This is a genomic window from Enterobacter cloacae complex sp. IR5402 (assembly GCF_049238125.1).
Classification (GTDB): Bacteria; Pseudomonadota; Gammaproteobacteria; order Enterobacterales; family Enterobacteriaceae; genus Enterobacter; species Enterobacter hormaechei_C.
This window is the reverse complement of the sequence record NZ_JBMKHO010000002.1, coordinates 576,520-633,155: the sequence shown is the minus strand read 5'-3', so window position 1 is coordinate 633,155 and position 56,636 is coordinate 576,520. Positions and strand designations below refer to the sequence as shown.

Annotated in this window: 56 protein-coding genes and 2 pseudogenes (2 of these 58 only partly in view); 32 read left to right on the top strand and 26 right to left on the bottom strand. The window is 55.6% G+C overall.

The genetic code is table 11. From position 1 onward, the window contains the following. The 3 genes in view from pgsA to uvrY are tightly spaced (at most 56 nt apart) and all read right to left on the bottom strand, a layout consistent with a single transcriptional unit that may run on beyond the window. Positions 1-492: the 5' portion of a CDP-diacylglycerol--glycerol-3-phosphate 3-phosphatidyltransferase gene (gene pgsA, locus ACOTXL_RS06115; protein ID WP_003859652.1), read on the bottom strand. Its footprint begins 57 nt before the window's first position; 492 of the gene's 549 nt are visible here — the first part of the coding sequence; its start codon is at positions 490-492; its stop codon lies beyond the left edge, outside the window. A 56-nt stretch (positions 493-548) separates the two neighbouring features. Further along, a complete protein-coding gene (gene uvrC, locus ACOTXL_RS06110; RefSeq protein ID WP_003859650.1) occupies positions 549-2,381 on the bottom strand; it encodes an excinuclease ABC subunit UvrC in 1,833 nt (610 codons plus the stop codon). After that, positions 2,378-3,034 (bottom strand): UvrY/SirA/GacA family response regulator transcription factor, encoded by a 657-nt coding sequence (uvrY, locus tag ACOTXL_RS06105; RefSeq protein ID WP_045350313.1) that lies wholly within the window; start codon positions 3,032-3,034, stop codon positions 2,378-2,380. The genes uvrC and uvrY overlap by 4 nt, the downstream gene beginning before the upstream one ends. A 397-nt stretch (positions 3,035-3,431) precedes the next feature. On the opposite strand from uvrY, the gene ACOTXL_RS06100 reads away from it, so the two are divergent. After that, complete coding sequence (locus ACOTXL_RS06100; protein ID WP_418235935.1) at positions 3,432-3,512, top strand: hypothetical protein; 81 nt, start codon at positions 3,432-3,434, stop codon at positions 3,510-3,512. Continuing rightward, positions 3,499-3,723: a DUF2594 family protein gene (locus tag ACOTXL_RS06095; RefSeq protein WP_003859644.1), complete on the top strand. Its 225-nt coding sequence runs from the start codon at positions 3,499-3,501 to the stop codon at positions 3,721-3,723. Before ACOTXL_RS06100 ends, ACOTXL_RS06095 begins: the two co-directional genes overlap by 14 nt. A 64-nt stretch (positions 3,724-3,787) precedes the next feature. Here the strand turns inward: ACOTXL_RS06095 and sdiA are convergent, their stop codons facing one another. From sdiA to ACOTXL_RS06055, 8 genes are all read right to left on the bottom strand, one after another. Next, positions 3,788-4,510, bottom strand: a complete 723-nt coding sequence (gene sdiA / locus ACOTXL_RS06090) for a transcriptional regulator SdiA (protein ID WP_003859639.1) — start codon at positions 4,508-4,510, stop codon at positions 3,788-3,790. A gap of 223 nt (positions 4,511-4,733) precedes the next feature. Then, positions 4,734-5,486: an L-cystine ABC transporter ATP-binding protein TcyN gene (tcyN, locus tag ACOTXL_RS06085; RefSeq protein WP_003859634.1), complete on the bottom strand. Its 753-nt coding sequence runs from the start codon at positions 5,484-5,486 to the stop codon at positions 4,734-4,736. Then, positions 5,483-6,151, bottom strand: coding sequence for a cystine ABC transporter permease (tcyL, locus tag ACOTXL_RS06080; protein WP_003859632.1), 669 nt, complete (start codon positions 6,149-6,151; stop codon positions 5,483-5,485). Before tcyL ends, tcyN begins: the two co-directional genes overlap by 4 nt. A 21-nt stretch (positions 6,152-6,172) precedes the next feature. After that, positions 6,173-7,159 carry a D-cysteine desulfhydrase gene (gene dcyD / locus ACOTXL_RS06075; RefSeq protein WP_045350312.1) on the bottom strand — a complete coding sequence of 329 codons (987 nt, stop codon included), beginning with the start codon at positions 7,157-7,159 and terminating at the stop codon, positions 6,173-6,175. Between the two features lie 103 nt (positions 7,160-7,262). Continuing rightward, complete coding sequence (tcyJ, locus tag ACOTXL_RS06070) at positions 7,263-8,063, bottom strand: cystine ABC transporter substrate-binding protein (RefSeq protein ID WP_003859627.1); 801 nt, start codon at positions 8,061-8,063, stop codon at positions 7,263-7,265. Between the two features lie 86 nt (positions 8,064-8,149). Continuing rightward, positions 8,150-8,701: a flagella biosynthesis regulatory protein FliZ gene (fliZ, locus tag ACOTXL_RS06065; protein ID WP_015570235.1), complete on the bottom strand. Its 552-nt coding sequence runs from the start codon at positions 8,699-8,701 to the stop codon at positions 8,150-8,152. A gap of 54 nt (positions 8,702-8,755) precedes the next feature. Then, on the bottom strand, positions 8,756-9,475 hold the full coding sequence (locus ACOTXL_RS06060; RefSeq protein WP_003859623.1) for an RNA polymerase sigma factor FliA: 720 nt from the start codon (positions 9,473-9,475) through the stop codon (positions 8,756-8,758). 163 nt (positions 9,476-9,638) lie between these two features. Further along, complete coding sequence (locus ACOTXL_RS06055) at positions 9,639-11,000, bottom strand: flagellin (protein ID WP_032624022.1); 1,362 nt, start codon at positions 10,998-11,000, stop codon at positions 9,639-9,641. Positions 11,001-11,269: 269 nt separating this feature from the next. Here ACOTXL_RS06055 and fliD point away from each other — a divergent pair, with 269 nt between their 5' ends. The 4 genes from fliD to amyA all read left to right on the top strand — a co-directional run bounded on the left by fliD (position 11,270) and on the right by amyA (position 15,080). Next, entirely contained in the window at positions 11,270-12,682 is a 1,413-nt protein-coding gene (gene fliD, locus ACOTXL_RS06050) for a flagellar filament capping protein FliD (protein WP_045350311.1), read from the top strand. 30 nt (positions 12,683-12,712) lie between these two features. Further along, entirely contained in the window at positions 12,713-13,123 is a 411-nt protein-coding gene (fliS, locus tag ACOTXL_RS06045; protein WP_003859616.1) for a flagellar export chaperone FliS, read from the top strand. Continuing rightward, a complete protein-coding gene (fliT, locus tag ACOTXL_RS06040) occupies positions 13,123-13,494 on the top strand; it encodes a flagella biosynthesis regulatory protein FliT (RefSeq protein WP_003859615.1) in 372 nt (123 codons plus the stop codon). The genes fliS and fliT overlap by 1 nt, the downstream gene beginning before the upstream one ends. 98 nt (positions 13,495-13,592) lie before the next feature. Further along, positions 13,593-15,080: an alpha-amylase gene (gene amyA, locus ACOTXL_RS06035; protein WP_045329940.1), complete on the top strand. Its 1,488-nt coding sequence runs from the start codon at positions 13,593-13,595 to the stop codon at positions 15,078-15,080. Between the two features lie 445 nt (positions 15,081-15,525). Here the strand turns inward: amyA and yedD are convergent, their stop codons facing one another. Continuing rightward, a complete protein-coding gene (yedD, locus tag ACOTXL_RS06030) occupies positions 15,526-15,939 on the bottom strand; it encodes a lipoprotein YedD (protein ID WP_003859613.1) in 414 nt (137 codons plus the stop codon). Between the two features lie 74 nt (positions 15,940-16,013). Then, entirely contained in the window at positions 16,014-16,328 is a 315-nt protein-coding gene (gene fliE, locus ACOTXL_RS06025) for a flagellar hook-basal body complex protein FliE (protein ID WP_003859612.1), read from the bottom strand. Between the two features lie 228 nt (positions 16,329-16,556). Between fliE and fliF the strand changes: the two genes are divergently transcribed. The 14 genes and pseudogenes from fliF (at position 16,557) to rcsA (ending at position 28,079) form a co-directional block, all read left to right on the top strand. After that, positions 16,557-18,239 (top strand): flagellar basal-body MS-ring/collar protein FliF, encoded by a 1,683-nt coding sequence (gene fliF / locus ACOTXL_RS06020; protein ID WP_045350310.1) that lies wholly within the window; start codon positions 16,557-16,559, stop codon positions 18,237-18,239. Next, positions 18,232-19,230: a flagellar motor switch protein FliG gene (fliG, locus tag ACOTXL_RS06015; protein ID WP_003859608.1), complete on the top strand. Its 999-nt coding sequence runs from the start codon at positions 18,232-18,234 to the stop codon at positions 19,228-19,230. The genes fliF and fliG overlap by 8 nt, the downstream gene beginning before the upstream one ends. Continuing rightward, positions 19,223-19,930: a flagellar assembly protein FliH gene (gene fliH / locus ACOTXL_RS06010; RefSeq protein ID WP_045330338.1), complete on the top strand. Its 708-nt coding sequence runs from the start codon at positions 19,223-19,225 to the stop codon at positions 19,928-19,930. Before fliG ends, fliH begins: the two co-directional genes overlap by 8 nt. Further along, positions 19,930-21,300: a flagellar protein export ATPase FliI gene (gene fliI / locus ACOTXL_RS06005; RefSeq protein ID WP_045330340.1), complete on the top strand. Its 1,371-nt coding sequence runs from the start codon at positions 19,930-19,932 to the stop codon at positions 21,298-21,300. The genes fliH and fliI overlap by 1 nt, the downstream gene beginning before the upstream one ends. A gap of 21 nt (positions 21,301-21,321) precedes the next feature. After that, positions 21,322-21,765, top strand: a complete 444-nt coding sequence (gene fliJ / locus ACOTXL_RS06000) for a flagellar export protein FliJ (protein WP_006811155.1) — start codon at positions 21,322-21,324, stop codon at positions 21,763-21,765. Continuing rightward, positions 21,762-22,976, top strand: a complete 1,215-nt coding sequence (fliK, locus tag ACOTXL_RS05995; RefSeq protein ID WP_045350309.1) for a flagellar hook length control protein FliK — start codon at positions 21,762-21,764, stop codon at positions 22,974-22,976. The genes fliJ and fliK overlap by 4 nt, the downstream gene beginning before the upstream one ends. A 106-nt stretch (positions 22,977-23,082) precedes the next feature. After that, positions 23,083-23,553 carry a flagellar basal body-associated protein FliL gene (gene fliL, locus ACOTXL_RS05990; protein WP_003859598.1) on the top strand — a complete coding sequence of 157 codons (471 nt, stop codon included), beginning with the start codon at positions 23,083-23,085 and terminating at the stop codon, positions 23,551-23,553. 4 nt (positions 23,554-23,557) lie between these two features. Further along, positions 23,558-24,562, top strand: coding sequence for a flagellar motor switch protein FliM (fliM, locus tag ACOTXL_RS05985; protein ID WP_003859594.1), 1,005 nt, complete (start codon positions 23,558-23,560; stop codon positions 24,560-24,562). Next, a complete protein-coding gene (gene fliN / locus ACOTXL_RS05980; protein WP_003859592.1) occupies positions 24,559-24,972 on the top strand; it encodes a flagellar motor switch protein FliN in 414 nt (137 codons plus the stop codon). The genes fliM and fliN overlap by 4 nt, the downstream gene beginning before the upstream one ends. 2 nt (positions 24,973-24,974) lie before the next feature. Then, entirely contained in the window at positions 24,975-25,349 is a 375-nt protein-coding gene (gene fliO, locus ACOTXL_RS05975) for a flagellar biosynthetic protein FliO (RefSeq protein ID WP_003859591.1), read from the top strand. Continuing rightward, positions 25,349-26,086 (top strand): flagellar type III secretion system pore protein FliP, encoded by a 738-nt coding sequence (gene fliP / locus ACOTXL_RS05970; protein WP_003859589.1) that lies wholly within the window; start codon positions 25,349-25,351, stop codon positions 26,084-26,086. The genes fliO and fliP overlap by 1 nt, the downstream gene beginning before the upstream one ends. Positions 26,087-26,096: 10 nt before the next feature. Then, complete coding sequence (fliQ, locus tag ACOTXL_RS05965) at positions 26,097-26,366, top strand: flagellar biosynthesis protein FliQ (protein WP_003859587.1); 270 nt, start codon at positions 26,097-26,099, stop codon at positions 26,364-26,366. A gap of 6 nt (positions 26,367-26,372) precedes the next feature. Further along, positions 26,373-27,165: pseudogene (gene fliR, locus ACOTXL_RS05960) on the top strand (flagellar biosynthetic protein FliR); the annotation flags it as partial. 290 nt (positions 27,166-27,455) lie between these two features. Further along, positions 27,456-28,079 carry a transcriptional regulator RcsA gene (rcsA, locus tag ACOTXL_RS05955; protein ID WP_003859584.1) on the top strand — a complete coding sequence of 208 codons (624 nt, stop codon included), beginning with the start codon at positions 27,456-27,458 and terminating at the stop codon, positions 28,077-28,079. 99 nt (positions 28,080-28,178) lie between these two features. Here the strand turns inward: rcsA and dsrB are convergent, their stop codons facing one another. Continuing rightward, positions 28,179-28,367, bottom strand: a complete 189-nt coding sequence (gene dsrB / locus ACOTXL_RS05950) for a protein DsrB (RefSeq protein ID WP_003859583.1) — start codon at positions 28,365-28,367, stop codon at positions 28,179-28,181. 128 nt (positions 28,368-28,495) lie between these two features. Between dsrB and yodD the strand changes: the two genes are divergently transcribed. Both yodD and ACOTXL_RS05940 read left to right on the top strand, forming a co-directional pair. Continuing rightward, a complete protein-coding gene (gene yodD, locus ACOTXL_RS05945) occupies positions 28,496-28,723 on the top strand; it encodes a YodD family peroxide/acid resistance protein (protein ID WP_017383339.1) in 228 nt (75 codons plus the stop codon). Between the two features lie 295 nt (positions 28,724-29,018). After that, on the top strand, positions 29,019-29,819 hold the full coding sequence (locus ACOTXL_RS05940) for a mannosyl-3-phosphoglycerate phosphatase-related protein (protein WP_045337583.1): 801 nt from the start codon (positions 29,019-29,021) through the stop codon (positions 29,817-29,819). On the opposite strand, the gene dgcQ is transcribed toward ACOTXL_RS05940, so the two are convergent. The 3 genes from dgcQ to ACOTXL_RS05925 form a co-directional block, all read right to left on the bottom strand. Continuing rightward, the gene (gene dgcQ / locus ACOTXL_RS05935; protein WP_045617695.1) at positions 29,804-31,504 is read right to left on the bottom strand and encodes a cellulose biosynthesis regulator diguanylate cyclase DgcQ; all 1,701 of its coding nucleotides are present in this window, start codon (positions 31,502-31,504) and stop codon (positions 29,804-29,806) included. The genes ACOTXL_RS05940 and dgcQ overlap by 16 nt on opposite strands. 84 nt (positions 31,505-31,588) lie before the next feature. Continuing rightward, entirely contained in the window at positions 31,589-31,771 is a 183-nt protein-coding gene (locus ACOTXL_RS05930) for a YodC family protein (protein WP_045350308.1), read from the bottom strand. Positions 31,772-31,848: 77 nt separating this feature from the next. Beyond that, positions 31,849-32,760, bottom strand: a complete 912-nt coding sequence (locus tag ACOTXL_RS05925; RefSeq protein ID WP_003859571.1) for a DUF808 domain-containing protein — start codon at positions 32,758-32,760, stop codon at positions 31,849-31,851. Positions 32,761-32,938: 178 nt separating this feature from the next. On the opposite strand from ACOTXL_RS05925, the gene yedA reads away from it, so the two are divergent. Beyond that, positions 32,939-33,853: a drug/metabolite exporter YedA gene (gene yedA, locus ACOTXL_RS05920; protein WP_003859569.1), complete on the top strand. Its 915-nt coding sequence runs from the start codon at positions 32,939-32,941 to the stop codon at positions 33,851-33,853. Here yedA and ACOTXL_RS05915 read toward each other — a convergent pair. The 3 genes from ACOTXL_RS05915 to ACOTXL_RS05905 are packed head-to-tail and all read right to left on the bottom strand — an operon-like array spanning position 33,825 to position 36,475. Next, positions 33,825-34,316: a very short patch repair endonuclease gene (locus tag ACOTXL_RS05915; RefSeq protein WP_410031814.1), complete on the bottom strand. Its 492-nt coding sequence runs from the start codon at positions 34,314-34,316 to the stop codon at positions 33,825-33,827. The genes yedA and ACOTXL_RS05915 overlap by 29 nt on opposite strands. Then, positions 34,297-35,730, bottom strand: a complete 1,434-nt coding sequence (locus tag ACOTXL_RS05910) for a DNA cytosine methyltransferase (protein ID WP_086531994.1) — start codon at positions 35,728-35,730, stop codon at positions 34,297-34,299. Before ACOTXL_RS05910 ends, ACOTXL_RS05915 begins: the two co-directional genes overlap by 20 nt. Before the next feature lie 43 nt (positions 35,731-35,773). Then, positions 35,774-36,475 (bottom strand): phosphohydrolase, encoded by a 702-nt coding sequence (locus ACOTXL_RS05905; RefSeq protein WP_045350306.1) that lies wholly within the window; start codon positions 36,473-36,475, stop codon positions 35,774-35,776. 284 nt (positions 36,476-36,759) lie between these two features. Between ACOTXL_RS05905 and ompC the strand changes: the two are divergent. After that, positions 36,760-37,926 (top strand): annotated as a pseudogene (gene ompC, locus ACOTXL_RS05900) (porin OmpC). Between the two features lie 55 nt (positions 37,927-37,981). On the opposite strand, the gene ACOTXL_RS05895 reads toward ompC, so the two are convergent. Continuing rightward, positions 37,982-38,845 carry an N-acetylmuramic acid 6-phosphate etherase gene (locus ACOTXL_RS05895; RefSeq protein WP_003859560.1) on the bottom strand — a complete coding sequence of 288 codons (864 nt, stop codon included), beginning with the start codon at positions 38,843-38,845 and terminating at the stop codon, positions 37,982-37,984. Positions 38,846-38,998: 153 nt separating this feature from the next. Here ACOTXL_RS05895 and ACOTXL_RS05890 point away from each other — a divergent pair, with 153 nt between their 5' ends. Further along, positions 38,999-40,615 (top strand): sensor histidine kinase, encoded by a 1,617-nt coding sequence (locus ACOTXL_RS05890; protein ID WP_045350305.1) that lies wholly within the window; start codon positions 38,999-39,001, stop codon positions 40,613-40,615. Continuing rightward, entirely contained in the window at positions 40,612-41,331 is a 720-nt protein-coding gene (gene dcuR, locus ACOTXL_RS05885) for a two-component system response regulator DcuR (protein WP_003859556.1), read from the top strand. The genes ACOTXL_RS05890 and dcuR overlap by 4 nt, the downstream gene beginning before the upstream one ends. On the opposite strand, the gene ACOTXL_RS05880 is transcribed toward dcuR, so the two are convergent. Together ACOTXL_RS05880 and ACOTXL_RS05875 are read right to left on the bottom strand one after the other, a co-directional pair. Beyond that, positions 41,312-42,274 (bottom strand): FAD:protein FMN transferase, encoded by a 963-nt coding sequence (locus tag ACOTXL_RS05880; RefSeq protein ID WP_045346621.1) that lies wholly within the window; start codon positions 42,272-42,274, stop codon positions 41,312-41,314. The two genes, dcuR and ACOTXL_RS05880, sit on opposite strands and share 20 nt — an antisense overlap. Positions 42,275-42,332: 58 nt before the next feature. Further along, the gene (locus ACOTXL_RS05875; RefSeq protein ID WP_045350304.1) at positions 42,333-45,113 is read right to left on the bottom strand and encodes a flavocytochrome c; all 2,781 of its coding nucleotides are present in this window, start codon (positions 45,111-45,113) and stop codon (positions 42,333-42,335) included. A 609-nt stretch (positions 45,114-45,722) separates the two neighbouring features. Between ACOTXL_RS05875 and ACOTXL_RS05870 the strand changes: the two genes are divergently transcribed. Together ACOTXL_RS05870 and fumA are read left to right on the top strand one after the other, a co-directional pair. After that, positions 45,723-47,231, top strand: a complete 1,509-nt coding sequence (locus ACOTXL_RS05870) for an anion permease (protein WP_003859551.1) — start codon at positions 45,723-45,725, stop codon at positions 47,229-47,231. A 52-nt stretch (positions 47,232-47,283) separates the two neighbouring features. Further along, positions 47,284-48,933 carry a class I fumarate hydratase FumA gene (fumA, locus tag ACOTXL_RS05865; RefSeq protein ID WP_045350303.1) on the top strand — a complete coding sequence of 550 codons (1,650 nt, stop codon included), beginning with the start codon at positions 47,284-47,286 and terminating at the stop codon, positions 48,931-48,933. Here the strand turns inward: fumA and ACOTXL_RS05860 are convergent. After that, positions 48,922-49,827, bottom strand: coding sequence for a LysR family transcriptional regulator (locus ACOTXL_RS05860; RefSeq protein WP_045350302.1), 906 nt, complete (start codon positions 49,825-49,827; stop codon positions 48,922-48,924). The genes fumA and ACOTXL_RS05860 overlap by 12 nt on opposite strands. 95 nt (positions 49,828-49,922) lie before the next feature. Between ACOTXL_RS05860 and ACOTXL_RS05855 the strand changes: the two genes are divergently transcribed. From ACOTXL_RS05855 to ACOTXL_RS05845, 3 genes are all read left to right on the top strand, one after another. After that, entirely contained in the window at positions 49,923-51,218 is a 1,296-nt protein-coding gene (locus ACOTXL_RS05855) for a serine hydrolase domain-containing protein (protein ID WP_045330359.1), read from the top strand. 260 nt (positions 51,219-51,478) lie between these two features. Continuing rightward, the gene (locus ACOTXL_RS05850) at positions 51,479-52,780 is read left to right on the top strand and encodes an MFS transporter (RefSeq protein ID WP_045350301.1); all 1,302 of its coding nucleotides are present in this window, start codon (positions 51,479-51,481) and stop codon (positions 52,778-52,780) included. 6 nt (positions 52,781-52,786) lie between these two features. After that, positions 52,787-53,575, top strand: a complete 789-nt coding sequence (locus tag ACOTXL_RS05845) for a substrate-binding domain-containing protein (protein WP_045350300.1) — start codon at positions 52,787-52,789, stop codon at positions 53,573-53,575. Here the strand turns inward: ACOTXL_RS05845 and ACOTXL_RS05840 are convergent. Next, positions 53,547-54,449, bottom strand: coding sequence for a LysR family transcriptional regulator (locus tag ACOTXL_RS05840; protein ID WP_003859540.1), 903 nt, complete (start codon positions 54,447-54,449; stop codon positions 53,547-53,549). The two genes, ACOTXL_RS05845 and ACOTXL_RS05840, sit on opposite strands and share 29 nt — an antisense overlap. A gap of 266 nt (positions 54,450-54,715) precedes the next feature. Here ACOTXL_RS05840 and mtfA point away from each other — a divergent pair, with 266 nt between their 5' ends. Further along, positions 54,716-55,513, top strand: a complete 798-nt coding sequence (gene mtfA, locus ACOTXL_RS05835; protein ID WP_003859539.1) for a DgsA anti-repressor MtfA — start codon at positions 54,716-54,718, stop codon at positions 55,511-55,513. A 3-nt stretch (positions 55,514-55,516) separates the two neighbouring features. Here mtfA and ACOTXL_RS05830 read toward each other — a convergent pair whose 3' ends face one another. Further along, positions 55,517-56,636, bottom strand: partial view of an MFS transporter gene (locus tag ACOTXL_RS05830; RefSeq protein ID WP_045350299.1) — the 3' portion only. 80 nt of this gene lie beyond the right edge of the window; only the last 1,120 of its 1,200 coding nucleotides appear in the window; its start codon lies off the right edge, out of view; it ends in the stop codon at positions 55,517-55,519.

Here is a 56,636-nt window from a genome sequence, read left to right as displayed (position 1 = left end):
TGTCAGCACCGCCGCAACCCACAGCAGACCAATGCCGGCCCACTCAACCCAGGCATTCGGACGCCACAGCATCCACACCAGCGCCGCCATCTGCGCAGTGGTTTTAACTTTCCCAATCCAGGACACCGCCACGCTGCTGCGTTTACCCAGCTCCGCCATCCACTCGCGCAGGGCAGAGATAATAATCTCACGTCCAATCATGGTCGCGGCAGGCAGCGTCACCCACCAGGTATGATAATGTTCCGCCACCAGCACCATCGCGATTGCTACCATCACCTTATCCGCAACCGGATCGAGGAATGCGCCAAAGCGGGTGCTCTGGTTCCAGCGACGCGCCAGATAACCGTCAAACCAGTCCGTCACGGCAGCGATCAGGAAAATAAGCGCACAGGCAAAAGGCGCCCAGACGACCGGCAGGTAAAATGCCAGGACGAAGAACGGAATGAGCACAACGCGAAAGAGAGTGAGCAACGTAGGGATATTAAATCGCATGATGACGGTAACTGTCTGTTGTCAGTAAAATTTAGCTCTATGTTGCTACAGAGCCCTCAATGTTTCAACGAGTAGTAGATCTTTTCTGCCAGCCCTTGCGAAATACCCGGCACTTTTGCAATTTCTTCCATACTGGCGTTGAGTAATCCTTGCAATCCGCCCATATACTTCAACAGCATCTGGCGACGTTTTGGCCCGACGCCTTCAATCGTCTCAAGGGTACTGGTATTTTTCACTTTCGCCCGTTTTTTACGGTGCCCGCTGATGGCATGATCGTGCGACTCATCGCGAATATGCTGGATCACGTGCAGCGCAGGGGAATCCGGCGGCAGGCTAAAGCCCTCGCCTTCCGGCTCAAAGAACAGCGTTTCCAGGCCAGCCTTACGATCTGCCCCCTTCGCTACCCCTAGCAGCAGCGGATGGTTCTTGTCCCACTCTACGTCGAGCGATTCGAATACCGCCTTCGCCTGCCCCAACTGCCCTTTCCCGCCGTCGATAAGGATAACGTCCGGGATTTTGCTCTCTTCAATCGCTTTACCATAGCGACGGCGCAGCACCTGGTTCATGGCGGCATAATCGTCACCGGGCGTAATGCCGGTGATGTTATAGCGACGATACTCTGCCCGCAGGGGGCCATTCGCATCAAAGACCACACACGACGCCACGGTCTGCTCACCCATCGTATGGCTGATGTCGAAGCATTCCATGCGTTTCACTTCCGGCAGCTTGAGCAGCGTAGCAAGGGCGGTTAAACGCTGGCTGACGGTCGACTGCTGGGACAGTTTGGTGGTCAGCGCCGTGGCGGCATTGGTTCGTGCCAGCTTCAGATAACGCGCGCGATCGCCCCGCGGTTTCGTCTGGACATTCACCCGGCGGCCTGCCAGCTCTGAAAGCGATTCCGCCAGCAGGGTTTTATCGTCGAGCGTGAAGTCCAGAAGGATCTCCGAGGGCAGCGTACGCATCTGGCTGCCCTGCAAATAAAACTGGCCGACAAAAGTCTCCACCACTTCACCCAGCTCAGTGCCGCCCGGCACTTTCGGGAAGTAGCTGCGGCTGCCGAGCACTTTGCCCTGACGAATAAACAGCACGTGAACACAGGCCAGACCGGCGTCAAAGGCTACGCCGATAACATCGAGGTCGTCGCCCGTATTAGAAACAAACTGCTTCTCGGTCACCCTGCGCACCGCCTGGATCTGGTCGCGGATGCGTGCGGCCTCTTCAAATTCCAGCGCCGCGCTGGCTTTTTCCATACGAGTAATCAGTTGCGTCAGCACCTGATCGTCTTTCCCGGCTAAAAACAGGCGGACATATTCCACCTGCTGCGCGTACTCTTCTTCGCTTACCAGCCCTTCAACGCACGGCCCCAGGCAGCGGCCAATCTGATATTGCAGGCACGGCCGGGAACGGTTGCGGTAGACGCTGTTTTCACACTGGCGAACGGGGAAGATTTTTTGCAACAGCGCCAGCGTTTCGCGTACGGCATAACCGTTCGGGAAAGGGCCAAAGTATTCACCCTTCGCATGCTTAGCGCCACGATGCATCGCCAGGCGAGGGTGGGTATCACCGCTCAGGAAGATAAACGGGTAGGACTTATCATCGCGCAGCAGGACGTTGTAGCGCGGCTGATACAGCTTGATATAGTTGTGCTCAAGCAGCAGCGCTTCCGTTTCCGTATGCGTTACGGTGACATCAATGTTGTGTATAAGTGCGACCAGCGCTTCGGTTTTACGGGAGGCAAGGTTGCTGCGGAAATAGCTGGAAAGGCGTTTTTTCAGATCTTTTGCCTTACCGACATAGATAACCGTACCGCCAGCGTCGTACATTCGGTAGACGCCCGGCTGGCTGGTGACGGTTTTCAGAAATGCTTTTGAATCGAACGCTTCACTCACTGACTTATTAACGACTCCGCATTGCACAAACCATGGCGAATGGCCAGGTGAGTCAGTTCGACATCACCGTGAATGTTCAATTTACTGAACATCCGATAGCGATAGCTGTTGACCGTTTTCGGGCTGAGATTCAACTGCTCTGAGATCTCATTCACCTTCTGACCTTTAGTGATCATCAGCATAATCTGCAATTCGCGCGCAGACAAACTGGCAAACGGAGATTCCGTTTTTTCCGGTTCAATCTGACTCAGAGCCATCTGTTGAGCAATATCAGAAGCGATGTAACGCTGCCCGGCGTATACGGTGCGGATCGCATTGACAACTTCCTGCGGCGCGGCGCCTTTACTGAGATACCCGGCAGCACCCGCCTGCATAACCCTGGCAGGCAGCGGATTTTCGGTATGGACGGTCAGCATGATAACTTTGGTATCAACGAACATGCGCGCGATTTTGCGCGTGGCTTCAAGCCCGCCAATACCGGGCATGTTCATATCCATCAGCACCACGTCTGCGGAGTTAGCGCGACACCATTTGACGGCATCTTCGCCACAGCACGCCTCGCCGGCAACTTTAATACCCTTTATATCTTCAAGAATGCGTCGTATCCCTGCGCGCACCAGTTCGTGGTCATCAACAAGAAGGACGTTGATCAAAGGAAATGTCTCCAGAATAGGGATAACGCTACTGACTGCTAATTGAGTTTATATTAACGGTTTTCCATGCAAGATTAAAACGCTAAAAAATCGGCTATACGATTCTGGTCTCGTTTTTGGAAATTAGGCTGTACAGCAAGTGGAAAGAAAACCCTTGTCCGCTGGGCTTTTACCGCTATTTTCTAGCATCGATATTCAAAAAGTTACTAAAACAGTTGTTAACTCAAACGAAAAAGAGCGCGCGATTTTTTGTAACAACAATTAACGAATGACGAACCGGGGATAAACATTTAATTGCCGCTAACATATTGGACAGAGTACCTTCATAATCCGCGTCGACCAATAATCGCGGCGCGACAAGTATAAAAAACAACCACTGCATTTTTTGCCATAGCTTGTGGTATACTCCGCCGCCTTAACTTTCATCGTCGCGCTCATGCGCTGTTTTATAATGAGGAAAATAAATGAGCACACCTGAATTTGCCACTGCCGAGAATAACCAGGAACTGGCACAGGAAGTAAACTGCCTGAAGTCGCTGCTGACGCTTATGCTACAGGCGATGGGCCAGGCTGATGCTGGTCGTGTGATCATTAAAATGGAAAAACAGATCGCGCAGATGGAAGACCAGGCGGAATCCGCTGTTTTTGCCAATACGGTTAAGCAAATTAAACAAGCCTACCGCCAGTAACAAAAACGGCTGGATGCAAAGCATTCAGCCGTTTTCTCGTCTGACACGCAGAACATGATATCAGTCAGATAAGTCCCGTCGCCGCGGCATAACACGCTATCTGGATCTTATTCGGTGCGTTGAATTTCTTCTGCATATTCTTCTGGTGGAAATTGACGGTATTTTCCGAGATGGAAAGAATGATGGCGATTTCTGCCGACGTCTTCCCTTCTGCGGTCCACTTCAGAATTTCCCGTTCACGCTTGCTGAATTTCATTTCAGGCGGCATCACCGTCTCATGTTCAAAGCGCAACAGCGTAGTGAGCGCCATCTGGACCAGCATTTGTAAACGCAGCTCAACTTCTTCACTGGATATCGAGTGTGCCTGTAAGCTGGTACATGACACGGAAAGGAAACCGAGCGCATGATTTGGCATCATCAGACACTGCGTTATTCCCTTGCGTAAACCGTGGTCCCGCGCGCCGTCCCATAATTGCTGGGCATCCGTGAATAATTCATCCGTCCAGGGCAAATGTCCCTGAATGAAATTCTCCGGCTTCAGTACCGGGTCAATGGCGAAATAATTCTCGGATTGATATTGCGCCATCCATTGTTGCGGATAACTGGAATGGACGGATGTTCGCGGGCGGGTAAATGGCACAGGGTGTCGAACACAAAGCGCATAATAATCGAATTCAAGCGCCTGCGTTTGTCGCTGAAGTTCCTGATATACCTCGTCAGCACAGGTCATTTGCTGAAACCGGAGGACGCATTCCCGTCGCCAGGTGAAAAAGTCTATATCCCTCATACTTGCCGAATGAAGCCTCTGATAAAGATAATCATTATTATGGTGAATATAACCTAACACATTTAGCATGATTATTTATATAAAATATCGGCCACAGGCAGATTATCTTTAATTTGGCGATGGCTTATCCACTTCAGGCGGAATAAAAAAGCAACAGAACGGAGTTTAAGGGAGGATTATTTGCTCCAGAAGCGGCATCTGGAGCAAATTGAACGCTAAAATGCTACTGCATCAAGAATTTTTCAAGGAACTGACGGGTACGGGGCTGCTGCGGATTGGCAAACAGCGCTTTAGCTGGCCCCTGCTCAACTATTCTCCCCTGATCCATGAAAATAGCCCGATCGGCAACGTCGCGGGCGAAGCTCATTTCATGCGTCACAATCACCATCGTGCGTTTCTCCTGCGCCAGCTGTCGGATGGTGTTCAGCACTTCCCCGACCAGCTCAGGATCGAGCGCGGATGTGGGTTCGTCAAACAGGATCACATCAGGGCGCATCGCCAGCGCGCGTGCAATAGCGACACGCTGCTGCTGCCCGCCAGATAAGCGACGCGGATAGCTCGTCTCCTTCCCTGCCAGGCCAACCTTCGCCAGCAGCTCGCGGGCGCGGACCGTGGCGTCTTCCTTAGGTTCCCCCTTGACGATGACCGGCCCTTCAATAATGTTTTCCAGCACCGTGCGGTGCGGGAAGAGATTAAAGCTCTGGAACACGAAGCCGACATGCTGGCGCAGGCGGCGAATCAGCCCTTTTTGCTGGCTGATGGGTTTCCCGGTATCAATGGTGATATCACCCACGCGGATCGTCCCGCCTTCGGGCTGCTCCAGTAAATTGATGCTGCGCAGCAGCGTGGTTTTGCCTGACCCGCTCGGGCCGATAATTGCCACCACTTCGCCCTGCTCAACCTCAAGATCAATGCCATGCAGCACCGTTTGCCCGTGGAATTTTTTCACCAGGTTTTTGACGTCAATTGCACTCATTTTGGATCACGCTCCTGGCGGTTAAGCTGGTTTTCAAAATAGTTTTGCAGAGCGGACAGCACCGTCGCCATCACCCAGTAAATCAGCGAGGCCGCCAGATACATAGTAAACACTTCCAGCGTACGCGAGGTGATCAGCTGCGCCTGACGGAACAGCTCCGGCACCTGAATGGTCGCCGCAAGGGAGGTGTCTTTCACCAGGCTGATAAAGCTGTTGCTCAGCGGCGGCAGCGCCACGCGCGCCGCCTGGGGCAGGATTGCCCGGCGCAGCGTCTGCCACGGGGTCATCCCGATACTGGCCGCCGCTTCCCACTGCCCTTTATCGATGGAGGAGATCGCCGCACGCAGCGTTTCAGAGGTGTACGCCGCCGTATTCAGCGACAGGCCAATCATCGCCGCCGGGATCGGATCCAGCTCGATACCGAACTGTGGCAGCCCGTAGTAAATCATAAACAGCTGGGCGATAAGCGGCGTTCCGCGGAACACGGAGATGTAAAACCGCGCCAGCCACCGCACCGGCCAGATGTTGGACATGCGCATCAGTGCCAGCACAAACCCGAGCACCAGCCCGAAGAACATCCCGCCGATACTGAGCTGTAAAGTAAACACCGCGCCTTTAAGCAAGAACGGCAGCGAATCAATAACCAGTTGAATACTTTCTTGCATTATTATTTTTCTACCTGATTTTTAGACATGAGGATGATAGGCAAACAGCGCAGGCGCTCCGCCAGTATGAACAAACAAAATAGGTCCTTCATCCTTAAAGCGCTTGCGGGCAATGCCGTCGATCAGGCCCGCCATTGCCTTACCGGTATAGACCGGGTCAAGCAGAATACCTTCGAGACGGGCCAGCAGCTTAACGGCCTCCATCCCTTTATCATTGGGGGTGCCATAGCCCGGCGCGAAATAGTCATCCCACAGCAATATTTCCGCCTTCGCCTGAAGCGCAAGCTGTTCAGCCACCGCCTGTTGCAGGGTGACGACTTTCGGCTTTTGGTCCGCAACGCTTCTGGATACCGTCACGCCAATCAGCTCGACCTCCGGCATCAGCTGCTCAAGCCCGACCGCTAAACCGGCATGGGTCCCCGCACTGCCGGACGCCACCACCACCGAGGATAAACTTACCGCGCCTTCGCACTGCTGAGCGATTTCCAGCGCGCTCTCAACATAGCCGAGGGCACCCAGCGCATTCGAGCCGCCAACCGGGATCACGTACGGACGAAAACCCTGCGCTTCCAGACGCGTCGCCAGCTCGTCGAGCTGTGCTGCCGGGTCGGTCAACGCGTCGACCATTTCAACCTGCACGTTGAACAGATCCAGCAGCAGACGGTTACCGTTAGTCAGGTAATTCTCTGCCTGCGTCCCGATCGGGTTCTCCAGCAGGGCTACGCAGTGGAGTCCCAGCTTCGCCGCCACTGCCGCCGTCTGGCGAACGTGGTTAGACTGAATTGCCCCGGCGGTGATCAGCGTATCCGCCCCCTCGCGCAGGGCATCGGCGGCGAGAAATTCCAGCTTGCGCAGCTTATTTCCGCCCATCGCCATGGGCGTCACATCGTCACGCTTAATGAAAATATCGCGCCCCAGATAGTCAGAAAATCTCGGGAGAAACTCCAGCGGCGTGGGTGCGCCGATAAATTCCAGACGGGGAAAGCGCGTTAAATTCTGTAGTGACATGGTTCCTCCGGTCACGCAAACAATTGTTATTTCATTATGCACGCAGACGCGCGAGAAATAAAAAAGGCGCTTTTAAAAGCGCCTTTTTTTGTCAGTCAGAGACTTATTTCGTCACGTCTGCGCCGAACCACTTCTCAGAAAGCGCCTTCAGGCTACCGTCTTTCTGCATCTCAGCAATGGCACCATCGATGGCTTTCAGCAGATCCTCGTTACCCTTACGCACCGCCACGCCGGACTCCTGACGGGAGAACGCATCACCCGCGACAGCCAGGGTATTGTTGGTTTTCTTCACCAGATCCAGCGCTGCCAGGCGGTCCACCAGAATGGCGTCGATACGGCCTACGCGCAGATCCTGGTATTTCGTCGGGTCATCATCGTAGGTACGGATATCCACGCCCTGCACGTTCTGGCGCAGCCACTCTTCGTAGTTGGTGCCCAGACCGACGCCGACTTTCTTACCTTTCAGATCCGCTGCGGACTTGATGCTGCCTTCGTTACCTTTCTTCACCAGCGCCTGAATACCGGACACGGTGTACGGCGTGGAGAAGTCATACTTCTTCTTACGTTCGTCAGAAATGGTTACCTGGTTAATCACCACGTCAATACGTTTGGAGTCCAGTGACGCCAGCATCCCATCCCATTTGGTGGGTTTCAGGGAGGCTTTAACGCCGAGGTGTTTTGCCAGCTCCTGCGCAAACTCCACTTCAAAACCGGTCAGTTTACCGTCGTCACCCTGGAAGCTGAACGGAGGATAGGTTCCTTCCAGCCCAACCAGCAGCGTGCCGCGCTCTTTAACTTTGTTGAGCAGATTCTCTGCCGCGAACGTTTTCACGCTCATCCCCGCGACCAGCGCAACGGCCATCATCCCCATCAGCGCCTGACGACCCAGAAGTGCTAATTTCATAAGTACTCCGATACAGTGGAATTTTTGAGTAGTGTAGAGAAATCGCCTGCAACGTCAAAGGCGGCTGCGCTACATCTTATTCTTTTTTAATATATATCAGAAGTTGTTCCGGCGCGGACTTTCTGCTTTATGACGCCCGGCATCTGGACTTTATATTGTGCATACTTTCGCAGCGCGATGCGGTAATTGTTGGTACTGGTGGCGGGCAGCCAGGGCTCCAGATTTTCATCCAGGTATCCGGTCGTCAGCAGATCGCGGGAGATATTTTGCATGGTCAAATGCTGACCCAGGCGGCGCAGGCGAACCACGTATTCACGCACGGTGCCGTGACTCATCTCGGTTTGTTCAAACAGGAACTGCTTGAAGCCGATAATATCGAAGAAGTCGCTTTGCTCTTTGCAATGGAGATCGCCACAGAAACGGCAAAGCGCTACCCACTCTTTTTGCTCTTCAAGCCAGGCGGCTTCATCCATCAGCGTATCGAGGCGGGAAATCGCAATCTTATTCACGATTTCACCGCGACGAACCAGCGTGATGCGGTCGAGTAATTTTTTACAGTGGGCGCAATGCGTCTGGCTGTGTTTAAAGTCTTTCAGGTAGCGGCTTAAAGGCCGTCTTTTAGATTGCTGCACCGTCATGATAACTCCTGGTTGTCAATACGTTGTGCGGCATTTCCAAGGCGAATGACTCACCTATAACTTACCCAGTTTTGTGCGCAGGCGTTTAATGGCCTGGCTGTGCAGCTGGCTCACCCGTGACTCGCCCACCTCCAGCACGGCACCGATCTCTTTGAGATTGAGCTCTTCCTGGTAATAGAGGGTTAACACCAGTTGCTCACGTTCCGGTAAAGCTTCAATCGCTTCCATCACGCGCTGGCGTAAATTCCCTTCCAGTAAGTGGTGTAACGGGTTTTCTTGCTGATGTTCATCCGTCACCAGCTCGATGCTATCGCCATGCTCTTCGCGCCACTCATCATAAGAGAAGAGTTGGCTGTTATTGGTATCGAGCAACATCTGACGATATTCTTCAACAGGAATGCCCAGACGTTCCGCCACTTCGGTTTCCGTCGCGTTGCGCCCCAGTTCCTGTTCCAGCTGCCCCATCGCATGCGCCACTTCGCGCGCGTTGCGGCGAACGCTGCGCGGCACCCAGTCGCGGCTGCGCAGCTCGTCCAGCATCGCACCACGAATACGCTGCACTGCGTAAGTCGTAAATGCCGTTCCTTGCAGAGCGTCGTACCGGTCAACTGCATTCAATAACCCGATACCGCCCGCCTGTAGCAGATCGTCCAGTTCCACGCTCGCCGGCAAACGCACCTGGAGGCGCAATGCTTCGTGACGCACCAGCGGAACATAACGCTGCCACAGCGAGTGTTTATCCATTACACCTTCAGCGGTATAGAGTGAATTCACGATAAACAGCCCTGCGTTAGTTGAGTTATCGGCATGATTATCCGATTCTGGAGGGGTTTTAATCGGGTGAATAGTGGGTGAAATGAGGGGTTATTTGGGGGGTTACGCTTGTGCGTGGATAGAAAAAACCCCGCCGAAGCGGGGTTTGAGCTTAATCAGGCGATTAACCTTGCAGCAGAGACAGAACCTGCTGAGGAACCTGGTTAGCTTTGGACAGCACGGAGTTACCGGCCTGCTGAACGATCTGCGCTTTAGACATGTTGGACACTTCGGTCGCATAGTCGGCGTCCTGAATACGGGACTGCGCTTCAGACAGGTTGGTGGTGGTGTTGTTCAGGTTGGTTACGGCAGAGCTCAGACGGTTCTGAACCGCACCCAGTGAAGAACGGAATTTGTCTACGGACGCGATAGCTTTGTCCAGCAGAGCCAGTGGATCGTTCGTAGCAGTGCCAGCAAATTCAGCTGTAGCAGAAGTGGCTGGGAACTGTGGGTTTGCAGCTGTACCAGTGCCAATCACTGCAGCTTTATCACTGAGTTGAAGCGTTACTTTATTAGTAGTCGCAGCGGTACCTTGTGCTGCTGTAGTTGCATCCCCTGTATCAACAAGTGAAGCTGCTTTTGCCGCGTAATTCTTACCTTGGAAAGTAACAAAGGCCGTTGCGTTTCCATCTTTATCAGCTGAAACTTTAACAAACTGACCTGCTTGTGTAGCAGCAGTAGTAAGACCATTTGCAGGATCTGTATACTCAACATCGGCCTTGTTAAGCGCAACTTTACCAGTTGCACGGTCTACAGACGCTGCGAAGTAATCGTTTCCTGACTTCACAACATAGTTTTTGGTTGCGTTACCGTCTTTGTCTAAAACGTTACTCAACGTTAAGGACGACGCATCAACGCCTAAATCTGTAGCTACAGCGCTGAGGTCAACCTTCAGAGGTGCGGTATTTGCGGCGTTATTAATTTGAGTAACAGGCTCGCTAACATTCAACGAGTTTTTAGATACCGACAAACCATTAAGACCTAAGGTTGAGGAATCAATCTTCTGTAGATCAATGGCAATTGTCTGACCATCATTAGCACCTACTTGAATTTTCATGGTGCCGTTTTTAGCCAGCACGTTCACGCCGTTGAACTGAGTCTGACCGGATACGCGGTCGATTTCGTCCAGACGGGATTTGATTTCGTCCTGGATTGAAGACAGGTCAGAATCAGAGTTAGTACCGGTCGTTGCCTGAACGGTCAGTTCACGAACACGCTGAAGGTTGTTGTTGATTTCAGACAGTGCGCCTTCTGTGGTCTGCGCCAGAGAGATACCGTCGTTAGCGTTACGTGCAGCCTGAGTCAGACCTTTGATGTTAGAGGTGAAGCGGTTAGCGATAGCCTGGCCCGCAGCGTCATCTTTCGCGCTGTTGATACGCAGACCAGAAGACAGACGCTCGATAGAAGAAGACAGAGCGGACTGGTTCTTGTTGATGTTGTTCTGAGTGATCAGCGAGAGGCTGTTGGTATTAATGACTTGTGCCATGATTTCGATTCCTGTTGTTCATCAAATCTGTTTGGTTAGATTTGGGTTTCCACCCTTCGGCTTCATCGCCGTCAAAGGTGTTATCGTCTGGTCCAAACCAACCTTTAGATTTTTTTTCAGGATCGCGTTAATTTTTTTAGCCACGGAAAAGCTCTTCTCTATTACCGTTATTCCCGCCATTAAAAAAAAGAAATTAACCGTAAACTTTCCCCCATAAAAGCCGATAACCCCACTATTCGTTCTACGTGTCGATAGATTAAGGAATAAATATGGCAAGTATTTCATCATTGGGGATTGGATCGGGTCTTAAGTTAGCAGACATTCTGGATAGTCTGACCAAGGCCGAAAAAGAGCAGCTGACGCCGATTTCCAAACAACAGTCATCTTATACCGCCAAGCTGAGCGCTTACGGCACGTTGAAGAGTTCACTGGAAGCCTTTCAGACTGCCAACACCGCGCTGAATAAAGCCGACCTGTTTACGGCGACCAGCACGTCGAGCAGCTCCACGGCATTCAGTGCCACCACTACCGGCAGCGCGATTGCCGGTAAATACACCATCAGCGTGTCGCAGCTGGCGCAGGCGCAAACCCTGACGACCAAAAACGCGCAGCCGGATACCAAAACGGCCATTGCCACGGCTGACAGTAAGATCACCTTTACCGCCGGTAACGGTAAAGATCCGGTGACCGTCGATATCAGCGCGGCAAACTCCTCGCTGACCGGCATTCGCGATGCGATTAACAAAGCTGACGCCGGCGTAACCGCCAGTATTATTAACGTCGGTAATGGTCAGTATCGTCTGTCCATCACCTCCACCGAAACCGGTGCGGACAACGCGGTCAGCATCAGCGTGAGCGGCGACAGCGCCCTGCAATCCTTTATGGGTTACAACGGCACCAGCACCGATGCCAGCAACGGCATGACGGAAAGCGTCACCGCGCAGAACGCGAAGCTGAAGGTGAATAACGTCGATATCGAAAACAGCAGCAACACCATCAGCGATGCGCTGGAAGATATCACCCTGAACCTGAACGATGTCACCACCGGTAACCAGACGCTGACGATCGCTAAAGATACGTCGAAAGCGGAAACGGCGATGAAAGCCTGGGTGGATGCCTACAACACCCTTCAGGACAGCTTTGCATCGTTAACCAAATATACGGCTGTTGATGCAGGTACAGATGCGCAGGACTCCAGCAACGGCGCCCTGCTCGGAGACAGTACGCTGCGTACTATCCAGACGCAGCTGAAAACCATGCTGGGCAACTCTGTCGGCGGAACCGCCTATAAAACGCTGTCTCAGGTCGGTATTACTTCAGATCCAAGCACGGGCAAGCTGGAGCTGGACAGCGACAAGCTGAAAAAAGCGCTGACGGATAACCCGTCTGCCGTGAAAGATTTGGTTGTAGGTGACGGTAAAACCACCGGGATCACCACCACCATGGCCACCCATCTGACTGACTGGCTTTCCAGCAAAGGCATTATCCAGGCGGCCAAAGATGGCGTCAGCAAAACGCTGAACAAGTTAACGGATCAATATAACGCCGTGAGCGAACGTATTGACGCGAGAGTGGCACAGTACAAAGCCCAGTTTACCCAGCTGGACGTACTGATGACCTCGCTGAACAACACCAGCAGCTACCTGACGCAGCAGTTCGAAAATACGTCCAGCAATAAGTAGTAAACGCTAATCAGACCCGAGGGGGATAACATGTACGGCGCAAAAGGCACGCAAGCCTACGCAAAGATAGAAGTTGAAAGCGCGGTGATGAGCGCCAGCCAGCAGCAGCTGGTTATCATGCTATTTGATGGAGCCCTCAGCGCGCTGGTACGCGCGCGTCTGTTCCTTGCAGACGGTAATATCCCGGCAAAAGGGCTGGCGCTCTCAAAAGCCATCAACATTATCGAAAACGGGCTGAAGGTTGGCCTGGTGGAAAATAATGGGGATGAGCTTACGCAAAACCTGATTGCCCTTTATGCCTATATGGTACGTCGCCTCCTGCACGCCAACGTGAATAACGACGCCAGCGCCATCGAAGAGGTGGAAAACCTGCTGCGCAATATCGCTGACGGGTGGAAGGAGGTTGCCGGTACGCCACAACTGATGCAGGACGCCGTCTAATGAGTAACGCACCGCAACTTTATGCCCTTTATCAGCAACTCCTTGAGCAGAGCCAGTTGATGTTGCGACTGGCCCGGCAGGGACTATGGGATGATCTGATCATCTGTGAAACCGACTATGTTAATGCGGTGCACTCACTGGCTCGTCTCACTCAGGAAAGTGAACCTTCGACGCAGATTCAGGAGCAGCTTCGCCCGACGCTGCGGGTGATCCTGGACAACGAAGGCCAGGTAAAAACGTTGCTGCAAGCCAGAATGGATGAACTGGCGAAGCTGGTTGGTCAATCCTCCATCCAGAAAACCGTTCTCTCCACCTACGGTAACCAGGGCGGTCATGTCCTGGTTCCGCAAAGTAATAGCGATATCAATTAGCCATTTAACTGGCGGGCAAACGTTAACCGTTTCGTTCGCCAGGCATTTCTGCCAAACCTGCTCCATACTTGAGTTTCGCGACCTCATGGAGATGGTGCATGCGCAACCCAACACTTTTACAATGTTTTCACTGGTACTACCCCACCGGCGGTGAACTGTGGCGAGAAGTCACGGCATTAGCCCCCAACCTGAACGAAATCGGCATCAATATGGTCTGGTTACCGCCGGCCTACAAAGGGGCATCCGGCGGCTATTCCGTCGGGTATGACTCTTATGACCTTTTCGACCTCGGTGAGTTTGACCAGAAAGGCAGCGTCGCCACCAAATACGGCGATAAAGCCCAGTTGCTGGAGGCCATCAACGCCTTAAAAAGTAACCAGATTGCGGTGCTTCTGGACGTGGTGGTCAACCACAAAATGGGGGCCGATGAGAAGGAACCCGTCCGCGTGCAGCGCGTGGATGCGCAGGATCGCACCCAAATCAGCGATGAGATCATCGAATGCGAAGCCTGGACGCGCTACACCTTCCCCGCTCGGGCCGGCCAGTATTCGCAGTTCATTTGGGATTACAAATGCTTTAGCGGTATCGACCACATTGAAAACCCCAATGAGGACGGTATCTTCAAAATCGTCAACGACTACACCGGCGAAGGCTGGAACGATCAGGTCGACGATGAGATGGGCAATTTCGATTACCTGATGGGTGAAAATATTGATTTTCGCAACCATGCGGTAACGGAGGAGATCAAATACTGGGCGCGCTGGGTGATGGAGCAAACTCACTGCGACGGCTTCCGCCTTGACGCGGTAAAACACATCCCGGCCTGGTTCTATAAAGAGTGGATTGAGCACGTCCAGGAGGTGGCCCCGCAGCCGCTGTTTATCGTGGCGGAATACTGGTCACACGAAGTGGATAAATTGCAGCACTACATCAATCAGGTGGACGGCAAAACCATGCTGTTTGATGCGCCACTGCAAATGAAATTTCACGAAGCCTCACGCCAGGGACGCGACTACGATATGAGCCAGATTTTCACCGGTACGCTGGTGGAAGCCGATCCGTTCCATGCCGTGACGCTGGTTGCCAACCACGACACCCAACCCTTGCAGGCGCTGGAAGCCCCGGTTGAAGCCTGGTTCAAACCGCTGGCCTACGCGCTCATCCTGCTGCGTGAAAACGGCGTGCCGAGCGTGTTCTACCCGGATCTTTTTGGCGCCAGCTATGACGACACCGGCGGGGATGGCGAGACGTATCACATCGATATGCCGGTGATTGAACAGCTCCACGAGCTTATCCTCGCCCGGCAGCGTTTTGCCCACGGCGTGCAGACGTTGTTTTTCGATCATCCAAACTGTATTGCGTTCAGCCGCAGCGGGACTGAGGAACACCCGGGCTGTGTTGTGGTGCTGTCGAATGGCGATGACGGCGAGAAGACGATCTGCCTCGGGGAGAATTACGGCAACAAGACCTGGCGTGATTTTTTAGGCAACCGCGAGGAAACCGTGACCACGGCGGCGGATGGCGAAGGGACGTTCTTCTGTAACGGGGGAAGCGTCAGCGTCTGGGTGATTGAGGACGCGCTGTAGTGCTGGAACAGTGCGGTCTGCGGACCCGCTCCCGAAGCGTACGCCATCCTCACAAAATAATGTCTGCACAGACGGCCCCCTCTCCCTTGAGGGAGAGGGCTGGGGTGAGGGGGAACATACGGCTCTGGTGGTCATTCCGTTCACGTTATGTTCCTTGCTACTCTGTCACAACATAACCGGTGAACGTGCCAGGGTGGCTCAGTCGCCACCACCCTGGCGACCCGGGCTTCCGGCGGAAAATCGCCGCTTCGCGGTGCCTTCGGCTTATTCCTTCCGGCTTATCGGGGACGGGCGGAGGTAACATCCCTGTAAAGCCCGCCCTCTCGGCGCATCCCTGCGCCTCGCCCCGGCCTACAGGAAAGGCCTCAGCGATTTACAGCCGGACCAGAGCATCGCTGAAAGCCTTCAGTCGTTCTCAAACAAGTTTTTTGCTTCGGGTTAAAAGTTACGGAAGCTTACTCTCCAGCGGATTCTTACTCAGGTAATCTGCGCATTCCACCGTTGGACGGTCAACCTTGTACAGTTCCATACCGTCATACTCCAGCGCCGCCCCATCACGCTCCAGCGGATAGACATCCAGCTTACGCGTCACGTTATAATAATCATCTGAACGCAGCATGATCTTACCCGGCACCGCGATAACGCGCTGCCACTGACGGCAATCCAGCGTATCCCCTTCTGGCGTCACCACCAGCGTGGCGATCGCTTCCGGGCTCACCATCGCGCTCTGCGGACCTTTCGACTGCCAGTAACCTGCCAGTTGCGAAGGTACCGGGTGCTTAATCACTTCCTGATAGTTATCAACCTGAACACATCCCGCTAACGTCAGCATCGCAGCCACAATTGCTACTTTTTTCATCATCTTTCCTGCATGCGAAGAAAAAAATATTGTGGCATTAAAGCCATCAGGCTGCCAGCGTAAGATTGGAAGGTTTACACCTGCATGCCCATGACTTCCTGGTATGCCGACACCAGCTTGTTACGCACCTGCAACCCCATCTGCAATGACACCGACGCTTTTTGCAGATCGGCCATCACATCGTTGAGCGCCACGCCGGGTTCGCCAAGGGTAAATCTCTCAGCCTGGGTACGGGCCGCGTTTTGCTTGTCGCTGATCCGGTCCAGCGCCGCATGCAGTTGACCGGCGAAACTGACGCCCGGCGGCTGGTCAGCCACGCTCTGATTACGGGCGGTCATCGCCGTTGCCTGTAACTGACTGAGTACCCCTTCAATGCCCTGTATAGCCATGACTCTCCCCTGGATGGTTTTTTACGAGGTCAAGACTAACAGCTTGTCAATAAGATAATGGCGGTAAATAGCGTTAAAAAACCAGGTTATTTGACGCATAGAAAATCCCGAATCATCAAATAATGGCAGGGCCATCAGTATGGAACTTTTGTCGTGTTTGCCGACCCGGGAGTCAGTTTTGTTTCTCTACACGAATAACGTAAACCACCAGGATTTAAGAGGTGCGCAATGAGTGCGACAGCAGCATCGACAGCGCCACAGAATAAATCACTCGAGTGGATGAACCGCCTTCGCGCCAACCCTAAGATCCCGTTGATTGTGGCAGGCGCTGCCGCCATTGCGATCGTTGTCGCGATGGTCTTATGGGCAAAAAGCCCCGATTACCGCACGCTCTACAGCAACCTTTCCGACCAGGATGGCGGTGCCATCGTCACCCAGTTGACCCAGATGAACATCCCGTATCGCTTTGCCGATAACGGCGGTGCACTTGAAGTACCGGCAGATAAAGTGCACGAGCTTCGCCTGCGTCTCGCCCAGCAGGGGCTGCCGAAAGGCGGCGCGGTTGGGTTTGAGCTGCTGGATCAGGAAAAATTCGGCATCAGTCAGTTCAGCGAGCAGGTTAACTACCAGCGCGCGCTGGAAGGTGAGCTGGCCCGTACGATTGAAACCTTAGGCCCGGTGAAAAGTGCCCGTGTGCACCTGGCGATGCCTAAGCCGTCCCTGTTTGTCCGCGAACAAAAGTCCCCTTCTGCCTCTGTGACGGTTAACCTCGAACCTGGCCGTGCGCTGGATGAAGGGCAGATCAGCGCCGTCACGCACCTGGTCTCCAGCGCGGTGGCCGGTCTGCCGCCAGGTAACGTCACGCTGGTGGATCAGAGTGGTCATCTGCTGACGCAGTCCAACACCGCCGGGCGCGATCTCAACGACGCCCAGCTGAAATACGCCGCCGACGTGGAAGGCCGTCTTCAGCGTCGCATCGAAGCGATTCTGGGCCCGGTGGTCGGCAGCAGCAATGTGCACGCGCAGGTCACCGCGCAGATTGATTTCTCGAATAAAGAACAAACCGAAGAGCAGTACGCTCCGAACGGGGATGCCTCCCGCGCCGTGTTACGCTCGCGTCAGATCAATGAGTCGGAACAGGTCGGCGGCCAGTATCCTGGCGGTGTGCCGGGCGCGCTCTCTAACCAGCCTGCACCTGCCAACGCCGCGCCAATCTCCACCCCGCCGGCAAACCCGCAGAACGGTCAGCAAACGAATCAGCAGACGACCTCGACCGCGAACAGTACCGGCCCGCGTAACAGCAGCCGTAACGAAACGACCAACTACGAAGTCGACCGGACCATCAGCCATACCAAACTGAACACGGGCGATATTCAGCGTCTCTCTGTTGCCGTGGTGGTGAACTACAAAACGCTGCCGGACGGTAAACCGCTGCCGCTCACGGCGGAGCAGATGAAGCAGATCGAAGATTTGACCCGCGAAGCGATGGGCTTCTCTGAAAAACGTGGCGATACCCTCAACGTTGTGAACTCACCGTTCAACCCGGTGGATGAGACCGGTGGCGAACTGCCGTTCTGGCAACAGCAGGCGTTCTTCGATCAGCTGATGTCCGCAGGCCGCTGGCTGCTGGTGCTGATTGTCGCGTGGCTGCTGTGGCGTAAGGGCGTTCGTCCTCAGCTACAGCGTCGTGCTGAAGCCGAGAAAGCCGCGCTGGAACAGAAGAACGCGCGTCCGGACGAGGAAGAAGCGGTTGAAGTTCGTCTCAGCAAAGATGAACAGATGCAGCAGCGTCGTGCTAACCAGCGCATGGGCGCAGAGGTGATGAGCCAGCGCATTCGCGAAATGTCAGATAACGATCCGCGCGTCGTCGCGCTGGTCATCCGCGGTTGGATGGGTAACGAACATGAGTAATACGCTTACAGGCACCGATAAGAGCGTCATCCTGCTGATGACCATTGGGGAAGATCGCGCGGCGGAGGTGTTTAAACACCTCTCCCAGCGAGAAGTGCAGATCCTCAGCGCGGCGATGGCCAACGTGCGCCAGATCTCTAACAAGCAGCTGACCGAGGTGCTGGCGGAGTTTGAGCAGGAAGCCGAGCAGTTTGCCGCCCTCAACGTCAACGCCAACGAATACCTGCGCTCCGTGCTGGTTAAGGCGCTGGGCGAAGAGCGCGCCGCCAGCCTGCTGGAAGATATTCTCGAAACGCGCGACACCGCCAGTGGGATCGAAACGCTCAACTTTATGGAGCCGCAAAGCGCCGCCGATCTTATTCGCGACGAGCACCCGCAGATTATCGCCACCATTCTGGTCCACCTCAAACGGGGCCAGGCGGCCGATATTCTTGCGCTGTTCGACGAGCGCCTGCGCCACGACGTGATGCTGCGTATCGCCACCTTCGGCGGCGTCCAGCCAGCCGCGCTGGCGGAGCTGACCGAAGTGCTGAACAACCTGCTCGACGGCCAGAACCTCAAGCGCAGCAAAATGGGCGGCGTGAGAACGGCAGCGGAAATCATCAACCTGATGAAAACGCAGCAGGAAGAGGCGGTTATTACGGCGGTACGCGAGTTCGACGGCGAGCTGGCGCAGAAAATTATCGATGAGATGTTCCTGTTCGAAAACCTGGTCGAAGTGGACGACCGCAGCATCCAGCGCCTGCTCCAGGAGGTGGACTCCGAATCGCTGCTTATCGCCCTCAAAGGCGCCGAGCAGCCGCTGCGCGAGAAGTTCCTGCGCAACATGTCCCAGCGTGCGGCCGATATCCTGCGCGACGACCTGGCCAACCGTGGCCCGGTGCGTCTGTCTCAGGTGGAAAACGAACAGAAAGCGATCCTGCTTATTGTTCGTCGACTGGCCGAAACCGGCGAGATGGTGATTGGCAGCGGAGACGACACCTATGTCTGATGAACTGTCGTGGAAGCGCTGGACGCCTGACGACCTCTCCCCTCCCAGCGCAGAGTTCACCCCTGCCGTTGTGTCGTCCGACGAGGGCGACGCCGGGGCGGGCGAACCCGAGCTGAGTGAAGAGGAACAGCGCGCCCAGTTGCTGGCCCAGATGCAAATGCAGGCGCACGAACAGGGCTTCAATGCAGGGATGAACGAAGGCCGTCAGACCGGGCACGCACAGGGTTATCAGGAAGGGCTGGCGAAAGGTTTAGAGCAGGGCATCGAGCAGGCGCGCCAGCAGCAGGCGCCGCTACATGCTCGCATGCAGCAGCTGGTGAGCGAGTTTCAGCATACGCTGGATGCGCTCGACAGCGTGATTGCCTCGCGCCTGATGCAGATGGCGCTGGAGGCGGCCCGTCAGGTTATCGGCCAGACGCCGGTAGTGGATAACGCCGCGCTGATTAAGCAGATCCAGGGGCTGCTCCAGCAGGAGCCGCTGTTCAGCGGCAAACCGCAGCTGCGCGTTCATCCTGATGATTTGCAGCGCGTGGAAGAGAGCCTCGGCGCGACGCTGAGCCTGCACGGCTGGCGGCTGCGCGGCGATCCGTCACTTCATCACGGAGGCTGTAAGGTCTCGGCGGATGAGGGCGATCTGGATGCCAGCGTCGCGACCCGCTGGCAGGAACTGTGCCGCCTGGCGGCACCGGGAGTCGTCTGATGACCGCTCGCCTTACGCGCTGGCTTAACACGCTTGATAATTTTGAAACGAAGATGGCGCAGCTGCCATCCGTTCGTCGTTATGGACGCCTGACGCGCGCCACCGGTCTGGTTCTGGAAGCCACGGGGCTGCAACTTCCGCTCGGCGCCACCTGCGTGATTGAGCGGCAGGACGGGGGGGAGACGCGTGAAGTGGAAAGCGAAGTGGTCGGGTTCAACGGTCAGCGCCTGTTTCTGATGCCCCTTGAAGAAGTGGAAGGGATTTTGCCCGGCGCCCGCGTCTACGCGAAAAACATTAGCGGTGACGGCCTGCAAAGCGGCAAACAGCTCCCGCTCGGTCCGGCGCTGCTGGGCCGCGTCCTAGACGGAAGCGGCAAACCGCTCGATGGCCTGCCCTCCCCTGATACCACCGAAACCGGCGCGCTGATCACCCAACCCTTCAACCCGCTGCAACGCACGCCAATCGAGCACGTACTGGATACCGGCGTGCGGCCGATTAACGCCCTGCTCACCGTGGGACGCGGCCAGCGTATGGGGCTGTTTGCCGGCTCCGGCGTGGGTAAATCGGTCCTGCTCGGCATGATGGCGCGTTATACCCAGGCTGACGTGATCGTCGTTGGCCTGATTGGTGAGCGTGGTCGCGAAGTCAAAGATTTCATTGAAAACATTCTGGGTACGGAGGGCCGCGCCCGCTCGGTGGTGATCGCGGCGCCTGCGGACGTGTCGCCGCTGCTGCGTATGCAGGGTGCCGCCTACGCCACGCGTATTGCGGAAGATTTCCGCGACCGGGGCCAGCACGTGCTGCTGATTATGGACTCCCTGACCCGCTACGCGATGGCGCAGCGTGAGATTGCGCTGGCCATCGGCGAGCCGCCCGCGACCAAAGGCTACCCGCCGTCGGTCTTCGCCAAGCTCCCGGCGTTGGTTGAGCGCGCGGGGAACGGCATCAGCGGCGGCGGCTCCATCACCGCGTTCTATACGGTACTGACCGAAGGTGATGACCAGCAGGACCCGATTGCCGACTCCGCGCGCGCGATCCTCGACGGCCATATCGTGCTGTCGCGCCGTCTGGCCGAAGCCGGGCACTACCCGGCGATTGATATTGAAGCGTCGATCAGCCGTGCGATGACGGCCCTGATCACCGAGCAACACTACGCCCGCGTGCGTAACTTCAAACAACTGCTCTCCAGCTTCCAGCGCAACCGCGATCTGGTAAGCGTCGGGGCGTACGCCAAAGGCAGCGATCCGATGCTCGATAAAGCGATTGCCCTCTGGCCGCAGCTGGAGGCATTTCTGCAACAGGGTATTTTTGAACGCGCCGACTGGGAAGATTCCCTCCAGGCACTGGAGCTGATTTTCCCGCAGGTGTAACACAGGTGGAGGGCGAAGGTCATGGCGCAGAACAGCGCGTTATCAACGCTGAAAGATCTGGCTGAAAAAGAAGTTGATGATGCCGCATTGCAGCTTGGCGCAATGCGACGCGGGTGCCAGCAGGCTGAAGAACAGTTGAAGATGTTAATCGACTATCAGCATGAATATCGCACCAACCTTAACACCGACATGACGCAGGGCATTGGTAGCCAGCGCTGGATTAACTATCAGCAGTTTATCCAGACGCTGGAAAAGGCGATTGAACAGCATCGCCAGCAGCTCAACCAGTGGACGCAAAAAGTCGATACCGCGCTGAATTTCTGGCGCGAGAAAAAACAGCGATTGCAGGCCTGGCAAACCCTACAGGACCGGCAGATTGCAGCCTCGACCCTGGCGGAAAACCGTCTGGATCAGAAAAAAATGGATGAGTTTGCCCAGCGCGCATCAATGAGGAAACCTGAATGATCACACTGCAACAACTGCTGATGACCGACAGCGACCCGTCCGGCGGCACGCTTGCCGGGAAAGGCGCTGAGGGCGCGCAAGATTTTCTCTCTCTGCTGGCGGGCGCGCTGACCGAGACCACTGGCAAAGGCAAAGATGCCCCGCTGACGCTGGCGGATCTGAAAGCGGCGGGCAGCAAGCTCTCGACAGCGGCAAAGGAAAAAAACGGTGATACCACGCTCCAGGCCAAAATCGCCGAACTGCTCTCCCGTCAGGAGACTCTAACTGATGAAGATACCGCCGTCTCCCTGCAAAGCCTCGTCTCCGGCCTAAAACCCGCCGCGAATACGGATGCGCTGAAGGCGCTAACCCAGCCGGAGGCGAAAACAAACGGCGAGACCACGACTGAAGAAGAGGAGCTGGCCGGGTTAAGCGCGCTGATGGCGATGTTACCGCACCAGCAGACCACCACCCCGGTAGCGACGCAGCCTGCGAGCACCGGGGAGATCGCCCCCCGTGCCGCCCTCCCCTCTGCGCTAGCCCAGACGGATAACGGCCAGCATCAGCCGCTTAGCCATGCGTTAACGGGTCAGGAAAAAATGCCGGTTCAGGACAGCGACACCTCGCTGCCCGCCACGGCAGCCGTTACGCCAGCCGTCGCCGCCGTCGCGGAGAAGCAGGACGTAGCGAGCGCGGCATCGCCTGCCGCCAGCCCAACCGCGACGCTGGCCCCGATCGTCAGTCACCTGGCGCCTTCACAGCCTGCCGCTACAGTTGCGACAGCGCCGGTGTTAAGCCAGCCGCTGGGCACGCACGAATGGCAGCAGAATCTGAGCCAGCACATCACCCTGTTCACCAGACAGGGACAGCAGACCGCAGAGCTGCGTCTGCACCCGGAAGATCTGGGTCAGGTGCAAATTTCGCTTAAGCTGGATGACAACCAGGCACAGTTGCAGATGGTTTCGCCCCACAGCCACGTTCGCGCGGCGCTGGAAGCGGCCCTGCCGATCCTGCGCACGCAGCTTGCGGAAAACGGCATTCAGCTTTCCCAAAGCAGCGTCAGCAGCGAGGGCTTTGCCGGGCAGCAGCAGTCCTCATCCGGGCAGCAACAGCACGCTTCGCGTTCCGGCCAGCATGGCGGGTTTAACGATGAGAGTGAAGAGTTATTGCCTGCCCCTGCCGCCCTGCAATCCGCCGCGCGCGGCAGCCGTGCCGTAGACATCTTTGCCTAAACGCCAGAGGTAACGTGATTATCCCCGTCTTTTCCACGCTTTGACCTAAGCCGGACACGGGATAATCACCGTATTAAGCTGTACCGAAACAGGAAGCTCGTATCAGATGACAGACTCCGCTATCACCAAAAAAAGCAAGCGTTCCATCTGGATCCCGCTGCTGGTGTTGATTACCCTCGCGGCCTGCGCCACCGCAGGCTACAGTTACTGGCGTATGCAGCAGGAACCCTCCAGCGCGGCCGCCAAAGCTGAAGCGCCGCCTCCACCGGCGCCGGTCTTCTACCCGCTGGATACGTTCACCGTGAACCTGGGCGATGCGGATCGCGTGCTTTACGTGGGTATTACGCTGCGTCTGAAAGATGAAGCGACCCGTGCACGTCTGAACGACTACCTGCCAGAAGTGCGTAGCCGTCTGCTGCTGCTGTTTTCTCGTCAGGATGCCTCCGCGCTCGCCACCGATGTGGGCAAGCAAAAGCTGGTCGATGCCATCAAACAGACGCTGGCGACCCCGCTGGTAAACGGCCAACCTAAGCAGGAAGTCACTGACGTTCTGTATACAGCCTTCATTCTGCGGTAACGACATGGGCGACAGTATTCTTTCTCAGGCAGAAATCGATGCGCTGCTCAACGGCGACAGCGATAAGAGTGACGAACCGAAACCGGGTCTGACCGGCGACGATAATATTCGTCCCTACGATCCCAATACCCAGCGTCGCGTGGTGCGCGAGCGTTTACAGGCGCTGGAGATCATCAACGAACGTTTCGCACGTCAGTTCCGTATGGGGCTGTTTAACCTGCTGCGTCGTAGCCCGGATATCACCGTCGGTGCCATCCGCATTCAGCCGTATCATGAGTTTGCCCGCAACCTGCCGGTGCCAACCAACCTTAACCTGATCCATCTGAAACCGCTGCGCGGTACCGGCCTGGTGGTGTTCTCGCCAAGCCTGGTGTTCATCGCAGTGGACAACCTGTTCGGTGGCGATGGCCGTTTCCCGACCAAAGTGGAAGGCCGCGAGTTTACCCATACCGAACAGCGCGTGATTAACCGCATGCTGAAGCTGGCGCTGGAATCCTACAGCGACGCGTGGAAAGCGATTAACCCGCTGGAAGTGGAGTACGTGCGTTCCGAGATGCAGGTGAAATTTACCAACATCACCACCTCCCCGAATGACATCGTCGTGAATACCCCGTTCCACGTCGAGATCGGCAACCTGACGGGCGAGTTCAACATCTGCCTGCCGTTCAGCATGATTGAACCGCTGCGCGAACTGCTGGTGAACCCGCCGCTGGAGAACTCACGTCACGAAGATCAGAACTGGCGTGAGAACCTGGTGCGTCAGGTGCAGCACTCGCAGCTGGAGCTGGTAGCCAACTTTGCCGACATCTCCATGCGGTTATCGCAGATCCTGAAATTACAACCCGGCGACGTTTTGCCGATAGATAAACCCGACCGCATTATTGCCCATGTGGATGGCGTACCCGTGCTGACAAGCCAGTACGGCACGATTAACGGCCAGTATGCGTTACGCGTTGAGCACTTGATCAACCCGATTTTGAATTCGCTGAATGAGGAACAGCCCAAATGAGTGACATGAACAATCCGTCCGATGAAAACAGCGGAGCACTGGACGATCTGTGGGCTGACGCGTTAAACGAGCAGAAAACGACGCCGACGAAAAGCGCGGCAGACGCGGTCTTTCAGCAGTTAGGCGGCGGCGACGTCAGCGGCACGTTGCAGGACATCGACCTGATTATGGACATTCCGGTCAAGCTGACCGTTGAGCTGGGTCGTACCCGCATGACCATTAAAGAGCTGCTGCGCCTGACGCAGGGTTCCGTGGTGGCGCTTGACGGTTTAGCGGGTGAGCCGCTGGATATTCTGATCAACGGCTACCTGATTGCACAAGGCGAAGTGGTGGTGGTGGCCGATAAATACGGCGTACGTATCACCGACATCATTACCCCTTCCGAACGTATGCGTCGTCTGAGCCGTTAAGTATGAAAACCCAGGCAACACTGTCCGCGCCCTCCGCCGTACCCGGCTCACCGCTGCTCCAGGTGAGCGGCGCGCTGTTCGGTATTATTGCCTTTATCCTTATCGCCGCCTGGCTGGCAAAGCGTTTCGGTCTGGCGGGGAAAACGGCCGGTACCCGCGGGTTGAAGGTCAGCGCCAGCACCCCGCTAGGACCGCGCGAACGCGTGGTCATTGTGGAGGTGGAAGATGCGCGACTGGTGCTGGGCGTGACCGCCTCCAGCATTAACGTTCTTCACACGCTGCCCCCTGCGCCTGCCACGGTGGAGGCTAACGCCCAGGCCCCTGCGGATTTCCAGTCCGTTATGAAGAGTTTGCTCAAGCGTCCCGGGAGATCCTGATGCGCCGTTTGTTATTCCTTACGCTGGCAGGCCTGGGCCTGTTCGCGCCCTCTGTGTATGCGCAACTGCCGGGGCTGGTTTCCACGCCGCTGGCGAACGGGGGACAAAGCTGGTCCCTGTCCGTGCAGACGCTGGTGTTCATCACCTCGCTGACCTTTATCCCGGCGATCTTGCTGATGATGACCAGCTTCACCCGCATCATCATTGTGTTTGGTCTGCTGCGAAATGCGCTCGGCACACCGTCCGCACCGCCCAATCAGGTGCTGCTGGGTTTAGCCCTGTTCCTGACCTTTTTCATTATGTCGCCGGTTATCGACAAGATTTACACCGAGGCGTACCAGCCGTTCAGCGAAGATAAAATTTCCATGCAGGTTGCCCTGGAAAAGGGGGCTCAGCCATTACGTGAATTTATGCTTCGCCAGACGCGCGAAGCGGATTTGGCCCTGTTTGCCCGTCTCGCTAACACGGGCGAGTTACAGGGACCGGAAGCGGTGCCGATGCGCATCCTGCTGCCAGCGTATGTCACCAGCGAGCTGAAAACCGCGTTCCAGATTGGCTTCACCATTTTCATTCCGTTCCTGATTATTGACCTGGTGATCGCCAGCGTCCTGATGGCGCTCGGGATGATGATGGTTCCGCCCGCGACCATTGCCCTGCCCTTTAAGATCATGCTGTTCGTGCTGGTCGACGGCTGGCAGCTGCTGGTCAGCTCGCTGGCGCAAAGTTTCTACAGTTGAGGAGCGCGCAATGACGCCTGAGTCGGTCATGATGATGGGCACGGAGGCGATGAAAGTCGCGATTGCCGTCGCCGCGCCCCTGCTGCTGGTTGCGCTAGTCACCGGTCTGATTATCAGTATTCTCCAGGCCGCCACGCAGATTAACGAAATGACCCTGTCGTTCATCCCGAAGATCATTGCCGTCTTCGTGGCGATTATCGTTGCCGGGCCATGGATGCTCAATTTGCTGCTGGACTATATGCGCAACCTGTTCACCAATCTGCCTTACATCATCGGCTGACGGACGATGCTGCATTTCACCAGCGATCAGTTTGTTCAGTGGCTCGGGATCTATTTCTGGCCGATGCTGCGCATCATGGCGCTGATCTCCACCGCCCCCATACTCAGTGAAAAGTCGGTGCCTAAACGCGTCAAAATTGGGCTGGGCATGGTTATCACGATTATCGTTGCCCCTTCCCTGCCGGCGGTGGATATTCCGATTTTTTCCCCGAACGCCGTCTGGATTGCCCTGCAACAGGTGATGATTGGCGTGGCGGTCGGGTTCACGATGCAGCTCGCCTTCGCCGCGGTACGAACGGCGGGTGAACTTATCGGTTTGCAAATGGGCCTGTCTTTCGCGACGTTCGTTGACCCGGGCAGCCACCTGAATATGCCCGTGCTGGCACGTATTATCGACCTGCTGGCGATGCTGTTGTTTCTCTCGTTCAACGGCCACCTGTGGCTCATCTCGATGCTGGTGGACACCTTCCACACGCTGCCGATTGGCGACAACCCGGTCAACAGCAACGCGTTTCTGGCGCTGGTGAGGGCTGCCGGGCTGATCTTCCTCAACGGGCTGATGCTGGCGCTGCCGATCATTACCCTGCTGCTCACCGTTAACCTCGCATTAGGTTTACTCAACCGAATGGCTCCGCAGCTGTCGGTATTCGTCATCGGCTTTCCGGTGACGTTGACGGTTGGCCTTTTATTAATGTCATTATTGATGCCACTTATCGCCCCCTTCTGCGAACATTTATTCAGTGAGATATTCAATCTGTTAGCGGATATTGTTAGCGAACTACCACGCAAATAATAACCCGCAGTGTTTGCAATGTCTTTCTGAGGATATTCCTAAAAATAATCTCGAAAAACATCTACCAGGATATATCTGACGCGGTTTAAATGTTTCTAACCACCTCACAATACTTAATATTTACTTTACTTTAAGATGATTCCTGGCAAATTATACGTAACTTTACGGGATAGTGAGTTCGCCTGAAAGTCTTTGTCATGCTCACAGGTTTTATTAGATTTTTTCCATCCCGTATGGCTGTTTATGAGCTCTCAGGCAGGTGGTGAATTATCGTTACGCATTGAGTGAGGGTATGCCATGTCAACGATCATTATGGATTTATGCAGCTACACCCGGCTAGGGTTAACCGGGTACTTAGCAAGCAGAGGGGTTAGAAAGAGAGACATCAACGATGCACACACCGTTGAAGAACTCGCAGCCGCTTGTGACGCCCACAAGCCCGGCGTGGTGTTTATTAATGAGGACTGTTTCATTCACGACCCCGCTAACAGTCAGCACATTAAGCAGATCATTAATCAGCATCCTAAGACCCTGTTTATTGTTTTTATGGCGATCGCCAATATTCATTTCGATGAGTATTTGTTGGTGCGTAAAAACTTATTAATCAGCTCGAAATCGATTAAACCAGAGTCACTTGATGACATTCTGGGCGATTATTTGAATAAAGAAGTTAAGAATGTAGGGGCGATTAACTTACCCACCCTATCATTAAGCAGAACTGAATCAAGTATGCTAAGAATGTGGATGGCTGGACAAGGGACAATTCAGATCTCAGACCAGATGAATATCAAGGCAAAAACAGTATCGTCACACAAAGGAAATATTAAAAGGAAAATTAAAACGCATAATAAGCAAGTGATATACCATGTCGTACGCCTGACAGATAATGTGACGAATGGGATTTTCGTTAATATGCGCTAATTTGCACGGCCATGTTGTACCCTACCTTGATCTCTGGCCTGGCCAGAGATTTTGCTTTTAAGCAGCCGGAGCCGGGGAGAAGACGCCCCCGACGCCGCCCTATTCCGCCGTTTCCACAAAGATCCCATCCGGGTGCCCCAGTTCGTTGAAGAACCAGATGCCGAGCGGGTAATCTTCCAGCGACACCAGATACATTGTGCCTTCATTAAACTCTTCTATTGCCAGAACCACGCCCGGGCGGCGCGGCCCACCGTCCGTTTTGACGGTTACCCGATCGTTGACCTTCATACATTCCTCCTGTGGTTTTGAGCCAGTGTAGAACAAATTACATTGCCTGGCATCGCCGCCTGGCGCGAATGGCGTTTTTGTGTGCGGTCTATACTTAGCTGTTGAGACGGTTAAATGAGGAGCCCGCCATGAAGACTGACAAAGAGTACAGCGACACCATTAAGCGTGAGGTTGAAGTGGATGTCGATGCCCTGCTTGCCGCCATCAATGAAATTAGTGAGTCCGAAGTTCATCGCGCGGAGGATAATTCAGACCGTGTCGTGGTCAATGGTCGGGATTACCATACCTACCGTGAACTGGCTGAAGCATTCGAGCTGGATATCCATGACTTTAGCGTCTCGGAGACGAACCGCTAAGACGAAAAAAATCCCGGTCAAGGGGATGACCGGGATCAAACTTGCTTATGCAAGAAGCACTTGTAAATTCGTTACACCAGGAAATCTGATGCAGGTAAGACATTATCCCCAACAGAATTGTCTTACAAGCATATATTCTCTTAGCGAATATTATATTTTATACATGTGAATTTTGGTTATGAGTATAAACCTGCGCCGCGTGTGGGTTTGTCGGGATCGTTTCCACTTAAACGGCGCTTCAATGCCTATTTTTTTTAAGATTTTTCTTAGGAAAAATCATCATCCGGGAGACATTATGCCTTCGCTTGAGGAGACTCTTCTTGTCTTTACCGACCTCGACGGCACGCTGTTGGATTTTCACACCCTTGACTGGCAGCCTGCGGCCCCGTGGCTGGAAAAATTAATGGATGAACAGATACCGGTCATTCTGTGCAGCAGCAAAACCGCGTCCGAGATGGATGACATCCAGCAGGAACTGGGGCTTGGCGGGCTGCCCTACATTGCGGAAAACGGCGCGGTGATCCAGCCTGACGTACGGTGGGAAAACGCCGCACGGTTCATCTCAGAAAAGAAGCATGACGAGATCCGGCAGTGTATTGCCCGGGTACGCCAGGAGATGCATCTGAAATTCACCACCTTCGATGATGTGGACGAGCACGTAGTCGCCGAATGGACCGGGCTGAGCCGTCCCCGTTCGGTGCTTGCGCGCAAGCACGAGGCTTCCGTGACGCTGATCTGGCGTGACAGTGATGAACAAATGAGATACTTTGCCGCCGAACTCGCCCGGCAGCGGCTGAAGATCGTCCAGGGTGCACGCTTCTGGCATATTCTGGACACCTGCTGCGGCAAAGACGTGGCGGTTCACTGGCTTGTGGACCAGTATCGCCTGCACGAGGGCTACGAACCGACGACGCTGGGCCTGGGCGACGGCCCCAATGATGCCCCGCTGCTGGACAGCGTAGGCTTCGCCGTGGTGGTGAAAGGCTTCAACCGGGAGGGTATCAGCCTTATAAACAACGATCCAGCCCGGGTTTATCACACTCAGCACACCGGGCCGACCGGCTGGTGCGAGGGACTTGATTACTTTTTGAGGTGATCTTGCCAGATGACCCGGTTACGCCCGCGCTGTTTCGCCTCATACAGACGCGCATCGGCGGTGGATTGCAGATTTTCGAAGTGATAATTGCCCTTCTCCTGCGCACCAGAGACGCCAAACGACGCACTCACGCGCAGGGTGGTACTTTTCTTAATCAGAATCTCTTTGCTGTCGATACGCTCGCGGATCTGCTCTGCGACTTCCGCCGCCTCTTCAAGCGTCATGCCGGGCAGCACCACACAGAACTCTTCCCCCCCGACGCGTCCGGCAATATCTTTATCACGGAGGGTGCTGGCAATCAGCCCCGCGGCATGGGACAACACCTTATCACCCGCCTGATGCCCGAACCGATCATTGATACTCTTGAAACAGTCAAGATCGATCTGAATGACCGAGAAAGGCAGCGACTGCTGTTCACACTGCTTCGCCAGTATTTTCGCCTGATCAAACAGCGATCCACGATTATTCAGCCGGGTCAGGGGGTCATGCCAGGCCTGCCATTGCAGCGAGTTCTGCATCGAATACATATTACTGACCATGCGCCGGATCACCAGCCATGAGATGAGCAGCATCGCGGTGAACAGCGCCCAAAGCAATGCCAGCACAATGCTGATGCTACCGAAATCGCCGCGCACCCCTTCATCCAGGGTGTGCACGCGCAGGATGACGCCATCAAAATGGTCAAGACGCTCCCAGCTGACAAAACGACTCCCCAGACGAATGCCGCCTTCGGAATCCGATTCTATCGCGTGCGCTATTTGGGCTAATTCGCGCGCGTCAAAATGATTAACGTCCACAGCAGGTGACTCAGATGTCGCAAGCAGGGTAAGCCGGCTGTCATACAGCTGGTATTCCCCTTCCGGGTTATCGCCCACGGCTTCCACCAGCAGGCGACGCAGGGTGGCAAAGGTGAAATCCATCGCCACCACGCCATACCAGACGTGATGGTAATAAACCGGCACGCTGGCGGTAATCAGCGGCTTTTTGCCCACAAAGGAGGAAGGCGGCGAGATAAACCAGCGCACGGCACGCGCACGGTTTTCACGCTCGGACTGTTGGGTAAACCAGGGCTGAGTGACCAGATGATAATAGCGCTGCACGATATCGCTGGAATTTCCCGGCGTATCCGTTTCCAGAAAGAATCCGGCGCGAGAGACATAAATCACGCGCTCTTCGTTGCGGGAAGGGCTGGATGCCAGACGCAGTAAATACCCCACTTCAAGCGCCGCGGACAATTCATTATCAAGGTACTCATCATCACGGTTCAGAAGAGTGGTCTTTTCAACGAAGGCATCCGAAACACCGTTGATCGGTAATGTGCGCCGTTTATCAACCGCAATTTGCCAGGTGGGAGACGTGCGCAAATGCGCAAAACGCTTTACCGCATCATGCAGCGCGCCAAACGCCAGCGGCGTTTCCAGCGCATCATGCATGCTGTGGCGAAAAAACAGCATTTTATCGACGCTGAACTGAAGCTGTCTGTCCAGCGCACTGGCAACCGTTTCCAGATGGTTACGCTGGCTGGAGATATAAGCATCTTCCAGTACCACAACTTCGCGCCAGGTCAGGAGAGTGGAAAAAATCAGGACAACGATAAAACAGAGGTTAACAATCAAACGGGGATTGCTACGCTTATGCAGCCACTGCAAAAAAGATTGTTTTACAACAAAGGTATCGTGCTGCACACACACTCCCTGATTGTCGCTCACCATCCGATATGATAAGTCTTCTGCCAGTAAAAACGCCCGGCAAGGCCGGGCGTTGTGTGATTAAGCCTTGTCGCGTTTTGGCCTTTTATTAGCAGGCTGAAGCTCGTCTTCACGAAAAGCCTCCCGCTTAATGCCGTATCCATCATGCCACCGACACTCCACCATTCCGCTGGAATACCCGGTGACGATCATGCCTGGACCACCATTTTTAGGCTTAACTTCATCACTGATCAAAAAGACCATACCTGCCTCCTGTATCAGGGTGAAACGTTTTCAATTTAGACGAGGAATAGTCTTTTTGCACCCGGGGTCAGCAATAATTAATGCGATTTCCCGCGTACTTTTTCAACCAGCTTAACAACGGCTACCACAATCAGACCGACGATAAAGCCCAGCACGAGGTTAAGCAGTGTGGGCAGGATCGCAGCGACTACCGCTCCCTGGCCTGACGCAAAATGTTCAATCATGTGATGCAGCGAAGCAACACCGTGCACGATAATTCCGCCGCCGACCAGGAACATTGCCAGGGTTCCCACCACCGATAAGGTTTTCATCAGCCACGGCGCTACCACCAGCAGGCTTTTCCCGATGCCGCGCGCAATTGCGCTGGATTTTTTTTCCAGCCAGAATCCGATATCGTCCAGCTTGACGATCAGCCCGACCAGACCATAAACCCCTATCGTCACGAGGATCGCAATGCCGGACAGGATCAGCACCTGGTTCATCAGAGGGGCTTCTGAGACGATCCCCAGCGTAATCGCCACAATTTCGGCCGAGAGGATGAAGTCAGTACGGATCGCGCCTTTGACCTTATCGCGCTCGAACGTTTTTGGATCCTGCGCGGCCAGCGCTTCCAGACGCTGCTGGCGCATTTCCGGGGTGTCTTTCTCTTTGCGTGCAGCGAACATATGCAACACTTTTTCGGCACCCTCGAAGCACAGGAACGCCCCGCCAATCATCAGCAGGGGCGTAATGGCCCAGGGTATAAAGGCGCTAATCAGCAACGCCAGCGGAACGAGGATCACCTTGTTAATAAAGGACCCTTTCGCTACGCCCCACACCACCGGCAACTCACGGTTCGCCCGCACGCCGCTGACCTGCTGCGCGTTCAACGACAAATCATCTCCCAGTACCCCGGCGGTTTTTTTCGCCGCCAGTTTTCCCATAACCGAAATGTCATCCAGCAAGGTGGCGATATCATCCAGCAATGTTAATAAGCTACTTCCTGCCAAAATCTCTATCCTTCTTTTTTTGCTAATTAAGTGAATAGTATGGAACAAAACTCACCGCCCGGAAACAGGCACCTCACGTCAACAAAAATTTCACATTAACTACACAATTAAAGCACTCGCCAGCCCGATAGTTTTGGCGTTAACTATGAGCGAACTTTTTATTTCGTCGTGAGGGACTATGCGTTTTCGGCATTTATTACCGCTCATTGGAGCACTCTTTTCTCTTTATATCATCTGGGGATCCACCTATTTTGTCATTCGTATAGGCGTGGAAAGCTGGCCCCCGCTGATGATGGCCGGTATTCGTTTCCTTACGGCCGGCGTGCTGCTGATGGCATTTTTATTGCTGCGCGGCCATAGGCTACCGCCGCTGCGTCCCTTGCTTAACGCCGCTCTGATTGGCCTGCTGCTGCTGGCGGTGGGCAATGGCGCGGTAACCGTCGCCGAGCACCAGAACGTACCGTCGGGCATCGCCGCCGTGGTCGTCGCGACCGTGCCGCTGTTTACGCTCTGCTTTAGTCGTCTCTTCGGGATCCGCACCCGTAAGCTCGAATGGCTGGGCATCGCGATTGGGCTTGTGGGTATCATCCTGCTGAACAGCGGCGGTAACCTGAGCGGGAACCCCTGGGCTGCCGTTCTGATCATGATCGGCTCCATGAGCTGGGCCTTCGGCTCGGTCTACGGTTCCCGCATCGAGCTGCCTTCCGGGATGATGGCGGGTGCCATTGAGATGCTCGCGGCAGGCATTGTGCTGCTGATGGCCTCCGCGTTGACGGGTGAAAAACTGACGGCGATGCCAGACCTTTCAGGTTTCCTGGCCGTCGGGTATCTGGCGCTGTTTGGCTCCATTATCGCCATTAACGCCTATATGTACCTGATCCGCAACGTCTCACCGGCGGTTGCCACCAGCTACGCCTACGTTAACCCGGTGGTGGCCGTGCTGCTGGGTACCGGTTTTGCGGGCGAAGTGCTGTCGACGATTGAATGGCTGGCGCTGGGCGTGATTGTCTTTGCCGTGGTGCTGGTCACGCTGGGTAAATATTTGCTGCCCGCGAAACCGATTGTTACGACGTGTGAGGTGGAGAAACCGTGATCGGGTGAATGCCCTGGGTATCGATCTGCGCGGCCTGACCGCCGCCGCAGATCCACTCTTCCAGCCGCTCCGTCAGTTCCACGTCATTCAGCTTCATTCTTCCGCGCAGCGCGCACTCCCAGACAATCAGCACCCGCCAGCCCTGAGCGTAAAGCTGCGAAACATCGCGTTTATCACGCTCGACGTTCCTGCCAATTTTGTCCAGCCAGAAGTCGGTGCGTGTCGCCGGGACTTTAAACAGATAGCAGTCATGATGATGCCAGAAACAGCCGTGGGTAAAGATGATGCACTGGTACGCCTCGATGACGAAATCAGGACGCCCGGCAAGCGTGGCATCCTGAACCCTGAATTCAAACCCGACGGCGGTCAGGAGGCCCGCGATCCGTTTTTCGATCGCGGTATCACGCGTGCCGATGGCACGCATGTTTTTACTGCGCGTGGCCTTATTGTGAACGTCCGCCATTGACGGCCTCACTCTGACGAAGCTGAACGGCCTTGCTGATACGTGAGGCCAGCAGTTTAGCTACGGCGGCAAAGGCGGGCACTACCACCGAGTTGCCAAACTGACGATAGGCCTGGGTGTCCGACACGGGGATGCGAAAACTGTAGCCCTGCGGCGTCTCAAAGCCCATTAAGCGAGCGCACTCGCGCGGCGTTAAGCGCCGCGGTCGGTGCTGTTGGTTCTGTGGATCGTCGAAATCTTTTTCGCCCAGCGCCTTATCCCAGCCCCGATCGATAAGAATTTCCGCGCCATCTTTGTAATAGCGCGCCGACAGCGTACGCGTCACGCTGTCAGGATTAAGCGGATTGACCATGCCAAACCCAAAGCCATTGCCTTTGGCCTGATGCTTTTTGGCATAGCGATAGAGGTATTTCCACAGCACCGGGGTCAGAATGAATTTCGCATCGACGGCCGGCTCCAGCAGATCGGCCACCGTCGGGCGGCGCGCCGGATACAGCGAAGGCAAATCACGCAGCGTAAAATCGCCTTTCAGGTTGAGATCGCGGCGGAAGCCCACCAGCACAATACGTTCGCGGTGCTGTGGCAGGAAGTGTTTGCCGTCGATAATTTTCGGATCGTCCGGCCCCATATCCTCTGCATCCGCCACGTCGTAACCCAGTTCATCCAGCGTTTGCATGATAATGCGGAAGGTTTTGCCGCCGTCATGACTCTTTAAATTCTTGACGTTCTCCAGAACAAAAATTGCCGGGCGGCGGGCATCAATAATCCGGGCAACGTCAAAAAACAGTGTGCCCTGCGTATCACAGGCAAAGCCGTGTGCGCGTCCCAGCGCGTTCTTTTTCGACACGCCAGCCAGCGAGAACGGCTGACACGGAAAGCCTGCCAGCAGCACATCGTGCGCCGGAATGGTATTGCGAATGTGTTCGGCGGCCTCTTCATCGCTGACGCCAGTTTTGTGGCTCAGCGTGACATCACGAATATCCGCGTTGAACTGGTGCGCGTCGGGGTCGCAATACCAGTTGGCTTTATAGGTACGGACGGCATGTTTATTCCATTCACTGGTGAACACACACTGCCCGCCAATAGCTTCAAAGCCATGGCGAATGCCGCCGATACCGGCAAAGAGATCGATAAATCGAAAGGCATAATTCGGATGCGCAGCAGGAGGACGCGGCAGCAGGTTGCGCAGATAAAGGAACTCGCCGTCGCTCAGGCGGTGCCCTGCCCTGTCGCTTATCAGCAACCGCTTGAGTATCGCCGGGCTCCAGTGACTCTCGCCATGGGCCACCAGCTGGTTTGCCAGCGTTTTAGCATCATACATTTCCAGCAGCTGACGCAGGAGTGCCTGCACGGCTGCCGTTGATTTCTCAACCCGCTCAGGCGCGGGCACAGTCACTGATCGATTTTCCTGCATTCTCTTAACCGGACAATAAAGACAGAAAACAGAGTACCACAGTTCAGGATCGCACACTGCGACGGAAATGGGTCAATATCTGGCTGTCGGTTCCGAGGTAATCGCCCTGTAATTCGGCACTCAGCTTCGCCATAAACTGGATCAGAAAATCGGCATTGTGACGCGCAAGTTTGCGCCCCCGCGCGGTTTGCATAGTGTCCGGCAGGCGCAGGAGTTTGGTCTGAAAGTGGTCGAGCGCGAAGGCTTTATCATCCAGCGCTCGTGTTACGGCGAACGGGTCGTCGGCATCAAACAGCGCGGCGCCCAGCGCACCGGAGACGGCAAAGACGCGCGCCAGGCCGATAGCGCCTAACGCCTCCAGCCGGTCGGCATCCTGCACAATTTTGGCCTCCAGGCTTTGCGGCGCGATACCGGCACTGAAGCTGTGCGCTTCAATAGCATGCTCAACGGCTGCATAACGATCCGGCGGAAAATCAGGAAAGTCGCGACTGAGGATCTCGCGCGTTTTTCGCGCTGCCAGCCGCGAGGAGTGGCTACGTTCCGGGTGATTTTTCGGCAGGCTGACAATGTCATGGAAGTAGCATGCGGTCAACACAACCAGCGGATCGCTATCCTCGTCAGCCATAATACCCTGCGCCGTCATCCAGACGCGGCGAAAATGGGCGATATCGTGCGCCGCATCATCAGTAAAATGATTTTCGTCGAGCCAGCGCTCATAACGGTGCTGCCACTGCGCAAGTTCCATCATCCCATCCTGTTGCTCAAAAGAGAGTGAATTATAATACATCCGAATCAAAATCTTTAATAAATAGAATTGCGAAATACTTAATAATAATTACCCGCTATATTTTCAATTAATTAATTCACATGAAAAATAAAGAGATAAAAAGAAATATTTTGTAATATTTTTACCAGTTTAATTACATTTATTTTTGAACCTAAATAATAATCCATAGAATAGTATCAGCCATGTAGTTACGGAGGGTAATTACATATATTCAGACAATTTATATTTAAAGGGAATATATAATGAAAAGAAAAGTTCTGGCAATACTTGTACCCGCGTTATTAATGGCTGGCGCAGCAAATGCAGCGGAAATGTATAACAAAAACGGCAACAAAGTTGACCTGTACGGTAAGGTTGATGCGCGTCATACCTTCTCCGACAACCCAGGCGACGACGGCGATGAAACCTATGTACAGGTGGGTTTCAAAGGCGAAACGCAGATCACGAACGACCTGACAGGTTACGGCCAGTGGGAATATAAAACCTACGCTAACGATACCGAAGGCGCAGGCGACACCTCTTTTAACCGTCTGGCCTTTGCTGGCCTGAAATACGGAGAATATGGCTCATTCGATTATGGCCGTAATTACGGCGTCGTGTATGACGTTGAAGCCTGGACCGATATGCTGCCGGTATTTGGTGGCGACTCCTATACCTGGACCGACAACTATATGGTTGGCCGTACTAACGGTGTGGCGACCTACCGTAATAATGACTTCTTCGGTCTGGTCGATGGCCTGAACTTTGCGCTGCAATACTAGGGTGCTAACGAAGGTGCTAACGCAAATGAAAATCAGGAAGGCACCAAAAACGGTCATGATGATGTTCGTTTCCAGAACGGCGACGGCTTCGGTATGTCTACCACCTATGACTTCGATTTCGGCCTGACGCTGGGTACGGCTTATTCTTCCTCTGACCGTACTAACGACCAGGTCGCTTACGGCGCTGGCACCTATAACCGCTTCAGCAAATATGCTGGCGGTGAACGTGCGGAAGCGTGGACAATCGGCGCTAAATACGATGCTAATGATGTCTATCTGGCCATGATGTATGCGGAAACCCGTAACATGACTCCGTACGGCAACGATGGCATCGCCAACAAAACCCAGAACTTTGAAGCCGTAGCACAGTACCAGTTTGACTTCGGTCTGCGTCCATCCCTGGCGTGGGTCTATTCTAAAGGCATCGATTTGGGTGGTAACGATTATCATCCAGGCAATGGTTATGACTATGTAGACCAGGATCTGGTTAACTATATCGACGTGGGCATGACCTACAGCTTCAACAAGAACTTCTCCACCTACGTTGATTATAAAATCAACCTGCTGGACGAAGATGATGCCTTCTACAATGACAACGGTATTTCTACCGATGACATCGTTGGCGTAGGCATGACCTACCAGTTCTAAGCACTATCAAAATTAAAGCCCGCGATGCGGGCTTTTTTTATTTGACACTGAAATGTTATGGCGCTTCCTGCAAGGCCAGGCGAACAAACCCGTTATTCTGCGCCAGCAATTCATGCGCTTTCCAGGCATTCAGACCCGTCAGCACCATCAGTACCGCCGTTTTGCACTGGTGGTTACAGCTTTCCAGCGCGGCCTTCGCCTGCGCCCGGCTACATCCCCCCGCTTCCATCACAATGGCAATTTGTCGTTCGGCCCATCTGGTGTTGCTTGCCTCCAGATCAACGCGCAGGTTGCTGTACACCCGTCCTGTCCGTACCGCCAGACCGGTGGTGATCATATGCAGGATCATGCTTTGCGCAATGCCTGCTTTAGCGTTGGTATACCCGGCCACCACATCCGCGCCCAGATCGGGAGCAATGACCATACTCGCCAGCTGCGCCGCTTCACTTTGCGCATCCTCCGTAATGAGCGCAACCGTTGAGCCCAGAGACCACGCATGACGCATCGCGCCCCATACCCATGGGGTTTTGCCGCTGACGGACAGCGCCAGCATCATGTCATGCTCGCCAAATTCTATCGTCTGAAGGTCGGCAACGCCGCTCGCGTAGCTTCCGGCGTTATCGCCTGCTGTCATCGCAATGACGGGGTGTTTGCCCGGCGCAAACGCTTCTGCCGCCTGCTCAGCCACGCGTCCGGACGCGCCCGCGCCGGTCAGCACCAGACGTCCGCCGTGGCTAAGCGTCGCCGCCGCGTTATCCACCACGCGGGCCAGCATACTTAAGTGTGGGGTAAGTGCAGAAGAGATTTGCGCGTCATCCTGGTGTATGACATTAAGCATATCCAGCGTCGATAATCTGTCGATGTTCATCGTGCTGGCGTGCCGTCTTTCCCTGGCCGTACCGGTAAGCATAATGCTCATAAACTGCCTCCTTATTATGAGTACCCACACACTATAAAGTGTTTTATATAGGTCACCTGAGAGGAGGCTCACGAAACGCCTCTCTTTACATGGCTTTATGAAACGCCCGTCATCAGCGATAATTAGCCCTTTCTTTTTCATCGCGGAGTGTTAATGAGCGATTTGCAGCCTTTCCCCCCGACGCGCAAGCGCCCTATGAAGCTGAATACGCTGGTTACGCTGATGGTGTGCGCGATTATCGGCTCGGTGCTGCTGGTGGTCTTCGCGCTCTACTCTGTGCAGATCACCCGCGCCACGCGCGATGACGTGAAAGATACCGCGCTGGGTATCGCCCGGACGCTGGCCGACAGCCCGGAGATCAAGCGTGGCCTGATGGAATCGCCGCAGGCTGGCATCATCCAGCCGCTAGCCGAGGCGGTGACGAAGCGCAACGACCTGTTGTTTACCGTGGTCACCGACCTGCGTGGGATCCGCTATTCCCATCCAAACGAAGCGCTGTTAGGTTTGCATTTTATTGGCGACGATCTGACGCCCGCCCTGGAAGGGAAAGAGAATGTCTCCGTTAACCGCGGTGCGCTCGCGGAAGCGCTGCGCGTCTTTACGCCCGTGTATGACGACCAGCACGACCAGATCGGCGTGGTGGTGGTGGGTATTTCGCTGAATAAAGTTGAAGATCAGATTGCCCGCGGGCGGCTCAACGCCGTGTGGACCATCTTATTCAGCGTTCTGATGAGCTCGGTGGCGATATGGGGTCTGGTCCGGGTGCTGAAGCGTATCCTCTTCGGGCTGGAGCCTTACGAGATCTCAGCCCTCTTTGAGCAGCGCCAGGCCATGTTGCAGTCCCTGCGCGAAGGCGTGATGGCCGTGGATATGCACGGGCGCGTGACGATGATTAACCACACCGCCAGAGAGATTTTGCTCCTGAGCTCGGGTGAGCACTCCGAGAGCAGCGGCGAACCACTGCTGGCCAGCCTGCGGGAAGTGGCGAAAACCGGCATTGCTCGCCAGGATCAGGAGATCGGCTGTAACGGACGGCTACTGCTGTGCAACATGGTCCCCGTGAAAAGCCAGAATCAGGTGATCGGGGCAATCAGCACCTTCCGCGATAAGACCGAAATCAGCCAGTTAATGCAGCGTATCGATGGCATGGTCAACTATGTTGATGCCCTGCGCTCCCATACGCATGAGTTTATGAACAAGCTGCACGTGATCCTCGGCCTGCTGCACATGAAGCGCTACGATAAGCTGGAGGAGTACATCATCCAGACCGCGCAGAATTATCAGACGGATATCGGCGCGATACAGCGCAAAGTTAAATCGCCGGTCATTGCGGGTTTCCTGCTGGGTAAAATTAACCGCGCCAAAGAGGCCGGAGTGACCCTGACGCTGGCGGAGGAGAGTCAGCTTCCTGACACCGCCAATGAAGAGCAGGTTGCGGTGCTGATCACCGTGCTGGGCAATTTAATCGAAAATGCCCTTGATGCGATGGAAGGCCAGCCGGAAGGCGAGATCGGCCTGCTGCTGCATTATCAGAACGGCTGGCTGAGCGGTGAGGTCAGCGATGACGGTCCCGGTATTGATCCCGAGCGGCTGGAGGCTATTTTTACAAAGGGCTACTCAACAAAAGGTGAAAACCGCGGCGTTGGGCTGTTCCTTGCGCGTCAGCAGATCCAGAATCTGGGCGGAGATATTACCGTCGAGTCTGAACCTGGCGTATTTACCCAATTTTTTGTTCAGATCCCCTGGGATAGCGAGAGGAATATCGCGTGATAAATGTGTTAATTGTCGATGATGACGCCATGGTAGCCGACCTCAACCGTCTGTATGTTAACCGCGTTGAGGGTTTTAGCTGCTGCGGCGTCGCTTCCACGCTCAACCAGGCCGAGGCGTTGATCGCCAACCCAGGCCAGCCGATCGATCTGGTGCTGCTGGATGTCTATATGCAGCAGGATAACGGGCTGGATCTGCTGCCCATCATTCGCGCGTCGGGCCGCCCGATTGACGTCATCATGATCTCGTCGGCCTCCGACGCCGCAACAATCCAGACGTCCATGCACTATGGCGTGGTGGATTACCTGATTAAACCGTTCCAGTTCCCGCGTTTTGAAGAGGCGCTGAACGGCTGGAAGGCAAAGCGCAGCCTGATGGGATCGCATCAGTATTATGAACAGGCCGACGTCGACAGGCTGATCCACGGCGGCGCGCCGGAGCTGGCTGACAGCAAAAAATTACCGAAAGGCCTAACGCCGCAGACGCTGCGCACCATTTGCCAGTGGATCGACAGCCATCCGGAGATAGAATTTTCCACCGACGATCTGGCGAATGCGGTCAACATTTCCCGCGTCTCCTGCCGCAAGTACCTGATCTGGCTGGCGCAAATTAATATCCTGTTCACCAGCATTCATTACGGCGCTACCGGCCGACCGGTATATCGCTACCGTTTGCAGCCGGAACAGGTCGGACTGCTCAAACAGTACTGCCAGTAATTCGGTAGCTGTCGTCCAGAAGGGTAAAACGGAAGTGGTGCATCGAGGAGATCACCACTTCTTTTGTTTTGGTGACAAAGATGGCTTCAATATCGGGGCGCGAACGCAGCGCGGCGCAGCCCTTTTCCACACCCATGCCGTAGATCAGCGTGGTCCAGATATCGCCGTCGAGAGAGTCTGGCGAAATAATCGTCACGCTGTCCAGTTCGTTATCCAGCGGGTAGCCGGTGCGCGGGTCAAGTATGTGGTGATAACGTTTGCCGTTCTGCTCGAAATAGCGCTCATAGGTGCCTGACGTCACCACCGACCGGTTCTCTACCGTCATAGCGCCAATCAGCGCGTCACCGGCGAACGGTTTTTTCAGGCCGACGCGCCAGCCGCCCTCCGGCGAACCTAACGTCTGGACGTTGCCGCCAAGGTTGATCAGCCCAAGTTCAACGCCCTCTTTATGCAGGTGATCCCGCACCCTGTCGGCGATATAGCCTTTAGCAATAGCACCCAGATCGATCTCCATTCCCTGGCGAGTAAGAAACACGCTGCTATTGGCTTCATCCAGCACCACGTCCGCAGGATCCGTGATGCCCAACAAGGCGGCGATCTCGTCCGCGGGCGGTACCGCGTCCCCCTTAAAGCCAATTTTCCAGCATTTCACCAGCGGGCCGATCGCCAGGTTAAAGGCGCTGTCTTTAAGCAGGCTTGCCGCTTTCGCGCAGCGGATCAGCTCAAACACCGGACGACTGACGGCAACCGGATGCTGACCAGCCGCATGGTTGATGTCCATTACCTGGGAGTGCGCACGGTTAACGGTGAGCAGATCCTCGTACTGTTTGATCAGGCGAAACACGCGGGAGGCAAGCGCTTCGTCATGGGAAAAGAGTTTCAGGAGTATGGGCGAGCCCATCAGAACGGCGGAGTAGCTGTAAACGCGATGGCTATCAGGCATTGCATGAGTCCTCAGGTGTAGCCCCGGCAGGCACCGCGCCGCCGGGGAAACAGGAGCCTTACCGTGTTTTCGAACGCATAGCCGCCTGATGTCCTGCAAGCGTACCAAAAATAATGATATCTGCCACCGCATTACCGCCGATGCGGTTACCGCCGTGGATGCCCCCGACCACCTCACCCGCAGCAAACGCTCCCTGCAATACGTTGTGGTTGCTGTCCAGCACGCAGGTATCGGTATTGATGGTCACGCCGCCCATGGTGTGGTGAACCCCTGGGGCAATCTGAATGGCGTAGAACGGCCCTTCGTTGATTGGCGCACGCAGCGCGGTGGTGCGGCCGAAATCATCATCGTGCTGTTTCTCCACAAAGCCGTTGTAGCGTTCCAGCGTTGCCAGGAACTGGTGGTGATCCATCCCCAGCGCTTCCGCCAGGGCTTTTGGCGAACTGGCGCTGGTAACAAACCCTTTCGCGATGTACTCATCCGCGGCTTTATTTTTGACGCGAACATGCTCGTCAAAGACGATGTAAGCGTATTTCTCCGGCAGCGCGATGATTGACGCCGAGACTTTATCGCGGGTCTCCATTTCGTTAAAGAATCGGTTGCCCTGCTGGTTTACCAGAATCGCCCCGCCGCCGCGGATGGATTCGGAAATCAGATACGACGTTTTCTGCTCAACGGTTGGGTGGATCTGAATTTCGCCCATATCCACTGTGCCCGCACCGATACGCTCCAGCAGCGCGATACCGCCCCCGGTCGCCCCTTTGTGGTTAGTGGTAACGAACCCTGCCAGATCCGGACGGTATTTCACCACCATCTCGCTGTTGGCGCTGAAGCCGCCCGTTGCGACAATCACGCTTTTGGTTGCCACGGTGAGGGTTTCGTTCTCTTCGGTGGTCAGACGCACGCCGGTCACTTCGCCGTTTTCGAAGATGATGTCGCTCACGGAGGTATCCAGCATCACCTCGATGTTGCGCTTGTTGACGTTACGCACCAGGCCGCTGATCAGATACCCGCCCACTGCGGAACCGTCTTTAGGACGGTGCGTACGGTCGATGCTCATCCCGCCGGTGGTGGTGATGTCGTTCAGCATAATGCCGCGCGTTGCCAGCCATTCGATGGCCTGCGGCGCGTTCTCGACAAAGCGACGCAGCAGTTCAGGGTTGTTCTTGTTGCCACCGCCTTTCAGGCTTTCCTGGTAGAACAGCTCTTTGCTGTCCTGAATACCTTTCACGCGCTGGAAGCGGGTCTCCGCCGCGTTCATCCCGGCCGAGGCTTTAATGGTGTTCCCGCCGATGGTTGGCATTTTCTCGACGATCAGCACGCTCGCGCCTTCGTCATGCGCCTGAATCGCCGCCGCAAGACCGGCGCCGCCGCTGCCGACCACTACAACATCCACGCTTTTAGTCTCATTCGGGTCAGCGCCCTCTTCCGCTGCCAGCGCTTTGCTGGATTTCAGCATCGCCTTCGAGACCGCTTTTTTCACCGCCTCGCTTTGGCTGGTCGCGCCGGTGATAGCATCCACGTGCGGAGTGTTGGCATCAAGAATACGGGAGCGGATCTCTTCGAAGCTGGTGACAAACTCGACGTCTTCACTCGGGCCGGAGGCCAGTTCGATATCGGCAATACGATCGGTTTCGAGGCTGACGTTAATCACCAGTTCGTTAGCATCGTCCTGCACTTTTTCAATAAAGGTGCCCGGTTTGAATTTAGATTCGCCCATGCTCATGTCGCGGATCATCGCTTCCACCAGCGAGAAGCGCCACAGCGGTTCCGGGATGCTCAGTTCTTCGCGTCGGGTACTGTCCATAAACAGCTCCAGGCTTTCGCCCGCCGCGATGCGATCGGTCCAGTCCGGATAGGCGATGGTGGCACGACCAACGGCAATCAGGTCGTAACCGTGATCCAGCGCTTCATTCACATCCGTGGCATTCACCACGCCGCCAACGCCCATCACCGGTACCTGAGCTAGCGTGTCTGAGCGCATGGCGCAGTATTTTTCGATAAGTGGCGTCGGGTCCTGAGTATCGACGATAGAAGGACGCAGGGCGTCGCCAAGGGAAAAGTGGAGATAATCCACCCCGCGCGCGGCCAGTTTTTCCAGCAGATACAGGGTATCTTCGAAGCGAATGCCCGGGACTTCCAGCTCTTCCGGAGAGAAACGGTAGCCAATGATAAACGCGTCGTCCGCGTACTGGCGCACCATCTTGTGGGTAATGTCCAGCACCGCCAGCGGGAATTTCGCGCGGTTTTCGCGGCTGCCGCCCCACTCGTCGTCGCGCTGGTTGGAGTTCGGGGAGAAGAACTGCTGGATCAGATAGGTATTCGCCCCGTGGATTTCGACGCCGTCGAACCCGGCCTGAATTGCGCGGCGCACGGCTTCGCCAAACTTGCCGATCATGCCTTCCACCTCTTCCGCGGTCAGGGCAACCGGCGTGGCGGCACCGTCACGCGGCGCGGCAACGGCGCTTGGGCCAACCGGCGTGCGACCGCCGATCAGTTTTGGGTCGACCATACGGCCGCCGTGGTAGATTTGCAGCAGGGCTTTGGAGCCTTTTGACTTGATGACGTCAGCGATTTTTGCCAGCCCGGCGATTTTCTCGTCGTTATCAATGCCAATTGCGCCCGGGAACGCCAGGCCGAGATCGTCAACAAAACAGCACTCAACGATGATGGTGCCGATGCTGCCCGCGCGGGCGCGGTAGTACTCCACCAGCTCGCTGGTCACGGTGCCATCGTAATAACCGGTACAGGTTGTCATCGGGGCCATTAACAAACGGTTTTTCAGTTCAGTACCATTCGGTAATGTGAAGGGGCTTAAAATACGTTCGTTAGTGCTCATAATAGAAACTCCAAACTTTAAAAATTAAGAATTCGTTATCGGGATGATTTTTTTATTTCGTGTCTTTTGCCGATGTCATGATAGTAATATAAAGCTTTTTTTAGTTTCTAAAGCCATTACGTTAGTTAATAAACTATTTAATCCCTTCGATAACATTAATAACACATTGGTGTTAGCGGGAATGTTTCACTCGTTCACAATAATTTAAAAAAAGTTAAATCACAAAAGGTCAAACCAATACACCACAACTATCAAAAAACCAAATAAAACAACAACAAGCAAAAGCACCAAAATTTAAATGTTATAGTTTTGATACATAAAATGCGTAAAATCAGCGAATAACCACACTACTCAGAGTGGTTATTATAAAAAATATAAAAATAGCCATTCAGTTCCGTTTTTTTGATCGTGATCAATAGTTATGGCATTCAAAAGAGCAATATAAAAACATCATCATTTTTTATTTGGCGCAAACAAAAATGCGTTAAATCGCTATTACTGAAAACACAAAAACGCACCTTAAATAACTAAAAAAAGCAAAACGAATAAAGCAATCGAATTTGTGTTTTCGCTGTACGACGAATTTTTGACAACTTAAGACGTGAAACTATGAAAACAAAAACTGCTGTAACGCCTCCTGCGGCGAATCTGGCATCAAATGGAACAGCAAAACGCCTGCTGATGATGGCCCTGCCCGTCATTGTTGCCGTCCTGCTGTTGTTTGTTCCCGTTCCGGACGGGCTGCCGCCTTATGCGTGGCACTACTTCGCCATCTTTGTCGGCGTCATCGTCGGGTTAATTTTCGAACCGCTGCCGGGCGCCGTGATCGGTCTTACCGGCGTCGTGGCGATTGCGCTGTGCAGCCAGTGGGTGCTCTTTAGCCCGGAACAGCTGGCTGACCCAAAATTCAAGCTGGCGGGCGCCTCCTTTAAATGGGCGGTCAGCGGGTTTGGTAACTCCACCGTGTGGCTGATCTTCGGTGCCTTTATGTTTGCTGCGGGCTACGACAAAACCCGCTTCGGCCGCCGCCTGGCGCTGATACTGGTGAAATATCTGGGCCGTCGCAGCCTGACGCTCGGTTACGCCATTACCTTCGCAGACCTGCTGCTGGCCCCGTTTACCCCGTCCAATACCGCGCGCAGCGGTGGGACCATCTACCCGATCATCGCCAACCTGCCGCCGCTGTACGGTTCAAAACCCAACGACCCAAGCGCGCGCAAAATCGGTTCGTATCTGATGTGGGTGGCAATTACCGCGGCCTGTATCACCAGCTCGATGTTCCTTTCCGCTCTGGCACCTAACCTGCTGGCGCTGGCGCTGGTAAAAAGCACGGTCGGAATTGATATCTCATGGGGGACCTGGTTCCTCGCCTTCCTGCCGCTGGGTATTCTGCTGATCCTGACCATGCCGCTGCTGGCTTACTGGTTCTACCCGCCGGAAGTGAAGGTAAACAACGAAGTACCGTTGTGGGCGACCCGTGAACTGGAAAAACTGGGCAAACTGTCGCGCAATGAGATCCTGCTGCTGGTGTTCGTGTGCTGTGCGCTGCTGATGTGGATCTTCGCCGCGGCGTGGATTGAACCGGCCATGGCTGCCCTGCTGATCGTTGGCCTGATGCTGTGGACCGGCGTGCTGGAGTGGAACGATATCACCGGTAACAAAGCCGCGTGGAACACCTTCGTCTGGTTCGCCACCCTGGTGGCGCTGGCGGACGGCCTCTCCTCCACCGGCTTTATCAGCTGGCTGGGTAAAGAAGGCGGCCTGCTGATGAGCGGTATCTCTCCGGGTGTCGCCACCATCGTGCTGCTGCTGGCGTTCTACCTGCTGCACTACCTGTTTGCCAGCACCACCGCGCACACCACGGCGCTGCTGCCGGCGATGCTGACTATCGCCTCCACCATTCCGGGCATGAATATGGAAGTGTTCGTCCTGCTGATGGTGACCTCTTTGGGCGTGATGGGGATCATCACCCCCTACGGTACGGGTCCAAGCCCGATTTACTACGGTAGCGGTTACCTGCCAACCAAAGACTACTGGCGCCTCGGCACCATCTTCGGTGCCATCTTCCTGGCGGCCCTGCTGCTGATTGGTTACCCGTGGATGTCCATGATGTTCTGATTCCTGACCGCCGGACATATCCTCCGGCGGTTTTATTTTTGTGGAGCAAGCTATGTCAAACAAACCCTTTATCTACCAGAACCCCTTCCCTCTCGCGCATGACGACACCGAATACTATCTGCTGACCAAAGAGCATGTCTCCGTTGCCGAGTTCGACGGTCGGGAAGTGCTGAAAGTGGAGCCGGAAGCCCTGACCCTGCTGGCGCAGCAGGCTTTCCACGACGCCGCGTTTATGCTGCGTCCGTCTCATCAGAAGCAGGTTGCCGCCATTCTTAACGATCCGGAAGCCAGCCAGAACGATAAGTACGTTGCCCTGCAATTCCTGCGCAACTCCGAAATTGCGGCGAAAGGCGTGCTGCCCACCTGTCAGGATACCGGTACGGCAATCATTATGGGTAAGAAAGGCCAGCGCGTCTGGACCGGCGGCGGCGACGAAGCGGCGCTGAGTCAGGGCGTGTATAACACCTATATTGAAGACAACCTGCGCTACTCGCAGAACGCGGCGCTGGATATGTATAAAGAGGTGAATACCGGCACCAACCTGCCCGCGCAGATCGACCTCTACAGCGTTGATGGTGACGAGTATAAATTCCTGTGCATGGCGAAAGGCGGCGGTTCCGCCAACAAAACTTATCTGTATCAGGAAACCAAAGCGCTGATCACCCCGGCGAAGCTGAAAAATTATCTGGTTGAGAAGATGCGGACCCTGGGCACCGCGGCCTGCCCGCCTTACCATATCGCCTTCGTTATCGGCGGCACCTCTGCGGAAGCCACGCTGAAAACCGTCAAGCTCGCCTCTGCGCGCTACTACGATGGCCTGCCAACCGAAGGCAACGCGCACGGCCAGGCGTTCCGCGACGTCCAGCTCGAGCAGGAACTGCTTCAGGAAGCGCAAAACCTCGGCCTGGGCGCGCAGTTTGGCGGGAAATACTTCGCGCACGATATTCGCGTGATCCGTCTGCCGCGCCACGGCGCCTCCTGCCCGATCGGCATGGGCGTCTCCTGCTCCGCTGACCGCAACATCAAGGCGAAGATTAACCGCGAGGGGATCTGGATTGAGAAGCTGGAGCACAATCCGGGCCAGTATATTCCTGAATCCCTGCGCCAGCAGGGAGAAGGCGACGTGGTAAGCATTGATCTGAACAAGCCGATGCCCGACATTCTGGCGCAGCTTTCCGCGCACCCGGTATCCACCCGCCTGTCGCTGAGCGGCACCATCATCGTGGCGCGTGACATCGCCCATGCGAAGCTGAAAGAGCTGCTCGACAACGGGGAAGAACTGCCGCAGTACGTTAAAGATCACCCGATTTACTATGCAGGCCCGGCGAAAACGCCAGAAGGTTACGCGTCTGGCTCCTTAGGCCCAACCACCGCCGGGCGTATGGACTCCTACGTAGACTTACTGCAATCCAACGGTGCGAGCATGATCATGCTGGCCAAAGGTAACCGCAGCCAGCAGGTCACCGACGCCTGTCATAAGCACGGCGGCTTCTACCTCGGCAGCATCGGCGGCCCTGCGGCGGTACTGGCGCAAAACAGCATCAAGAGTCTGGAGTGCGTGGCCTATCCGGAATTGGGTATGGAAGCGATCTGGAAAATTGAAGTGGAGAACTTCCCGGCGTTTATCCTAGTGGATGACAAAGGCAACGACTTCTTCCATCAGATCCAGAATAAACAGTGCAAAGGGTGCTCACAGCTCTGAGCGTTTCCATAACGCCGGAAGCTGCGAGAGCGTATCGTTGATCAACCCGCGCTTGTCGCTGCCCGGCTTCCAGATGGTGACCATCGTCTGGCTTATCCCCTGGCTGCCCACTTCGGTGGGCAGCCTTTTTACGTTTTTCCACTGCGTTGCGTGAAGATGGGTCGGCAAAAATCCCCAGCCGCAGCCCTGCTCCAGCAGGCCGCGCAGCATCTCCAGTTCGTTAGTGAAAAGCGTGTGCCCTGAAATTTGCAGGCGACGGGCAACCGGCTCGTCTGACGCGGCATGCATAATCACCTGTGGAACCAGAGAGAGATCGAGCAGCGACACCGGCGACGCAACCTCCGCAAAAAGCGCCGTTGCGGCGTAAAAATCCATTTCGATCGCCCCCAGCGCCCGCCACTCCATCTCATTGCCCACGCTGCGGTTGCGCGCCTGGCAGATCCCCAGATCGGCCTGACCGTTCGCCAGCATGGCTTCCGCCTCATCGCGCGATGCGCTGGTCAGGCTCAGGCGGATCTTTTTCGTCGCCAGCGTAGCGATCAGCGCCTGCAAAAAGGCTCTGGGGGTGAACGGATCGTAAACGAGGGCAATGTCCTGCGTCGCGCTGTCCGGCACCGTACGGGCAAACGCCTCAAACGCTTTGACCTGCCGCATCAGCAGGTGCGCCTGCCGCTGAAGCTGCTCCCCCTCCGGCGTCAGGCGCAGGCTACGCCCCTCCCGCAGGAACAGCGCGTAGCCCAGCCCATCCTCAAGGAAATCGATCAGATCCCGCAGGGTTGTACGATCTTTGCCGAGTTTACTGGCCGCCTTCATCAGGCTGCCGTGCTCAGCGACGGCGGTGAACGCCTCAAGCTGGGCAAAGGAATAGATCAGTGATGCCACGTCATTCTCCACGCGATTTTTCCGGGGGATTTTCCCCCATAACGCGTTTTTTATTATAGGCCTCAGGTTCTTAAACTGAAGTCCTTCCTGAGCCAAACGAGATAAATATGAAAATCAAAACAAACCGCACACTGCTCGCGGCGCTGGTTATCAGCAGCCTGCTCTCGCCCGCCGTCATGGCTGCCTGCAACGGTACCGAACTCACGACCTGTCCGGCGCCTTTCGATGCCAGACTCCCGGACGCACATACCATGCTCACCTGGAGCCAGGCCGATCGCGTGGTGGGCTTTCGCAATGACTACCGCAACTACGCGGGCGATGTGTTCCGCCACGGCAACGCTACGCCACTGCTGCCCGCAGAAAAACCGCTCACCGATGCCCGCTATCAGGTGAAGGGTAAGATTTACAATCTTCAGGATTACCTGAAACGCCAGAACGTCAGCGGCATGCTGGTGCTGAAAAATGGCAAAGTGGCCTATAAATATCTGGGAGAAGGCAATACCGACTCTACGCTCTGGACGTCGCGTTCCGTGGGCAAATCCGTGGTCTCCGCGCTGGTGGGTGTTGCGATTAAAGAAGGGAAAATCCACTCCCTGGACGACCTTGTCACCCAATACGAACCGGATTTAAAAGGCACCGCCTGGGAGGGCGTAACGCTGAAACAGCTCATCACCCACACCTCGGGCGTGGCGTGGACTGAAGATTACACCAACGCGCAATCTGACTTCGCCCGGCTTACCGAATGCGAAGCGAAACCGGGCACCTACGACTGTGTGCGCACCCTGGTGAAGGGGTTACACCGTGAACACCCGGCGGGCGAAAACTGGTCCTATTCCTCGGGTGGCGCCTGGCTGTTAGGCGATGTGCTTGAGCGCGCCACCGGCATGACGCTCGCGGCGTATCTGGAGAAAAGCATCTGGCAGCCGTACGGTATGGCGAGCGACGGCGTGTGGCATGCCTACAGCAAAGGCCAGCACGACGTGGGTGCGCATGGGTTCAACGCCACGCTGGAAGACTGGGGGCGTTTCGGGGAGTTTATCCTGCATAACGGTACCCTGCCGGACGGAAAGCAGATCCTCCCCGAGGGCTGGGTGAAACAGTCCTCAGCCTGGACACAGGCCAAAGGATCGGTGTCCGAGGCGCATCCGAAGGGGTTGTACGGCTACCAGTGGTGGAACAATGAAGTGCCAGCCACCGCCACAAATGTGGAGCCGAAAGTCGAAAATTCGCTGAAGGATTCCCTGTGGGCGCTGGGTATTTTTGGGCAGATGATCATGGTTAATCATAAAGAAAATCTGGTTATCGTCCAGTGGTCCACCTGGCCGCAGGCAGAGCCGTCATTCAGCGCCCAGCCGCTGGAAGCGTCGCTGATGTTTAGCGCGATTGCGAACGCGCTGCGCTGATAATCCCAAGCCAGGCCCCGCCTGGCTTCTCATCTGCGCGGTGTCACAAAACTGATATATCAGCGACTTAGCGAAACGTGGTAAATAAAAGATCATCGAAATGTTAAGTTATTGTTGAATATGTAAATACTGGTCAACGCATTGTCATTAATGCACCACACGCATCGGTTTATGCGCTATTTGCGCTTATTAATTTCCACTTCCTGATCCAGTTTTCAGAAACAGACGAGCATAACGTCGCTATAAAACTGGAGATAATCATGGTTTCCTCAACCTCACCTGCAACGGTTCGTGCGAAAGCGGGCGCGATTTTCCGCGTCACGTCGGGCAACTTTCTTGAGCAATTCGACTTCTTTCTGTTCGGCTTTTATGCCACCTACATCGCCCATACTTTTTTCCCGGCAAGCAGTGAATTTGCGTCACTGATGATGACCTTCGCCGTCTTTGGCGCGGGCTTCCTGATGCGTCCGATCGGGGCCATTGTGCTGGGGGCTTACATTGATAAAGTGGGCCGCCGTAAAGGGCTGATCGTCACCCTGTCGATTATGGCCGCCGGAACCTTTCTGATTGTGCTGATCCCTTCTTATCAGAGCATTGGCCTGTGGGCACCGCTGCTGGTGCTGACCGGCCGCCTGTTGCAGGGTTTTTCGGCAGGTGCCGAGCTGGGCGGGGTTTCGGTTTATCTGGCGGAGATCGCCACGCCGGGCCGCAAGGGTTTCTATACCAGCTGGCAGTCAGGTAGCCAGCAGGTCGCCATTATGATCGCGGCGGCGATGGGCTTCGCGCTGAATGTGGTGCTGGAAGAGAGTGCTATTCGCGAATGGGGGTGGCGTATTCCGTTCCTGTTTGGCTGTCTGATTGTGCCGTTCATCTTTTTCCTGCGCCGCAAGCTCGAAGAGACCGAGGAATTCAGCGCCCGTCGCCACCATCTGGCGATGCGTCAGGTCTTCACAACGCTGCTCGCCAACTGGCCGGTCGTCGTCGCGGGCATGCTGATGGTGGCGATGACCACCACCGCGTTTTACCTGATCACCGTTTACGCGCCGACCTTCGGTAAAAAAGTCCTGATGCTCAGCGCGTCGGACAGTCTTCTGGTCACGCTGCTGGTGGCGGTGTCCAACTTCATCTGGCTGCCGGTGGGCGGCGCGCTGTCGGATCGCTTCGGGCGTAAACCGGTGCTGATCGCCATGACGCTGCTGGCGCTGGCAACCAGCTATCCGGCGCTGACGATGCTGGCGGCAGCTCCGAGCTTCTCAATGATGCTGACCGTGCTGCTGTGGCTCTCTTTCCTCTACGGTCTGTATAACGGCGCGATGATCCCGGCCCTGACTGAGATCATGCCAGCAGAGGTGCGCGTGGCGGGCTTCTCGCTGGCTTACAGCCTGGCAACGGCGGTCTTTGGCGGTTTCACGCCGGTGATTTCGACCGCCTTAATTGAGTACACCGGCGACAAAGCCTCCCCGGACTACTGGATGAGCTTTGCCGCCGTTTGCGCCCTGCTGGCAACGCTCTATCTCTATCGTCGTCGCACGTTAATCCTGCAAACTGCCGTTAAGGAGTGATCCCTCATGCTTACATTCAGAACGGTGATTGCCGCCCTGACCTTCGCCACCCTCAGCGCGGGCGCGCTTGCGCAGGATGTGACGGTGATGATTTCTGGCGGCTTCAAAGCGGCGCTGGAGAAGCTGACGCCGCAGTACGAAGCGCAAAGCGGCGACAGGCTCATTGTGATCTCCGGCCCGTCGATGGGCAAAACGCCGCAGGCCATTCCGGCCCGGCTCGCCCGGGGCGAAAAAGCGGACGTGGTGATTATGGTGGGCGATGCGCTAGCGAAACTGGAACAGGATCGCAGAACGGCGGCGGGCTCCCGCGTGGAGCTGGCGGATTCGCCCGTCGGGATGGTCGTCAAAGCGGGCGCGCCGGTGCCGGATATCAGTACGGTGCCTGCCCTGCGGCAAACGCTGCTGAAGGCGCATTCCATGGCTTATTCCGACAGCGCCAGCGGCCGGTATGTTGAGAGCCAGCTGTTCCGTAAGCTGGGCATAGACGGCCAGGTCCACGATAAAGCGCACCGGGTTGAGCGTATCCCGGTGGCGTCTGAAGTGGCAAAAGGGAAATACGACCTCGGCTTTCAGCAGGTGAGCGAGCTTCTGCCGGTCCCGGGGGTGACGTTTGTCGGTAAGTTGCCTGACGACATTCAGTACATTACCCGTTTCGCCGGAGCCGTAACGCAGAAGGCTGACCATCCCGAACAGGGAAAAGCGCTGCTGGCCTTTCTCTCTTCGCCACAGGCCGCCAGCGTCATTACGGCAACGGGCTTAACGCCCGTCAATGCACCTCGCGATACTGCTCGGTAATCAGCGTTTCGAGTTCGGCAGCAATATAGGACTGGATCCGACCGCGGCGGCGGATCAGCCCCACGGTTCGCCTGACTTCAGGCTCGGTTAAAGGTACCGACGTCAGCAGCGAATGCTCTGCGCGGGGCATTGACATGGCGGGAACGGCCGCAATGCCGATCCCGGCTTCAACCATCCCCAGCATGGTCGTCACGTGCCGCGTTTCGCAGATGCTGGGGCGCTCAGGCCGAATATGCCCGACCCGCTGGTCGAGAAGATTGCGGTTGCCGGAGGTCTTATCCAGACCGATATAATCCTGCTGATAAAAAGCCTGCCACGTCAGGCTTTTTCTTTTTGCAAGCGGGCTGTCGCGTCGGCAGGCGGCCACGTAGACATCCTCCACCAGCGGGACAAACTCGATGTCGGGCTGCAAACTCCGGGCAAAGCAGATACCAAAATCCGCCTGTCCGCGGGTGACGGCCTCGATAACATTTCCGGCGCTGCTGTCGATCAGTTTTATGCGCACGCGGGGGTAACGGGACTGAAAGCGGCGGATCACATCCGGCATAAAGTAACAGGCGGCTGACGGCACCGTCGCCACGGTGATCAGCCCCGTGCGCTCTTCGCTGGCCTTATCGATATCCGAAAGCATGGACTCCACGTCAGCAAGCAGTTGCCCGCACCGGTCGGCAAAGGTCTGTCCATACAGGGTCAGCGTGACGCGCCGGGTGGTTCTGTCGAACAGTTTTGTCCCCAGTGCCGCCTCCAGCTTTTCAATTCTGCGACTCAACGCCGACTGGGAAAGGCAGATAGATTCTGCCGCAAGACGGAAATTGCCGTATTCCAGTAAAGCGCGGAAGGCATAGAGATCGTTGAGGTCAAAATTGACGGGCATACTGACGGGATCCTTAAGCACGGTAGGGTAAGAAGAGATTTATCATAGCCGCGCACGACATACTTCACAAAATGAAGGGGATACCCCTAAAGCGCTATCAACATGACGGCACATAGTGATAGTTTATGCGGGCTGGATTCCTCTTAAACAGGCCGCCACTCTGCATGCAGCCGATGAGGAGTGTCATACTGCTTAACAGAGTATGTTGGCATGCTAACAGCCCCTGACCTTTCCATTTTGTTCACGTGCGAGTAACGAGCAAAGCGATGATTAAGTGGCCCTGGAAAACGAACGACGCTGGTCGAAATATGGCGCTCCCCTGGGATGAGGCTCTGGCGATCCCCGTGCTGGCGAATCTCTTGCCTGAAGAGCAATCAAAGCTGATTCAGCTGGCCGAGCGTTTTTTACAGCAAAAACGGCTGGTACCGCTACAGGGCTTCGAACTGGATCCGCTTAAAAATTCGCGCATCGCCCTGCTCTTCTGCTTGCCGGTGCTGGAGCTGGGTATCGAATGGCTGGATGGCTTCCACGAAGTGCTGATCTACCCGGCGCCGTTCATCGTCGATGATGAGTGGGAGGATGACATCGGGCTGGTGCACAACCAGCGTATGGTGCAGTCCGGGCAGAGCTGGCAGCAAGGGCCAATCATCCTCAACTGGCTGGATATTCAAGACTCGTTCGATGCCTCGGGCTTCAACCTGATCATTCACGAAGTGGCGCATAAGCTGGATACCCGTAACGGCGATCGCGCCAGCGGCGTGCCGCTGATCCCGCTGCGTGAAGTCGCGGGATGGGAGCACGACCTGCACGCGGCGATGGAAAACATTCAGGATGAGATCGACCTGGTGGGTGAAAGCGCGGCCAGCATTGATGCCTACGCCGCGACCGATCCCGCCGAGTGCTTTGCGGTGCTGTCCGAGTATTTCTTTAGCGCACCTGAGCTTTTTGCCCCGCGCTTCCCGGCGCTATGGCAGCGTTTTTGCCAGTTTTATCAGCAGGATCCACTCCAGCGTCTGCGGCAAAGTGAGGACGCAGCCAGCACATCCTCTCATCCGTTCCACTAATGTTTAAGGGGTACGATCGGTCGATCGTACCCACACGCTCACCGCGAGAAACAGCAGCGCCATTCCCCATGCGGCAGTAATCAAAAACTGCTCACCGTAAAAGCGCGTCACCACGGGTACCAGCAGCGCGCTGGCCCCGTAGCCCAGCGTATGGCTGGTGGCGATCACCCCTGCGCCTTTGCCCGTCGTCAGCCGATCGTTGAGCAAAAGCTGGTATCCCGGCGTTGCCATGGCGGCCCCCAGCGAAGTGATGACAATGCCCACGTAGAACAGGGCTAAACTGGCGAGAGACATCAGCCCAAGACCCGCCACCATCAGCACTGCGGCAATTAAGAGTAAAACTCTCGGGGTAAAATGCTGCGGGCGTACCACCAGAAACTGCGCCGCCAGGGTCGCCAGGGCGGCCAGACTCAGCAATAGCGCGACATGATGGCTGATTTGCACGACATCGCCATTGAATAACGGATGAAGATGCGGCGATAAGCCAAGCTGCATCAGGCTGACCAGCGCTGCCAGCAGCAGCGCCAGCACCAGGAAAGGCAGCATGGAGGCCTGTAACCGCGTCGACTGGTGCGCCACCGGCGGCAGCGGGGGATCGGCGGCTTCGCGCAGCACCAGCAGCAGCGCGATCAACGGCGCCAGCGCCATCAGCCAGAGCGGTGCGACCGGGCTGACGCCGAGCATCAGCGCGGCAAGAGGCGGTCCCAGCAGACGCCCGCAGCTCAGGCCAGAGCTTATCGTCGCCAGCGCCGCCATCCTTTTATCCAACCCCGCGCGTTGAATGGCCCACGTCTGGGCCGCAGGCACCAGCCCTGATACCGTCAGGCCGTACAGCATGCGCGACAGAACCAGGCCCGCCATTCCCCAGAGGGCATTCAGCGCGCCGTTCGCCATCGCCCAGACTACCAGCGCCATCACGACGAAGCTCGCCAGGTAGCCGCCCAGCGAGGCCAGCATAACGATCTTACAGCCGTGCCGCTCGCTCTGGCGTCCCCACCAGGGCGATGCGGGTAAAAAGAGCATCGAGCCGAACATCAACAGCCCGGCCCAGACGGAGAGCGACAATCCGGTCAGGGAGACCAGCTGCGGCAGCATGACCAGCAAACCGTTTTGTCCAATACCT

Bases quoted from the DNA above. Each gene is read 5' to 3' on its own strand.
- fliG (WP_003859608.1), top strand. From the start codon at position 18,232: ATGAGTAATACGCTTACAGGCACCGATAAGAGCGTCATCCTGCTGATG.
- yedD (WP_003859613.1), bottom strand. From the start codon at position 15,939: ATGAAAAAAGTAGCAATTGTGGCTGCGATGCTGACGTTAGCGGGATGT.
- fliH (WP_045330338.1), top strand. From the start codon at position 19,223: ATGTCTGATGAACTGTCGTGGAAGCGCTGGACGCCTGACGACCTCTCC.
- ACOTXL_RS05840 (WP_003859540.1), bottom strand. From the start codon at position 54,449: ATGCCCGTCAATTTTGACCTCAACGATCTCTATGCCTTCCGCGCTTTA.
- rcsA (WP_003859584.1), top strand. From the start codon at position 27,456: ATGTCAACGATCATTATGGATTTATGCAGCTACACCCGGCTAGGGTTA.
- tcyL (WP_003859632.1), bottom strand. From the start codon at position 6,151: ATGCAAGAAAGTATTCAACTGGTTATTGATTCGCTGCCGTTCTTGCTT.
- ACOTXL_RS05875 (WP_045350304.1), bottom strand. From the start codon at position 45,113: ATGAGCACTAACGAACGTATTTTAAGCCCCTTCACATTACCGAATGGT.
- ACOTXL_RS06095 (WP_003859644.1), top strand. From the start codon at position 3,499: ATGAGCACACCTGAATTTGCCACTGCCGAGAATAACCAGGAACTGGCA.
- fliN (WP_003859592.1), top strand. From the start codon at position 24,559: ATGAGTGACATGAACAATCCGTCCGATGAAAACAGCGGAGCACTGGAC.
- fliZ (WP_015570235.1), bottom strand. From the start codon at position 8,701: ATGACGGTGCAGCAATCTAAAAGACGGCCTTTAAGCCGCTACCTGAAA.
- fliJ (WP_006811155.1), top strand. From the start codon at position 21,322: ATGGCGCAGAACAGCGCGTTATCAACGCTGAAAGATCTGGCTGAAAAA.
- fliQ (WP_003859587.1), top strand. From the start codon at position 26,097: ATGACGCCTGAGTCGGTCATGATGATGGGCACGGAGGCGATGAAAGTC.
- tcyJ (WP_003859627.1), bottom strand. From the start codon at position 8,063: ATGAAATTAGCACTTCTGGGTCGTCAGGCGCTGATGGGGATGATGGCC.
- dcyD (WP_045350312.1), bottom strand. From the start codon at position 7,159: ATGTCACTACAGAATTTAACGCGCTTTCCCCGTCTGGAATTTATCGGC.
- ACOTXL_RS05915 (WP_410031814.1), bottom strand. From the start codon at position 34,316: ATGGCGGACGTTCACAATAAGGCCACGCGCAGTAAAAACATGCGTGCC.
- ACOTXL_RS05895 (WP_003859560.1), bottom strand. From the start codon at position 38,845: ATGAGCATTATGCTTACCGGTACGGCCAGGGAAAGACGGCACGCCAGC.
- ACOTXL_RS05845 (WP_045350300.1), top strand. From the start codon at position 52,787: ATGCTTACATTCAGAACGGTGATTGCCGCCCTGACCTTCGCCACCCTC.
- ACOTXL_RS05870 (WP_003859551.1), top strand. From the start codon at position 45,723: ATGAAAACAAAAACTGCTGTAACGCCTCCTGCGGCGAATCTGGCATCA.
- mtfA (WP_003859539.1), top strand. From the start codon at position 54,716: ATGATTAAGTGGCCCTGGAAAACGAACGACGCTGGTCGAAATATGGCG.
- ACOTXL_RS05880 (WP_045346621.1), bottom strand. From the start codon at position 42,274: ATGCCTGATAGCCATCGCGTTTACAGCTACTCCGCCGTTCTGATGGGC.
- ACOTXL_RS05850 (WP_045350301.1), top strand. From the start codon at position 51,479: ATGGTTTCCTCAACCTCACCTGCAACGGTTCGTGCGAAAGCGGGCGCG.
- fliO (WP_003859591.1), top strand. From the start codon at position 24,975: ATGAAAACCCAGGCAACACTGTCCGCGCCCTCCGCCGTACCCGGCTCA.
- fumA (WP_045350303.1), top strand. From the start codon at position 47,284: ATGTCAAACAAACCCTTTATCTACCAGAACCCCTTCCCTCTCGCGCAT.
- fliK (WP_045350309.1), top strand. From the start codon at position 21,762: ATGATCACACTGCAACAACTGCTGATGACCGACAGCGACCCGTCCGGC.
- ACOTXL_RS06055 (WP_032624022.1), bottom strand. From the start codon at position 11,000: ATGGCACAAGTCATTAATACCAACAGCCTCTCGCTGATCACTCAGAAC.
- fliM (WP_003859594.1), top strand. From the start codon at position 23,558: ATGGGCGACAGTATTCTTTCTCAGGCAGAAATCGATGCGCTGCTCAAC.
- ACOTXL_RS05890 (WP_045350305.1), top strand. From the start codon at position 38,999: ATGAGCGATTTGCAGCCTTTCCCCCCGACGCGCAAGCGCCCTATGAAG.
- ACOTXL_RS05910 (WP_086531994.1), bottom strand. From the start codon at position 35,730: ATGCAGGAAAATCGATCAGTGACTGTGCCCGCGCCTGAGCGGGTTGAG.
- yodD (WP_017383339.1), top strand. From the start codon at position 28,496: ATGAAGACTGACAAAGAGTACAGCGACACCATTAAGCGTGAGGTTGAA.
- fliD (WP_045350311.1), top strand. From the start codon at position 11,270: ATGGCAAGTATTTCATCATTGGGGATTGGATCGGGTCTTAAGTTAGCA.
- fliF (WP_045350310.1), top strand. From the start codon at position 16,557: ATGAGTGCGACAGCAGCATCGACAGCGCCACAGAATAAATCACTCGAG.
- fliL (WP_003859598.1), top strand. From the start codon at position 23,083: ATGACAGACTCCGCTATCACCAAAAAAAGCAAGCGTTCCATCTGGATC.
- tcyN (WP_003859634.1), bottom strand. From the start codon at position 5,486: ATGAGTGCAATTGACGTCAAAAACCTGGTGAAAAAATTCCACGGGCAA.
- sdiA (WP_003859639.1), bottom strand. From the start codon at position 4,510: ATGAGGGATATAGACTTTTTCACCTGGCGACGGGAATGCGTCCTCCGG.
- fliP (WP_003859589.1), top strand. From the start codon at position 25,349: ATGCGCCGTTTGTTATTCCTTACGCTGGCAGGCCTGGGCCTGTTCGCG.
- ACOTXL_RS05930 (WP_045350308.1), bottom strand. From the start codon at position 31,771: ATGGTCTTTTTGATCAGTGATGAAGTTAAGCCTAAAAATGGTGGTCCA.
- fliE (WP_003859612.1), bottom strand. From the start codon at position 16,328: ATGGCTATACAGGGCATTGAAGGGGTACTCAGTCAGTTACAGGCAACG.
- yedA (WP_003859569.1), top strand. From the start codon at position 32,939: ATGCGTTTTCGGCATTTATTACCGCTCATTGGAGCACTCTTTTCTCTT.
- dsrB (WP_003859583.1), bottom strand. From the start codon at position 28,367: ATGAAGGTCAACGATCGGGTAACCGTCAAAACGGACGGTGGGCCGCGC.
- ACOTXL_RS05905 (WP_045350306.1), bottom strand. From the start codon at position 36,475: ATGGAACTTGCGCAGTGGCAGCACCGTTATGAGCGCTGGCTCGACGAA.
- fliI (WP_045330340.1), top strand. From the start codon at position 19,930: ATGACCGCTCGCCTTACGCGCTGGCTTAACACGCTTGATAATTTTGAA.
- fliT (WP_003859615.1), top strand. From the start codon at position 13,123: ATGAGTAACGCACCGCAACTTTATGCCCTTTATCAGCAACTCCTTGAG.
- ACOTXL_RS05940 (WP_045337583.1), top strand. From the start codon at position 29,019: ATGCCTTCGCTTGAGGAGACTCTTCTTGTCTTTACCGACCTCGACGGC.
- amyA (WP_045329940.1), top strand. From the start codon at position 13,593: ATGCGCAACCCAACACTTTTACAATGTTTTCACTGGTACTACCCCACC.
- ACOTXL_RS05855 (WP_045330359.1), top strand. From the start codon at position 49,923: ATGAAAATCAAAACAAACCGCACACTGCTCGCGGCGCTGGTTATCAGC.
- fliS (WP_003859616.1), top strand. From the start codon at position 12,713: ATGTACGGCGCAAAAGGCACGCAAGCCTACGCAAAGATAGAAGTTGAA.